Source organism: Olsenella intestinalis, assembly GCF_023276655.1.
In the GTDB taxonomy this organism is placed as follows: domain Bacteria; phylum Actinomycetota; class Coriobacteriia; order Coriobacteriales; family Atopobiaceae; genus Olsenella_J; species Olsenella_J intestinalis.
In genome coordinates this window covers 613,530-670,590 of sequence record NZ_JALGRK010000001.1, presented here as the reverse complement: position 1 = coordinate 670,590, position 57,061 = coordinate 613,530, and the positions used below count along the sequence as shown (strand labels likewise).

The 57,061-nt window shown below is 66.2% G+C and carries 50 protein-coding genes and 5 tRNA genes (2 of these 55 only partly in view); 11 read left to right on the top strand and 44 right to left on the bottom strand.

The genetic code is table 11. From position 1 onward, the window contains the following. Positions 1-806 carry the 5' portion of a family 4 glycosyl hydrolase gene (locus tag M5D76_RS02660; protein ID WP_248921837.1) on the bottom strand. Its footprint begins 520 nt before the window's first position, so only the first 806 of its 1,326 coding nucleotides appear in the window; its start codon is at positions 804-806; its stop codon lies off the left edge, out of view. Positions 807-1,023: 217 nt separating this feature from the next. Between M5D76_RS02660 and M5D76_RS02655 the strand changes: the two genes are divergently transcribed. Next, on the top strand, positions 1,024-1,812 hold the full coding sequence (locus M5D76_RS02655; RefSeq protein ID WP_248921836.1) for a MurR/RpiR family transcriptional regulator: 789 nt from the start codon (positions 1,024-1,026) through the stop codon (positions 1,810-1,812). A 40-nt stretch (positions 1,813-1,852) separates the two neighbouring features. Here M5D76_RS02655 and M5D76_RS02650 read toward each other — a convergent pair whose 3' ends face one another. From M5D76_RS02650 to M5D76_RS02625, 6 genes are all read right to left on the bottom strand, one after another. Beyond that, positions 1,853-4,444 (bottom strand): AMP-binding protein, encoded by a 2,592-nt coding sequence (locus M5D76_RS02650; protein WP_248921835.1) that lies wholly within the window; start codon positions 4,442-4,444, stop codon positions 1,853-1,855. Between the two features lie 306 nt (positions 4,445-4,750). Further along, the gene (gene rpsJ, locus M5D76_RS02645; protein ID WP_248921834.1) at positions 4,751-5,059 is read right to left on the bottom strand and encodes a 30S ribosomal protein S10; all 309 of its coding nucleotides are present in this window, start codon (positions 5,057-5,059) and stop codon (positions 4,751-4,753) included. A gap of 47 nt (positions 5,060-5,106) precedes the next feature. Next, entirely contained in the window at positions 5,107-7,203 is a 2,097-nt protein-coding gene (gene fusA / locus M5D76_RS02640; protein ID WP_248921833.1) for an elongation factor G, read from the bottom strand. A 24-nt stretch (positions 7,204-7,227) separates the two neighbouring features. Further along, complete coding sequence (gene rpsG / locus M5D76_RS02635) at positions 7,228-7,698, bottom strand: 30S ribosomal protein S7 (protein WP_248921832.1); 471 nt, start codon at positions 7,696-7,698, stop codon at positions 7,228-7,230. A 45-nt stretch (positions 7,699-7,743) separates the two neighbouring features. Further along, on the bottom strand, positions 7,744-8,118 hold the full coding sequence (gene rpsL, locus M5D76_RS02630; protein ID WP_248921831.1) for a 30S ribosomal protein S12: 375 nt from the start codon (positions 8,116-8,118) through the stop codon (positions 7,744-7,746). Positions 8,119-8,348: 230 nt separating this feature from the next. After that, positions 8,349-8,762 (bottom strand): ArsR/SmtB family transcription factor, encoded by a 414-nt coding sequence (locus M5D76_RS02625; protein WP_248921830.1) that lies wholly within the window; start codon positions 8,760-8,762, stop codon positions 8,349-8,351. A 130-nt stretch (positions 8,763-8,892) separates the two neighbouring features. Here M5D76_RS02625 and M5D76_RS02620 point away from each other — a divergent pair, with 130 nt between their 5' ends. The 5 genes from M5D76_RS02620 to M5D76_RS02600 are packed head-to-tail and all read left to right on the top strand — an operon-like array spanning position 8,893 to position 12,570. Beyond that, positions 8,893-9,735, top strand: coding sequence for a nucleotide-binding protein (locus M5D76_RS02620; protein ID WP_248921829.1), 843 nt, complete (start codon positions 8,893-8,895; stop codon positions 9,733-9,735). 52 nt (positions 9,736-9,787) lie between these two features. After that, complete coding sequence (locus M5D76_RS02615; RefSeq protein ID WP_248921828.1) at positions 9,788-9,994, top strand: 4Fe-4S dicluster domain-containing protein; 207 nt, start codon at positions 9,788-9,790, stop codon at positions 9,992-9,994. Further along, entirely contained in the window at positions 9,995-11,116 is a 1,122-nt protein-coding gene (locus M5D76_RS02610) for a 3-methyl-2-oxobutanoate dehydrogenase subunit VorB (RefSeq protein ID WP_248921827.1), read from the top strand. Between the two features lies 1 nt (position 11,117). Then, positions 11,118-11,996: a thiamine pyrophosphate-dependent enzyme gene (locus tag M5D76_RS02605; protein ID WP_248921826.1), complete on the top strand. Its 879-nt coding sequence runs from the start codon at positions 11,118-11,120 to the stop codon at positions 11,994-11,996. 1 nt (position 11,997) lies between these two features. Continuing rightward, positions 11,998-12,570 carry a 2-oxoacid:ferredoxin oxidoreductase subunit gamma family protein gene (locus M5D76_RS02600; RefSeq protein ID WP_248921825.1) on the top strand — a complete coding sequence of 191 codons (573 nt, stop codon included), beginning with the start codon at positions 11,998-12,000 and terminating at the stop codon, positions 12,568-12,570. A 104-nt stretch (positions 12,571-12,674) separates the two neighbouring features. On the opposite strand, the gene M5D76_RS02595 is transcribed toward M5D76_RS02600, so the two are convergent. The 3 genes from M5D76_RS02595 to M5D76_RS02585 all read right to left on the bottom strand — a co-directional run bounded on the left by M5D76_RS02595 (position 12,675) and on the right by M5D76_RS02585 (position 14,167). Next, positions 12,675-12,911: a hypothetical protein gene (locus M5D76_RS02595; protein ID WP_248921824.1), complete on the bottom strand. Its 237-nt coding sequence runs from the start codon at positions 12,909-12,911 to the stop codon at positions 12,675-12,677. A gap of 40 nt (positions 12,912-12,951) precedes the next feature. Then, the gene (locus tag M5D76_RS02590) at positions 12,952-13,161 is read right to left on the bottom strand and encodes a hypothetical protein (RefSeq protein WP_248921823.1); all 210 of its coding nucleotides are present in this window, start codon (positions 13,159-13,161) and stop codon (positions 12,952-12,954) included. 61 nt (positions 13,162-13,222) lie between these two features. After that, entirely contained in the window at positions 13,223-14,167 is a 945-nt protein-coding gene (locus M5D76_RS02585) for an Rpn family recombination-promoting nuclease/putative transposase (RefSeq protein WP_248921822.1), read from the bottom strand. Positions 14,168-14,587: 420 nt separating this feature from the next. On the opposite strand from M5D76_RS02585, the gene M5D76_RS02580 reads away from it, so the two are divergent. The 3 genes from M5D76_RS02580 (at position 14,588) to M5D76_RS02570 (ending at position 20,410) form a co-directional block, all read left to right on the top strand. Beyond that, the gene (locus M5D76_RS02580) at positions 14,588-15,196 is read left to right on the top strand and encodes a helix-turn-helix domain-containing protein (RefSeq protein WP_248921821.1); all 609 of its coding nucleotides are present in this window, start codon (positions 14,588-14,590) and stop codon (positions 15,194-15,196) included. 130 nt (positions 15,197-15,326) lie between these two features. Further along, complete coding sequence (locus M5D76_RS02575) at positions 15,327-17,126, top strand: AMP-binding protein (RefSeq protein WP_248921820.1); 1,800 nt, start codon at positions 15,327-15,329, stop codon at positions 17,124-17,126. 305 nt (positions 17,127-17,431) lie between these two features. Continuing rightward, on the top strand, positions 17,432-20,410 hold the full coding sequence (locus M5D76_RS02570) for an FAD-dependent oxidoreductase (RefSeq protein ID WP_248921819.1): 2,979 nt from the start codon (positions 17,432-17,434) through the stop codon (positions 20,408-20,410). 243 nt (positions 20,411-20,653) lie between these two features. Here the strand turns inward: M5D76_RS02570 and M5D76_RS02565 are convergent, their stop codons facing one another. From M5D76_RS02565 to rplJ, 4 genes are all read right to left on the bottom strand, one after another. Beyond that, on the bottom strand, positions 20,654-25,093 hold the full coding sequence (locus M5D76_RS02565) for a DNA-directed RNA polymerase subunit beta' (protein ID WP_248921818.1): 4,440 nt from the start codon (positions 25,091-25,093) through the stop codon (positions 20,654-20,656). Between the two features lie 5 nt (positions 25,094-25,098). Continuing rightward, the gene (rpoB, locus tag M5D76_RS02560; RefSeq protein ID WP_248921817.1) at positions 25,099-28,614 is read right to left on the bottom strand and encodes a DNA-directed RNA polymerase subunit beta; all 3,516 of its coding nucleotides are present in this window, start codon (positions 28,612-28,614) and stop codon (positions 25,099-25,101) included. 336 nt (positions 28,615-28,950) lie between these two features. Continuing rightward, positions 28,951-29,328 carry a 50S ribosomal protein L7/L12 gene (gene rplL / locus M5D76_RS02555; RefSeq protein WP_248921816.1) on the bottom strand — a complete coding sequence of 126 codons (378 nt, stop codon included), beginning with the start codon at positions 29,326-29,328 and terminating at the stop codon, positions 28,951-28,953. A gap of 67 nt (positions 29,329-29,395) precedes the next feature. After that, entirely contained in the window at positions 29,396-29,914 is a 519-nt protein-coding gene (gene rplJ, locus M5D76_RS02550; protein ID WP_248921815.1) for a 50S ribosomal protein L10, read from the bottom strand. Between the two features lie 413 nt (positions 29,915-30,327). Here rplJ and M5D76_RS02545 point away from each other — a divergent pair, with 413 nt between their 5' ends. Beyond that, positions 30,328-30,939: an HAD family hydrolase gene (locus M5D76_RS02545; RefSeq protein WP_248921814.1), complete on the top strand. Its 612-nt coding sequence runs from the start codon at positions 30,328-30,330 to the stop codon at positions 30,937-30,939. Here the strand turns inward: M5D76_RS02545 and M5D76_RS02540 are convergent. The 28 genes from M5D76_RS02540 to M5D76_RS02405 all read right to left on the bottom strand — a co-directional run bounded on the left by M5D76_RS02540 (position 30,936) and on the right by M5D76_RS02405 (position 54,302). After that, positions 30,936-31,877, bottom strand: a complete 942-nt coding sequence (locus M5D76_RS02540; protein WP_248921813.1) for an AEC family transporter — start codon at positions 31,875-31,877, stop codon at positions 30,936-30,938. The two genes, M5D76_RS02545 and M5D76_RS02540, sit on opposite strands and share 4 nt — an antisense overlap. A 3-nt stretch (positions 31,878-31,880) precedes the next feature. Then, on the bottom strand, positions 31,881-32,984 hold the full coding sequence (locus tag M5D76_RS02535; RefSeq protein WP_248921812.1) for a radical SAM protein: 1,104 nt from the start codon (positions 32,982-32,984) through the stop codon (positions 31,881-31,883). Positions 32,985-32,986: 2 nt separating this feature from the next. Next, positions 32,987-34,693, bottom strand: a complete 1,707-nt coding sequence (locus M5D76_RS02530) for a thiamine pyrophosphate-binding protein (protein WP_248921811.1) — start codon at positions 34,691-34,693, stop codon at positions 32,987-32,989. Then, positions 34,690-35,772 (bottom strand): beta/alpha barrel domain-containing protein, encoded by a 1,083-nt coding sequence (locus M5D76_RS02525; protein ID WP_248921810.1) that lies wholly within the window; start codon positions 35,770-35,772, stop codon positions 34,690-34,692. The genes M5D76_RS02530 and M5D76_RS02525 overlap by 4 nt, the downstream gene beginning before the upstream one ends. Before the next feature lie 3 nt (positions 35,773-35,775). After that, the gene (rfbF, locus tag M5D76_RS02520; RefSeq protein ID WP_248921809.1) at positions 35,776-36,555 is read right to left on the bottom strand and encodes a glucose-1-phosphate cytidylyltransferase; all 780 of its coding nucleotides are present in this window, start codon (positions 36,553-36,555) and stop codon (positions 35,776-35,778) included. After that, complete coding sequence (locus M5D76_RS02515) at positions 36,552-37,172, bottom strand: NUDIX hydrolase (protein ID WP_248921808.1); 621 nt, start codon at positions 37,170-37,172, stop codon at positions 36,552-36,554. Before M5D76_RS02515 ends, rfbF begins: the two co-directional genes overlap by 4 nt. 140 nt (positions 37,173-37,312) lie before the next feature. Then, entirely contained in the window at positions 37,313-38,017 is a 705-nt protein-coding gene (gene rplA / locus M5D76_RS02510) for a 50S ribosomal protein L1 (protein WP_248921807.1), read from the bottom strand. A 111-nt stretch (positions 38,018-38,128) separates the two neighbouring features. After that, positions 38,129-38,557 carry a 50S ribosomal protein L11 gene (gene rplK, locus M5D76_RS02505; RefSeq protein ID WP_248921806.1) on the bottom strand — a complete coding sequence of 143 codons (429 nt, stop codon included), beginning with the start codon at positions 38,555-38,557 and terminating at the stop codon, positions 38,129-38,131. 92 nt (positions 38,558-38,649) lie between these two features. Further along, positions 38,650-39,195, bottom strand: a complete 546-nt coding sequence (gene nusG / locus M5D76_RS02500) for a transcription termination/antitermination protein NusG (protein WP_248921805.1) — start codon at positions 39,193-39,195, stop codon at positions 38,650-38,652. 3 nt (positions 39,196-39,198) lie between these two features. Then, on the bottom strand, positions 39,199-39,582 hold the full coding sequence (secE, locus tag M5D76_RS02495; RefSeq protein WP_248921804.1) for a preprotein translocase subunit SecE: 384 nt from the start codon (positions 39,580-39,582) through the stop codon (positions 39,199-39,201). Positions 39,583-39,654: 72 nt separating this feature from the next. After that, positions 39,655-39,730: transfer RNA gene (locus M5D76_RS02490), tRNA-Trp, on the bottom strand. A 15-nt stretch (positions 39,731-39,745) separates the two neighbouring features. Then, complete coding sequence (gene rpmG, locus M5D76_RS02485; RefSeq protein ID WP_248921803.1) at positions 39,746-39,895, bottom strand: 50S ribosomal protein L33; 150 nt, start codon at positions 39,893-39,895, stop codon at positions 39,746-39,748. A gap of 451 nt (positions 39,896-40,346) precedes the next feature. Beyond that, a complete protein-coding gene (tuf, locus tag M5D76_RS02480; protein ID WP_248921802.1) occupies positions 40,347-41,552 on the bottom strand; it encodes an elongation factor Tu in 1,206 nt (401 codons plus the stop codon). Positions 41,553-41,629: 77 nt separating this feature from the next. Further along, a tRNA-Met gene (locus M5D76_RS02475) sits at positions 41,630-41,706 on the bottom strand. A gap of 20 nt (positions 41,707-41,726) precedes the next feature. Beyond that, positions 41,727-41,802, bottom strand: a tRNA-Thr gene (locus M5D76_RS02470). 3 nt (positions 41,803-41,805) lie between these two features. Further along, positions 41,806-41,889 (bottom strand) — tRNA-Tyr (locus M5D76_RS02465). A gap of 218 nt (positions 41,890-42,107) precedes the next feature. Then, a tRNA-Thr gene (locus M5D76_RS02460) sits at positions 42,108-42,183 on the bottom strand. Positions 42,184-42,251: 68 nt separating this feature from the next. Further along, on the bottom strand, positions 42,252-42,788 hold the full coding sequence (locus tag M5D76_RS02455) for an NYN domain-containing protein (RefSeq protein ID WP_346348394.1): 537 nt from the start codon (positions 42,786-42,788) through the stop codon (positions 42,252-42,254). Positions 42,789-42,796: 8 nt separating this feature from the next. Beyond that, entirely contained in the window at positions 42,797-43,762 is a 966-nt protein-coding gene (gene rlmB / locus M5D76_RS02450) for a 23S rRNA (guanosine(2251)-2'-O)-methyltransferase RlmB (protein WP_248921801.1), read from the bottom strand. A gap of 1 nt (position 43,763) precedes the next feature. Further along, entirely contained in the window at positions 43,764-45,239 is a 1,476-nt protein-coding gene (gene cysS, locus M5D76_RS02445) for a cysteine--tRNA ligase (protein ID WP_248921800.1), read from the bottom strand. 61 nt (positions 45,240-45,300) lie between these two features. Next, positions 45,301-45,819 carry a 2-C-methyl-D-erythritol 2,4-cyclodiphosphate synthase gene (gene ispF / locus M5D76_RS02440; RefSeq protein ID WP_248921799.1) on the bottom strand — a complete coding sequence of 173 codons (519 nt, stop codon included), beginning with the start codon at positions 45,817-45,819 and terminating at the stop codon, positions 45,301-45,303. Continuing rightward, positions 45,816-46,622, bottom strand: coding sequence for a 2-C-methyl-D-erythritol 4-phosphate cytidylyltransferase (ispD, locus tag M5D76_RS02435; RefSeq protein WP_248921798.1), 807 nt, complete (start codon positions 46,620-46,622; stop codon positions 45,816-45,818). The genes ispF and ispD overlap by 4 nt, the downstream gene beginning before the upstream one ends. Then, complete coding sequence (disA, locus tag M5D76_RS02430) at positions 46,619-47,695, bottom strand: DNA integrity scanning diadenylate cyclase DisA (protein WP_248921797.1); 1,077 nt, start codon at positions 47,693-47,695, stop codon at positions 46,619-46,621. Before disA ends, ispD begins: the two co-directional genes overlap by 4 nt. 97 nt (positions 47,696-47,792) lie before the next feature. Then, the gene (locus M5D76_RS02425) at positions 47,793-50,399 is read right to left on the bottom strand and encodes an ATP-dependent Clp protease ATP-binding subunit (RefSeq protein WP_248921796.1); all 2,607 of its coding nucleotides are present in this window, start codon (positions 50,397-50,399) and stop codon (positions 47,793-47,795) included. Positions 50,400-50,613: 214 nt separating this feature from the next. Beyond that, positions 50,614-50,967, bottom strand: coding sequence for a PTS sugar transporter subunit IIA (locus M5D76_RS02420; protein WP_248921795.1), 354 nt, complete (start codon positions 50,965-50,967; stop codon positions 50,614-50,616). A gap of 16 nt (positions 50,968-50,983) precedes the next feature. Then, positions 50,984-51,283: a PTS sugar transporter subunit IIB gene (locus tag M5D76_RS02415; protein WP_248921794.1), complete on the bottom strand. Its 300-nt coding sequence runs from the start codon at positions 51,281-51,283 to the stop codon at positions 50,984-50,986. A gap of 85 nt (positions 51,284-51,368) precedes the next feature. Next, the gene (locus M5D76_RS02410) at positions 51,369-52,850 is read right to left on the bottom strand and encodes a PTS sugar transporter subunit IIC (RefSeq protein WP_248921793.1); all 1,482 of its coding nucleotides are present in this window, start codon (positions 52,848-52,850) and stop codon (positions 51,369-51,371) included. A 24-nt stretch (positions 52,851-52,874) separates the two neighbouring features. Continuing rightward, entirely contained in the window at positions 52,875-54,302 is a 1,428-nt protein-coding gene (locus M5D76_RS02405; RefSeq protein ID WP_248921792.1) for a glycoside hydrolase family 1 protein, read from the bottom strand. 210 nt (positions 54,303-54,512) lie between these two features. Here M5D76_RS02405 and M5D76_RS02400 point away from each other — a divergent pair, with 210 nt between their 5' ends. Continuing rightward, positions 54,513-55,232 carry a GntR family transcriptional regulator gene (locus M5D76_RS02400; RefSeq protein WP_248921791.1) on the top strand — a complete coding sequence of 240 codons (720 nt, stop codon included), beginning with the start codon at positions 54,513-54,515 and terminating at the stop codon, positions 55,230-55,232. Between the two features lie 46 nt (positions 55,233-55,278). Here M5D76_RS02400 and M5D76_RS02395 read toward each other — a convergent pair whose 3' ends face one another. Both M5D76_RS02395 and lysS read right to left on the bottom strand, forming a co-directional pair. Further along, on the bottom strand, positions 55,279-56,685 hold the full coding sequence (locus M5D76_RS02395; protein WP_248921790.1) for a PTS sugar transporter subunit IIC: 1,407 nt from the start codon (positions 56,683-56,685) through the stop codon (positions 55,279-55,281). A 189-nt stretch (positions 56,686-56,874) separates the two neighbouring features. Beyond that, on the bottom strand, positions 56,875-57,061 hold the 3' portion of the coding sequence (gene lysS, locus M5D76_RS02390) for a lysine--tRNA ligase (protein ID WP_248921789.1). Its footprint extends 2,057 nt past the window's final position; 187 of the gene's 2,244 nt are visible here — the last part of the coding sequence; its start codon lies off the right edge, out of view; its stop codon occupies positions 56,875-56,877.

Genomic DNA, 57,061 nt, shown 5'->3' with positions numbered 1-57,061 from the left:
TAGAGGTAGTACTGCAGGTACGTGTTGGGCAGGTAGTCCGGGAAGTCGCGCAGCATGTCGGCGACCATGGCGTAGGTGTCGAGCCAGGACTGGTCGCGCTGCTCGGCATCGACGGGCTTGAAGCCGTTCTTCGCGACGAACTCCTTGATGGTGGGAACGAGGTCGTTGCCGGCCTTGTCGTAGAGGTGCGTGAACCAACCGAAGTGGTTGAGGCCGAAGTAGACGGGCTCGAACTCGCTGGCGTCGCGGTCGAGCAGGCGGCCGTAGGAGCGCAGCAGGTTCACCGGCTGGTCGCAGATGTTGAGGATGTGGTCCTCCTCCGGGAAGGCCTTCTGCAGGCCGTAGGCGACGAGCGCGGCGGGGTTGGTGTAGTTGATGATCCAGGCCTTGGGGCTGCGGGCGCGAACGTCGCGCACGATCTCGATCATGTCGGTCATCGAGCGGATGCCGTAGGCCATGCCGCCGGCACCGACGGTCTCCTGGCCGATGAGCCCCATGTGCAGCGGGATCTTCTCGTCCTTGTCGCGCATCTCGTAGCCGCCGGTGCGGATCTGGCACAGGACGAAGTCGACGTCGTCGTAGGCCACGTCCTTGTCGGTGGTGTAGTCGAACTCGACGCCGGGGGCCTCCTCGGCGAAGAGGATCTTGCCGAACTCGCCGATGACCGCCTGGCGCTCGGCGTCGGTGTCGAACATGATGACGCGGGCGAGCGGGAAGATGTCCAGGTGCTTGGTGAGCGACTTGAGGATGCCGGGGCACCAGGTGGATCCGCCGCCGACGATTACGATGTTGAGCTTGTCCTTCATCGAAGACCACTTTCCTCGCATTGTTGAGACTGCCATGTGGCGCCCGTCCGCACCCGGGTTCGCGGGAGGGGCGTCGCAATTGTTGTAACGCCGAACCAATTTGCCGAACGGCGTTGCGAGCCGTTTTGGTGGGGCGATACACTTTTCGGGTTGTGACACGAGGTGGTGTATTCGTACACGCCGGGCGCGACCCGGTCCCGTCGACGCGGAGGATGCCATGGAGTTCTACGAGGCAGTGTCAGAGAACGCCGAGAGGCTCAACGACCTTGACGCGGACATCCTCCGCTACGTCATCGCGAGCAAGGAAGGCGTTCGCGACCTGACCGCCCGCTCGGTGGCCGACCACTTCTACGTCGCGCCGAACACGATCACGCGCCTCGCGCACAAGCTCGGCTACAAGGGCTTCAACGACCTCAAGACGTCGTACCTGCTGTCGCTCCGCGAGGCGGGGTTCGTCATGGAGCGGACGAGCCTCGACGAGCAGATCATCCGGACGAGCGACCTGCTGAGCGACGACCTCGTCGACCAGGTGGTCGAGGCGCTCGACGCGGCAAGGCGCGTCGACTTCTTCGCGTCGGGACTCTCGGCGCTGCCCTGCGAGGGCATGAGTCGCAGGCTCACCATCATGGGCAAGGACTCCGTCGTCTACACCGAGCGCCACGTCATGCGTCACGCCGCCAAGCGCGCCGAGGCACCCAACGTCGTATTCTGCGTGAGCGTCACCGGCGAGACCAAGGTCTCCGTCGAGGCGGCGGCGATCGCCAAGTCGCACGGCGCCACGCTCGTCACGCTGACGGGACTCTCGAAGAACCGCCTCGCGGCCCAGGCCGACATCGCGCTCTACGCGATGGACAAGCACATTGCCTACGACGGGATGGACCTCACGAGCCGCCTGTGCTTCTACTACGTGATGGAGAGGATCTTCGAGCGCTACTTCGAGCTGCGCTCGATGCGGGCTCAGGACGACGCGACCGAGCAGGCCGAAAAGAGCGAGGCCACGGCATAGGGCCCCGACCGGGACGGCACGCTCTTCTCGGCAGCTTGGGCTAGGCTGTCTCGACGATCGCGTCGCCGAGGCCCAAGAGCTCGATGGCCTGGTCGCGCATCTTGTACTTCTGGATCTTGCCGGCCTCGTTCATGGGGTAGCCGTCGACGAAGACCACGTACTGGGGGACCTTCTCCTTCGCGACGCGCGCGCGGCAGAAGTCGAGGACCTCGTCGACCGTGGCGGTCTCGCCCTCGCGCAGGATGATCTCGGCGCAGACGGCCTCGCCGTAGACCTTGTCGGGGACGCCGATGACCTGGACGTCCTTGGTCTTGGGGAAGGTGTAGAGGAAGTCCTCGATCTCCTTGGGGTACACGTTCTCGCCGCCGCGGATGATCATGTCCTTGAGGCGGCCGGTCACGCGGTAGTAGCCGTCGCTCTGGCGCAGGAGGATGTCGCCGGAGTGGAGCCAGCCGTCCTCGTCGATGGCGGCGGCCGTGGCCTCGGGCATCTTGTAGTAGCCCTTCATCGTGTTGTAGCCGCGGCTGCAGAACTCGCCGGGCTCGTTGTCGCCGAGCTCCTCGCCGGTCTCGGGGTCGATGATCTTGGTCTCGACGCCGAAGATGGGAAGGCCGACCGTGGTCACGCGCTGCTCGATCGTGTCGGTGGTCTTGCTCATGGTGGTTGCCGGCGACGCCTCGGTCTGGCCGTAGGTGATGCAGATCTCGCTCATGTGCATGCGGTCGATGACCTCGCGCATCTTCTCGATCGGGCAGGGGCTGCCCGCCATGATGCCGGTGCGCATGTGGCTGAAGTCGCAGGTCTCGAACTCGGGGACGTTCATCATGGCGATGAACATGGTGGGCACGCCGTGGAAGCAGGTGATCTTCTCCTTGTTGATGCAGGCGAGGCCCTTGCGCGGCGAGAAGGCCGAGATGGGGCTCATGGTCACGCCGTGGGTCATGGAGGCGGTCATGGCGAGCACCATGCCGAAGCAGTGGAACATGGGGACCTGGATCATCATGCGGTCGGCGGTGGAGAGGTCCATGCAGTCGCCGATGGCCTTGCCGTTGTTGACGACGTTGTAGTGCGTGAGCATGACGCCCTTGGGGAAGCCGGTGGTGCCGGAAGTGTACTGCATGTTGCAGACGTCGTCCTTGCGGATGGCGGCGCAACGGCGGTCGACCTCGGCCTGCTTGACGCGTCCGGAGAGGGCGAGCATCTCGTCCCAGGAGACGCAGCCGTCATGCGGGCCGTCGATGGTGACGACGTTTCGCAGGAACGGAAGCTTGGGGCTGTGCCACTCCCCCGGCCTGGCGTCGGCCATCTCGGGCACGAGCTCGTCGACGATGTCGAGGTAGCTGGTGCCCTTGTACTCGTCGATCATGACGAGCGTGTGGGTGTCGCTCTGGCGCAGCAGGTACTCGAGCTCGTGGATCTTGTAGCCGGTGTTGACCGTGACGAGCACGGCGCCGATCTTGACCGTCGCCCAGAACGTGAGGTACCAGGCCGGCACGTTGGTGGCCCAGATGGCGACCTTGTCGCCGGGCATGACGCCGAGGGCGACGAGCGAGCGGGCGACCTCGTTCACGTCGTCGCGGAACTCCGGGTAGGTGCGGGCGTAGTCGCACTCGGTGAAGCGGAAGGCGTAGCGGTCGGGATAGACCTCGCAGACGTGGTCGAGCACCTGCGGGAAGGTGAAGTCGATGAGGTGCTCCTTGGGCCAGGGGTAGGTGCCGTCGCCACGCAGCGACTGCTGGAGCTCGCCGGTGAGCTCGGTAGGCTCGCTCTCCACGGGGTGGTCCTCGGCGCGAGGCTGCTCGCTCTTCTCGGCCACGCCACCCGCGAGATAGTCGCGCATGTAGTTAATGAACTGCGGGAAGACGATGCCCGGCTCGCCGATGGCGGTGTCGGCGACGCCGCTGCGGATCCACTCGAAGGCGACGTAGCCGTCGAAGCCGGAGTCGCGCAGCGCGTCGAGCATGCTCGTGAGCGGCATGTCGCCCTCGCCCATCATGCGGTACTGGACGCGGCCGTCGACCTCGACGGAATCCTTGACGTGGCAGTAGCGCAGGTGGTGCCCGAGGTTCGCGAGCGTGGTCTCGGGCTCTTCGCCGAAGAGGCGCCAGGGGTGCTGGAGGTCCCAGAGGGCACCCACGTTGGGCGAGTCGACCGCGTCGAGGACGCGGGCGAGACGAGCCGTGTCGGCGTAGTCGGCCTCGGTCTCGACCAGGATCGTCACGTCGTAGACGGAGGCGAAGCCGGCGAGGTTCTTGAGGGCGTCGACGACCTGGGTGTCGTCGACGTCGCCGGTGGGACGGAAGTCGCGCGAGAGGAAGACGCGGACGAAGGGGCAGCCCAGCTCGCTGGCGAGCTCGAGGTAGGCCATGACGCCGTCGGCGGCCTCGAGGCGGCCCTCCTCGCTCTTGAGCTCGTAGTTGGTGGAGAGGCAGGAGATCTCGACGCCCATGCGCTCGAGCTGCGCGCGCGTGCGGGCGCGCAGGCGCGGCAGGAACGGCTGGGCCGTGGGCGCGAACGAGTTGCCCGCGACGCTGCGGATCTCGATGCCGTCAAACCCGAGGTCCTTTGCCATGGGGTAGATGTCGGTCCAGGCGTACGAGGGACAGCCGATGGTCGAGAACGAGAGCTTCATGGCACTTCTCCTATGGTCACTCGCGGCGTCGCGAGGCATATCGCTTGTGCGCATTTATACCATCCAAGCTGGGCGTAGGCAAAGTCTGGCGGAGTTTCTTACAGACGCGAAACACTGGTCGTCGGCGCGGCCGAGGTGCGGCGGGGTCACGCCGGGCCGCGAGCCCCAGATGGGCCACGCGTCCAGCGTCGGCATCGGGCGCGTATGGCAAAAGAAAAGAAGCCGCAGACCATGGGGCCTGCGGCTTCTTGAAACTCTCCTCGGTCGACCGGCCATTACGGCCGGGCTCCGGTTGCTGGAGTCGACTTAGAGCTTGATCTCGATGTCGACGCCGGCGGGAAGGTCGAGGCGCATGAGCGAGTCGACGGTGGTGGAGTTGGGGTCGAGGATGTCGATGAGGCGCTTGTGGGTGCGCATCTCGAACTGGTCACGGCTGTCCTTGTCCTTGTGCGGCGAGCGGATGACCGTGTACAGGTTGCGCTCGGTGGGCAGGGGGATGGGGCCGGAGACGCGGGCACCGTTCTGCTGAGCGGTCTCGACGATCTGCTTCGCGGACTGGTCGACGACCTCGTGATCGTAGCCCTTGAGGCGGATCCTGATCTTCTGGCTTGACACTTTCAATACCTCCAAAATGGCAGCGATGCTACCGTTGGCTACTTAACTTACGAGGCGGAGCCGCCGTTCTTGCTGACGATCTCGTCCTTGATGTTCTTGGGGACGGGCTCGTAGGAGTCGAACTGCATCGTGTAGGATGCGCGGCCCTGCGTCTGGGAGCGAAGGTCGGTAGCATAGCCGAACATCTCGCCCAGGGGCACCTTGGCGCGGATGACCTTGGTGTTGGAGCGGTCCTCCATGCCCTCGATCTTGCCGCGGCGACCAGAGAGGTTGCCCATGACGTCGCCCATGTACTGCTCGGGGGTCTCGACCTCGACGAGCTCGATCGGCTCGAGGAGGACGGGGTCGGACTGCTTCAGGGCCTCCTTGATGGCCATGGAGCCGGCAATCTTGAAGGCGGCCTCGGAGGAGTCGACCTCGTGGTAGGAGCCGTCGACGAGCGTGACCTTGACGTCCTGGACGGGGTAGCCCGCGATGACGCCGGTCTCGAGGGCCTCCTTGATGCCCTTGTCGACAGAGGGGATGTACTCCTTGGGGATGCAGCCGCCGACGGTGGCGTCGACGAACTCGTAGCCAAAGCCGGCCTCCATCGGCTCGACGTCGATGACGGCGTCGCCGTACTGGCCGCGGCCGCCGGACTGGCGGACGAACTTGCCCTGGACGTGGCTGACGGCGTGGCCGGCAGTCTCGCGGTAGGCAACCTGCGGCTTGCCCACGTTGCAGTCGACGTGGAACTCGCGACGGAGACGGTCGACGATGATCTCGAGGTGGAGCTCACCCATGCCGGCGATGATGGTCTGGCCGGTCTCGTGGTCAGTGTGGACCTGGAAGGTCGGGTCCTCCTCGGCGAGCTTGGCGAGGCCAACGGACATCTTGTCCTGCTCGGCCTTGGTCTTGGGCTCGACGGCGACGTCGATGACGGGGTCAGCGAAGTCGATGGACTCGAGGACGATGGCCTTCTTCTCGTCGCAGAGGGTGTCGCCGGTCTGCGTGTTCTTGAGGCCGACGCAGGCGACGATGTCGCCGGCGGAGCAGGCCTCACGGTCGACACGGTCGTTGGCGTTCATCTCGAGGATGCGGCCGAGGCGCTCACGGTGATCCTTGACCGAGTTGTAGACGTAGCTACCGGACTCGGCCTGGCCGGAGTAGACGCGGATGTAGGTGAGCTTGCCGACGAAGGGGTCGGTCATGATCTTGAAGGCGAGAGCGGAGAAGGGCTCCTTGGGGTCGGCGTGACGGACCTCGTCCTCGCCCTTGAGGTTCTTGCCGTCGATCTCGGCGACGTCGAGCGGGCTCGGCAGGTAGTCGATGACCGCGTCGAGGAGCTCCTGGATGCCCTTGTTCTTGTAGGCGGAGCCCACGAAGACGGGGTTCATCTCGCCAGCGAGGACGCCCTTGCGGATGGCGGCCTTGAGCATGTCGACGGAGATCTCCTCCTCCATGAGGACGGCCTCCATGAGCTCGTCGGAGAAGTTGGCGGCAGCGTCAAGCAGCTCCTCGCGCTTCTCGGCGGCAAGGCCGGCGAACTCGTCGGGGATGGCATCCATCTTCTCGGGGAAGATCATGCCCTTGTCGTCCTCCTTGAAGTCCCACGCCTCCATGGTGACGAGGTCGATGAGGCCCCAGAAGTTGGCCTCGGCGCCCATCGGGATCTGGGCGGCGATGGCGTTGGCGCCCAGACGATCCTTCATCGTGTCGATGGCGTGGAAGAAGTCAGCGCCAACGCGGTCGAACTTGTTGATGAAGGCGATGCGGGGAACGCCGTAGTTGGCAGCCTGACGCCAGACGGTCTCGGACTGCGGCTGGACGCCGGCGACGGCGTCGAAGACGGCGACGGCGCCGTCGAGAACGCGGAGGCAACGCTCGACCTCAGCGGTGAAGTCGACGTGACCCGGGGTGTCGATGATCTGGATGACGTGGTCCTTCCAGAAGCACGTGGTAGCGGCGGACGTGATGGTAACGCCGCGCTCCTGCTCCTGAACCATCCAGTCCATGGTGGCAGCGCCATCGTGGACCTCACCGATCTTGTGGGTCTTGCCGGTGTAGTAGAGGATGCGCTCGGTAGTGGTCGTCTTACCGGCATCGATGTGAGCCATGATGCCGATGTTACGGAGGTCCTCGAGCTTGTACTTAACTTTAGCCATTGGTCTCTTCTCCTCGCAGTCCTCTTAGAAACGGTAGTGAGAGAAGGCGCGGTTGGCCTCTGCCATCTTGAAGAGGTCCTCGCGACGCTTCACGGAAGCACCAACGCCGTTGGCGGCGTCCATGATCTCGTTGGCGAGACGCTCGGCCATGGTCTTCTCCTTGCGGGCACGGCTGAAGTTCACGATCCAACGGATGGCGAGGGTGGTGGCGCGACGGGAGTTGACCTCCATGGGCACCTGGTAGGTGGCGCCACCGACACGCTTGGGCTTGACCTCGAGGGTCGGACGGACGTTGTCCATGGCCTTCTTGAAGGTGGCCAGGGGATCGCCGTCGGTCTTCTCCTTGACGATGTCGAAGGCACCGTAGACGATGCGCTCGGCGACGGACTTCTTGCCGTCGAGGAGGACCTTGTTGATGAGCTGGGTCACGAGGCGGTTGTTGTAAACGGCGTCCGGCATGACCTCACGACGGACTGCTGCTGCACGACGCGGCATGTTATATCTCCTAAGAACTCGTAGCTAGTTTCGGAACGGTGGGGCTTACTCCTTGGGGCGCTTGGCGCCGTAGCGGGAGCGACCCTGCTTGCGGTCCTGAACTGCTGCGCAGTCGTAGGCGCCGCGGACGATCTTGTAACGCACACCAGGGAGGTCGCGGACACGGCCGCCACGGACCAGGACGATCGAGTGCTCCTGGAGGTTGTGGCCCTCGCCGGGGATGTACGCGGTGACCTCGATGCCGTTGACGAGACGCACACGGGCGACCTTACGGAGAGCCGAGTTCGGCTTCTTCGGCGTCGTGGTGAAGACGCGGGTGCATACGCCGCGCTTCTGGGGGTTGTGCTGGAGTGCGGCGTTCTTCGACTTGGCCTTGTGGGAAACGCGGCCCTGACGAACAAGCTGGTTGATAGTAGGCAAAGCTGTTCTCCTTATTCGAACTAACAGAGTGGGCGGTGCGCGAGCACCTATGTATCAGAGGAGACTCAGCACCGCCTCCTCGGATTGTTGGCATGACCTGCGCGCATAAACGCGCGAGGTTGCACTTTACGCGCTTGCAGGCCAGATGTCAAAACACCACGGTGCCGGGCGTATCCCTTTTCCACGACTTGCGCACAACCTACGCCCGACCAGCGGCTTGCCGAGAAGAGCTAGCCCTCTTCCAGAACGTCCTCCGCGGCATGCTGGAGACCCACGCGCAGCAGCTCCTCGACGTGCTCGTCGGCGAGGCGGTAGAACATGCGCTGGCCGTCGCGCCTGGCGCTCACCAGGCCGCGGTCGCGAAGCAGCCTGAGCTGGTGGGAGATGGCCGACTGCGAGACATGGCAGACCTCCTGCAGGTCAGACACGCTCTTCTCGCCGCCCACGAGCTCGCCCAGGATCTGGAAGCGCGTCGAGTCGGACAGCGCGTCGAAGATCTGCGTGGCGCTGTAGACCACGTCGTCGTTCTCGAGGTACGCGGCGAGCCGGCGCGTCGATGCGACGTCGCGAGCGTCTCGGGCGTCTCGGGCGCCGCCGTCGTCGTGGGCGCGGGCGTCGTGGGTATGGGGCGTGTCGTTGGCCATGGGCATCCTTTCGCGTGTCCCCGTTAGTGTACCCGTGCGCGGGCCAACGTTGCGGTTTGCGAACGCGCCTTGTGGGGCGGGCGTGCGTGCGCGATGATGGGCGAAACCACCCCGCGCGGAAGGACCCGACATGCACCCCACGCAGCCCGAAGCGACCTGCGACCTGCTCGACCTGCCCGGCATCACCGTGATCGTCGGCCACGCCGGCGTGGGCAAGACCACCTGCGCGATCGGCCTCGCGCTCGCGCACGCGGCGGCGGGCCGGCCCACCACCCTCGTCGACCTCGACATCGTGAACCCCTACTTCCGCTCGAGCGACTACCAGACGACCCTCGCCGAGAAGGGCGTGCACGTCTGCGCCCCGGTGTTTGCGGGAAGCACGCTGGACACGCCGAGCCTCACCGGCGAGCTCGACGCGCTCATCGAGCGCGCGGCGGGTGCGACCGACGACGCGCGCGAGGCCCTCATTGTCGACGTCGGCGGCGACGACGACGGCGCGACCACGCTCGGGCGCTACGCCCCGGCGCTCGCCGCGGCCGGCGCGCGCGTGCTCTACGCCGTGAGCTGCTTCCGCACGCTGAGCGCCACGCCCGCGGATGCCGCCGCCATCCTGCGCGACATCGAGCACCACGCGCACCTGCGCGCGAGCGCCCTGCTCAACACCTCCAACCTCGGCAGCGAGACCACGGCCGACCACGTGCGCCGCGGCATCGCCTTCGCGACCGAGGCCGCCCGCGCCTGCGGACTGCCCCTCGCGGGCACGGCCGTCCCGCGCTGCGCCATCGAGCGACTCGCGCTTGAGGGGCCGGCGCGCGCCGAGGCCGAGGCTCTTCTCGCCCACGAGGGCGCCTGCGACATCGACGCGGGCACGTATCAGCAAATTGCCGCCACGTTAACAGACGCCGATTCGTCGGCTGCGCCGCTCGTGATGATGCCTACATTTGTGGGCACGCCTTGGGACGCGCGGGACTAGCCCCGGCGCCCCCGACCGACATCGCGAACCCCGGGAGAGGGAGGGAATGCGAATGGCACGAATCATCGTCGACGAGGTGCACTGCAAGGGCTGCGGCCTGTGCGTCACCGCATGTCCCAAGGGGGTTCTCGCGCTCGACGACGAGAACATCACCCCCAAGGGCTACCACCCCGCAAAGCTTGTCGAGCCCGATGGCTGCATCGGCTGCTCGTCATGCTTTCTGACCTGTCCGGACGTTGCGATTACGGTGGTGAAGTAAATGGCTGACGAGAAGAGCACCCCCGTGGAGGACCGCGTCCTCATGAAGGGCAACGAGGTGCTGGCCGAGGCCGCCATGCGCGCCGGCTGCCGGTACTTCTTCGGCTACCCCATCACGCCGCAGACCGAGCTCGCCGCCTACATGGCCAAGAAGCTCCCCAAGATCGGCGGCACGTTCCTGCAGGCAGAGAGCGAGATCGCGGCCATCAACATGGTCTACGGCGCCGGCGCGGCCGGTGCGCGCGCCATGACCAGCTCGAGCTCGCCCGGCGTCTCGCTCAAGGGCGAGGGCGTCTCGTACATGGCGGGCGCCGACGTCCCCGGCGTGATCGTCAACGTCGAGCGCGGCGGCCCCGGCCTCGGCGGCATCCAGCCGTCGCAGTCCGACTACTTCCAGGCGACGCGCGCCATGGGCCACGGCGACTTCTTCATGCCCGTGCTCGCCCCGAGCACCGTGCAGGAGATGGCCGACCTCATCTACCTGGCCTTCGACCTCGCCGACGAGTACCGCACCCCCGCGATGATCCTCGCCGACGGCATGATCGGCCAGATGATGGAGCCCGTCACTCTGCCGCCGGCGCGCGACCCCGAGAGCCTGCCCAAGAAGCCCTGGGCAACCACCGGCACGCACATGGAGCGCGAGCACAACGTCGTCAACTCGCTCTACCTCACGCCGCAGAAGCTCGAGGACACCAACCGCGAGCGCTTCGAGCGCTACGAGAAGATCAAGGCCACGCAGCAGCGCCAGGAGCTCTTCATGGCGGACGACGCCGACATCCTGATCGTCGCGTTCGGCGCCTCGTCGCGCATCGCGCGCACCGCCATCCGCCGCGCCCGCGACAAGGGCATCAAGGTGGGCCTGCTTCGCCCCATCACGCTCTGGCCGTTCCCCGAGGACGCCATCAACCAGGCCATCGACGGCGGCTGCAAGGCGCTCATGTCCGTCGAGCTCAACATGGGCCAGATGGTCGAGGACGTCCGCCTCGCCGCGCACGGCCGCGCCGACGTGTCCTTCTACGGGCGCACCGGCGGCGTGCTCCCCACGCCCGAGGAGATTCTCGACCAGATCGAGGCGCTCGCCGCGCGAATCGGCTGCGCCCCGTCCGCAAAGGCAGGTGAGTAGCATGGCGATGGAGAAGACGCTCCCCAGCTACCAGCAGGACCGCATCAAGATCAACGACGGCGAGAAGATCGTCTCGGCCAGGCCCCACGCGCTCTCGGACAAGGTGTTCAACTTCTGCCCGGGCTGCACCCACGGCATCGTCCACCGTCTCGTTGCCGAGGCGATCGACGAGCTCGGCATCGAGGGTGAGACGATCGGCATCTCGCCTGTCGGCTGTTCGGTCATGAACTACGACTTCTTCAACTGCGACATGATCGAGGCCGCGCACGGTCGCGCCCCCGCGGTCGCCACGGGCGTCAAGCGCGTGCACCCCGACAAGATCGTCTTCGCCTACCAGGGCGACGGCGACCTCGCCTCGATCGGCACCGCAGAGACCGTCCACGCGGCGACGCGCGGCGAGCACATCACCGTGATCTTCATCAACAACGCGATCTACGGCATGACCGGCGGCCAGATGGCCCCCACGTCGCTCCCCAACCAGGTGACGCAGACCAGCCCGTACGGCCGCGACGTCTCCAAGGTCGGCTTCCCCATCAGGATGAGCGAGCTTCTCGCCACCCTCGACGGCCCCGCCTACATCGAGCGAGTCGCGTGCGACACCACCGCCCACATCCGCCAGGCCAAGAAGGCCATCAAGAAGGCGTTCGAGAACCAGGTCAACGGCGTTGGCTACTCGTTCGTCGAGGTCGTCTCGACCTGCCCGACCAACTGGGGCATGACCCCGCAGGCCGCCTTCGAGTGGCTCCGCGAGAACATGCTCCCCTACTACCCGCTCGGCGTGTACAAGGACGTCGTGGCCGACGGCTTCGACGACGCGTTGGGGGCCGCGGCCGCCCGTGCCGCAGACTGCCCCATCGCCCAGCAGAAGAGGGAGGCATAGCATGGCCATGCCACAGGACACTTCCATGAAGAACCCCGAGATGCTCTGCGTCCTCTCTGGCTTCGGCGGCCAGGGCGTGCTCTTTGCGGGCAAGGTCATGGCAAACGCCGGCCTGCTCGACGGTAGGCACGTCTCGTGGATGCCGAGCTATGGTCCCGAGATGCGCGGCGGCACCGCAAACTGCAACGTGTCGCTCTCCGACGACGCCATCGGCTCGCCGTTCATCACGCGCCCCACGGCGCTGATCGCCCTCAACCAGCCCTCCATCGAGAAGTTCGGCCCCACGCTCGAGAACGGCGGCGTCGCGGTGGTCGACACGACGCTCGCCATGAACGTCGAGGAGGTCGAGCTACCCGAAGGCGTGAAACTCTTCGCGTTCAAGGCGACGCAGATGGCCGAAGACGAAGGGCTCAAGGGACTCGCCAACATCATCTGCCTCGGCAAGCTCTGGGCCGAGACCCAGTTCGCCGACCTCGACGTACTTGAGGCGGCCCTGAAGAAGTGCGTGCCGCCCAAGCACGCAAACCTGCTGGAGCCGAACCTCAAGGCCCTCCACCTGGGCATTGAGCTGTAGACGCAGCGTAATCCGACCTGATCAATTGCGAGCAGAGCCTCCGTCGCATGCGTGTGACGGAGGCTCTTCGCTATCCATTTACTCTCGCGACAGATCCAAACACGCTATGCCAGGGGATGTCGCAGGAGTTCGAGGAAATACTCCTTCTCGTTGGCCGGAACGTCACAGGCAGCCACAGCCCTTTCGGGCGTGAAGCCTTTCTCTTCTACGAAATATCGCAGAACGATGGTCGTTTTCTCAACTCGCGTCTCGTCAAGGCCCTGAATATAGCCCTCTGCGAAGCCCTCTGCGTAGCCCTCCGCGTAGCCCTCCGCGTAAATCTCATCGCTGATCCTGCACATCTCGAGCACCCCCTCGTCGCACCACTATAACCAAGGACTCTTAGAACCTCATATCAAGGAGCCACCCGCTGAACATGGCCTCGTAATGCGCGCGCTCTCCGACGGGGACCTCAAGCCTCGCGAACGCCTCGGCCATGGACATGCCGCTCCTAACGAGGCTCCCGAGACAGGCGACCATGGTTTCCTCGCGGCCCTCCTCGAGGCCCTCCCTGCGACCCTCCTCGCGAATCTCGTCGCTGATCCTGCACATCTCGTAAACCCCTCTCGCCACGCCTCGCAAGACACGCCCCTAGGAACGTTGCGCCGGCAGGCTAATCGCCGAGCGCGGCCTCGTAATGTGCGCGCTCTCCGACGGGGACCTCAAGCCTCGCGAACGCCTCGGCCATGGGCATGCCGCTCCTAACGAGGCTCCTGAGACAGGCGACCATGGTCTCCTCGCGGCCCTCCTCGCGGCCCTCCTCGAGGCCTTCCTCGCGGCCTTCCTCACGAATCTCATCGCTGATCTTGCACATCTCGAGCACCCCCTCGTCATTTGTTTTCAAATATTGTACCCGCTCACGCAACATCCCGTCGGTTATAAGCCCAGGGTCGGACTGGCAGAAGTCCATCATCAATGCGCCGATCTCATCCTCTCCGCGATAGGACGCATTCACGTAGAGCAAGTGGGCTCCATCCTCCAGGACGCGACCGTCGTCAAGCGCACTGGCTCGATAGTGGCGAACGGGTCGATCCGGCCCCTCGGGATCACGCTCAAGCAACACCACGAGCCATCTCTCAGGCAGGTCATCGTACGGCGCGCCAGCCGGAAGCGAGTCGATGTCCATGGCAGACCCGTAGTATCGAAAGCGGCGAGGGTTGAGGTTGGATCCCGTCTGAATCTCAAGGTCATACTGGTTGCCGCTCTCGTCTTCGCCATAGACGTCGAGAACGACGCCGCGCGAACCCGTCGCACGGTTCAGGTCGCGCTGCGTCTCGCTCTCGGCAAGCACCAGCGTCGGAATCCCCGTGAGCTTGCGAAGGACGTGCTGCGCAAGCGGCAGCTGGTCGCGGAATGCGGCACGCATGAACGTGTCGTCAATCAAGCGGAAGCGCGCAAGCCGCTCGCGGTCACGCATACGGTTGCCCTCGTCGTCTCTCCTCCGGCCGCCTTCGCAGCCGTACCTTCGGCTGCGCCCGCTCTCGCGCACTCGCTCGCGCTTTGCCCCCTGACCCTTCGTTCCGCCGCGATCTTTCCCGCATCCAACCCGATCACCCATCGCGAACTCCCCTCACCTAGCGGATTTCCTTATCAAAATCTTACCCGAACACGTGTTCGATATTCAGTTATAGACCGCTGGTGGCAGGTATAGTCTGTGAACGGCAATCATTTGCTGGCGGATACTCAACATGCACGTGTGGTTGAGCACCCGACCGCACGCCCCCGCCTCGGGCGGGTGTGATGTCGGGCGCGCGGCCGAGACGCGACCAAGGCCACCGGCCAGCCACGGAGGCATGCTCCTCTCGGCGGCAGGCTCTTCTCGCCTGCGATTGTTGCCAACAGCGAAACGATTGGCCCCGCAGGCAGGGGTCTCGTGGGCGCGGCGCGCGGGCGATGCTACAGTCATGGCCAACACGAACAGTCGAGAGGCGACCCGGCCGATGACGGCCGTCGCGAGACGCGCGAAAGGAGAGGGCCGATGGACCTTGGTTCCGCCGACGAGCACCGCATGGAGATCGCAAGGCGCATTCGCTCCCTGCGCGAGGACAACGACCTGACGATCGAGGACATGGCCGAGGCCACCGGGCGCTCGGCCGAGGAGTACGAGAAGCGCGAGTCCGGCGAGATGGACCTCACCTTCACCTTCCTCTACAAGTGCGCCAAGCGCTTTGGCGTCGACATCACCGAGCTGATGACCGGCGAGAGCCCGCACATCAAGTGGTACTCGATCGTGCGCCCCGAGGAGGGCATGCACATCGACCGCCACTCCGACTTCGAGTACCTGCACAAGGCGCCGTTCTTCAAGGGCCGCCTGTGCGAGCCGTTCCTGGTCGACGTCCCCTACCAGGAGGAGAGCCAGAACGCCCCGATCCACCTGTCCTACCACAAGGGCCAGGAGCTCGACTACGTGCTCAAGGGCCACCTGCGCTACGCGTTCGAGGACCACATCGAGGAGGTCGGCCCCGGCGACACGCTGCTCTACGACTCCGGCCGCGGGCACGGCATCATCGCGATCGGCGGCGAGGACGCGCAGATCCTCGCGGTCGTGATCCCCGAGGCCATCACCAACGGAGAAGAGATTATCTAGGCATCGCCCGCACGTCGGACGGTGCCGAAAGAGCACGGCGCGGCAGGCCACGGCCACGCGCGACGGGCTCCCCAGACGTAGACGCCCCGGCGCCGAGCGCGCCATGCCGATAATCTCCGAAGGACATGCCATGCGTTATATAAGCGAGAAGTACCTATCCGAGTCACGCAACTTCGACGGCGAGGTCAGCCACATCTCCCTCCACTACGAGGAGGACTTCAACTGGGCCTACGACATCGTCGACGACATCGCCGAGCACGAGCCCGACCGCCCCGCCATGAAGTGGTGCAACCCCGAGGGCGAGGAGCACGTCTTCACCTTCGGCGAGATGAAGCTCTGGAGCGACAAGTGCGCGAACTTCCTAGCAGACCAGGGGATCCGCAAGGGCGACATGGTGCTCGTGGTGCTCAGGCGCCACTACCAGTTCTGGTTCGCGGGCCTGGCGCTGCACAAGATCGGCGCCGTGATGGTGCCCGCGACCTTCATGCTGCGCGAGCACGACATGCTCTACCGCCTGCAGGCGGCCTCGATCAAGGCGGTCATCTGCACCAACGCCGGCACGGTCGCCGACGTGGTGGACGCCGTGGCGCCCGAGTGCCCCGACCTGGACGTGAAGATCATCGTGAACGGCGGCGGCGCGGGCCTCTCGGACGAGGTTCACGAGGCGGGCCATCCCGTCGAGCGCGACGCCTGGCTCTCGGGCCCGGAGCACATCTGCGAGCTGACGTGCGAGCGCGAGGGCTGGGTCGACTTCAACGCCGGCGTGCGTGCGGCGCGAGAGTTCTGGATGCGCGTCCCCACGAAGATCCACGAGCCGATGATCATGTACTTCTCGTCCGGCACGTCCGGCCAGCCCAAGATGGTCCTGCACAACGGCACCTACGCGCTGGCGCACACCGCGACCGCGAAGCTCTGGCACAACACCACCGGCGACGGCGGCACGCACTTCACGATCGCCGACACCGGCTGGGGCAAGGCGGTCTGGGGCAAGTTCTACGGCCAGTGGACCATGGAGACGTGCGTGCTGACCTACGACTTCGACCGCTTCCACGCGGACGAGATCCTCGACCTCATCGCGCGCTGGAACGTCACCACGCTGTGCTGCCCGCCCACGATGTACCGCCTCATGATGCAGGCCGACGTTGACGCGCACGACCTCACGCCGCTCAAGTACTGCACCACCGCGGGCGAGGCACTCAACCCCGACCTGTACAAGTTCTGGAAGGACCACACCGGCATCACGATCTTCGAGGGCTTTGGCCAGACCGAGACCCCGCTCACCATCGCCAACCTCAACAACTCGACGCCGCACCCGGGCTCGATGGGCAAGGCCGTGCCGCTCTACCACATGGCGCTTCTGCACAAGGACGGCACCGAGTGCGACTACGGCGAGACTGGCGAGATCTGCATCGCCTACGACGAGAAGAACCCGCCCGACGGCATCATGATGGGCTACTACCGCAACCCCGAGAAGACCGCGGAGGCCATTCATGACGGCTGGTACCACACCGGCGACACCGCCTGGAAGGACGAGGACGAGTACCTGCACTACGTCGGGCGCAACGACGACGTGATCAAGTCGTCGGGGTACCGCATCGGCCCGACCGAGATCGAGAGCGTCCTGCTCGAGCACCCGGCCGTGCGCGAGTGCGCCGTGACGGGCGTGCCCGACCCCGTGCGCGGCAAGGCCGTCAAGGCGACCATCGTGCTGAACCGGGGTTTTGAGGGCTCGCCCGAGCTCACCAAGGAGCTGCAGGCCTACGTCAAGCGCGAGACCGCACCCTACAAGTACCCGCGCATCATCGACTACGTGGACGAGCTGCCCAAGACCGTCAACGGCAAGATCCGCCGCGTCGCGATTCGACGCGCCGACGAGGAGGCCGCGCGCCAGGAGCAGGTCGAGCAGGACAAGATCGACGGACTGGTGTAGTCGCCGCCCCGACCGGGGGCGCAATCTCTAACGGGCATCGGGGACGCGGGTCTGCGTGGCAGACTCGCGTCCCCGAGGTCGTTTTGAGCCGCGGTCCCAAAGCGCCGCGGCCGTCGCGCGAAGCCGCCCTCTTCTGTTGTCGTGCCGCCAACATAAACGGCAAAAGTTTCGAGAGTATTACCCGCTCCATCACGTACTATTGAAAGTACTGCTAATGCATGCCGCGAGGCATGTGCGCGCCAGCTGCGCAACGAGCGCGCACCCCGCTGGGGGCAAGGTGCGCGCTCTCGTGAGAAGGAGAGGACATGACCGACAGGAACGACAAGGCCACGGGCAGGCCCGAGGACCCGTACGGAGGAGCGTCAGTCGACGAGCGTGCCGCCGCAATGCGCGGAGACATGACCGACGAGGAGATTGCCGTTCGCAACAAGATCCCGACGACGGTCTCCAACGGCGACCCGATCAGGCAGATCGCCGAGGAGTACTTCTCGGAGAACGACGACGTCACGCACTACAAGCCTGAGAACCCCAACGACCCCGGCCCGGCCTCCAAGGCCGAGTCCAAGCCGGCAGTCCTGCGCGAGGCGGCGAAGATCACCGACCGCCTGATGCACAAGACCAACTACGACGATCCTGACTACTGGGGTCTCGCCAGCGTCATGACCGAGGAGGAGGCCCAGGTCACCAAGCACATGAAGGTGCGCGTGCCCGAGACCTTCGAGCAGGTCGTGGTCGGCTGCGGCCTGCCCGCGAAGCGCGTCAAGCAGCTGCTCGACGACATGTCCGTCAAGGGCATCATCGAGTACAACTGGGAGAACGAGGACGGCAAGAACCCCGCGCACGAGAAGCGCTACGTTCTGCCCATGTTCGTCCCCGGCTCCGCCGAGTTCACGGTCATGAACCAGCGCCAGATGGAGGAGCACCCCGAGATCGGCACCTTCTTCGAGCGCATGTCGTTCCTCCCGCTCACCAAGGCCACCAAGATGGTCCCGCCCGGAGGGGCCGGCATCGGCATGCACGTCATCCCCGTCGAGCACGCCATCAAGCAGGAGAACGTCACCGCATCGGTCGAGCACATCTCGCACTGGCTCAAGAAGTACGACCGCTACGCCGCCGGCGCCTGCTCGTGCACGGTCGCCGAGCGCGCCCGCGGCGACAACGCCGGCCGTGACCCCCAGAACTGGTGCATCGGCGTCGGCGACATGGCCGACTACCTCGTCGAGACCGGCAAGGGCCACTACATCAACTACGACGAGGTGATCGACATCCTGCTCGAGGCCGAGAAGTGCGGCTACGTGCACCAGATCACCAACATCGACGGCGAGAACAAGATCTTCGCGATCTGCAACTGCGACGTGAACATCTGCTTCGCCCTGCGCACGAGCCAGCTCTTCAACACCCCCAACCTGAGCGCGAGCGCCTATCGCGCCCACGTCGACGCCGAGAAGTGCGTGGCCTGCGCAGGCTGCGTAGAGGTCTGCCCCGCGGGCGCCGTCCAGCTCGGCCAGAAGCTCCACAAGGCTGACGGCACCAACGTCACCTATCCCAAGCAGCCGCTTCCCGACGAGCAAAGCTGGGGTGAGGACGACTGGGACCTCGACTACAAGAACAACAACCGCATCGAGTGCCACGACACCGGCACCGCCCCCTGCAAGACGGCCTGCCCCGCCCACATCTCCGTCCAGGGCTACCTGCGCATGGCCGCCGAGGGCCGCTATCGCGACGCGCTCGCCCTCATCAAGAAGGAGAACCCCTTCCCCGCGGTCTGCGGCCGCGTCTGCAACAAGCGCTGCGAGCAGGCCTGCACCCGCGGCACGGTCGACGAGGCCGTCGCCATCGACGACGTGAAGCGATTCATCGCGCAGAAGGACCTCGAGAGCGAGCACCGCTTCGTGCCCGAGCCGGTCATCCCCTCCACGCGCGGGCGCCTGCCCGAGAAGATCGCCATCGTGGGCGCCGGCCCTGCCGGGCTCTCGTGCGCGTTCTACCTCGCCAACATGGGCTACAACCCCGTCGTCTTCGAGAGGGACGCCATGCCCGGCGGCATGATGACCTACGGCATCCCCGCGTACAAGCTGCAGAAGGACGTCGTAGCCGCCGAGATCGACGTCCTGCGCGAGATGGGCGTCGAGATCCGCTGCGGCGTCGAGGTCGGCAAGGACGTCACCCTCGACGAGCTTCGCGAGCAGGGCTTCGCGGCCTTCTACCTCGCCATCGGCTGCCAGGGCGGCCGCAAGGCCGGCGTCGAGGGCGAGGACGGCGAGGGCGTCTCCACCGCCGTCGAGTTCCTGCGCCTCGCGCTCGCCAACCCCGAGCACGAGGTCTCCGGCCGCACGGTCGTCGTCGGCGGCGGCAACGTCGCGATCGACGCCGCCCGCGTCTCCGTGCGCTGCGGCTCCGACGAGGTGACCATGGTCTGCCTCGAGCAGCGCGACGAGATGCCGGCGCTGCCGCACGAGATCGTCGAGGCCGAGGAGGACGGCGTCACCGTCGAGAACGGCTGGGGCCCCGCCAAGATCGAGCTCGACGAGGCCGGCAAGGTCAAGGGCGTCACCTTCAAGCGCTGCACCAGCGTCTTCAACGACGAGGGCCGCTTCTCCCCCACCTACGACGAGTCTGACACCAAGACCATCGCCTGCGAGAACGTCGTCCTCTCCATCGGCCAGTCCATCGTCTGGGGCGACCTGCTCAAGGGCAGCAAGGTCAAGCTCGGCCGCGGCAACGGCGCCGTCGCCGACCCCGTGACCTACCAGACCGCCGAGCCCGACATCTTCGTCGGAGGCGACGTCTACACCGGCCCGCGCTTCGCCATCGACGCCATCGCCGCGGGCCACGAGGCGGCCATCTCCATGCACCGCTTCGTCCAGAAGGGCTCCTCGCTCACGCTCGGCCGCAACAAGCGCCACTACGTCGAGCTCGACAAGGACGACCTCAACCTCTCGGACAATCAGTACGACCGCTCCGGCCGCCAGGTCCCGGCCTGCGCCAAGGTCGCCAACGTCGTCCACAACTGGGAGGACCCCTCCAAGGAGCTCACCGAGGATCAGATCCGCACCGAGACCGCCCGCTGCCTCAAGTGCGGCGCCTCGATCGTCGACACCAACAAGTGCATCGGTTGCGGCCTCTGCACCACGCGCTGCGAGTTCGACGCGATCCACCTCACCCGCGATATGCCCGAGGCCTCGCGCATGTGGCCCAGCGAGGACAAGGTCAAGGCGGTCCTGCCCTACGCGGCCAAGCGCGGCGTCAAGATCCTGAAGAAGAAGATCTCCCGCAGCGAGTAGCCTCTCGCGCCGGCGCCGCACGAACGCCACCACCCACAGGGGCGGTCCCTCACATGATGGGCCGCCCTTTTTTTCATGCCGAGAAGAGCCTGCGCCTTCGCCCCTACGACGCCTCGCCACGAAGCCACTCAGCACACCTCGCCCAGGCCTGGCCTGCGACGGAGCCTGGGCCTGCCACACAAAAATAGGGCCCCGCCGAAGCGGGGCCCTTGGGTTCGGGCTCTGTGAGCGTGGGTTCTGAGGCTACTCAGCGTCCTCGCTGACCTCGCTCTTGTCGACCTGGCTCAGCAGGTCGTGCAGCGAGCCGAGGTCCTCGTTGATGACGGCGGAGTCACTCGAGCCCTCCTCGGCGGGAGCGCCGATGAGCTCGTCCTCGACCGAGAAGTTGTGGGTCGAGGGAGCGGCGGAGCCGAGCATGATGTCGCTGTCAGCGTCCGGCGAGAAGACCATGTTCAGCAGCTGCGACAGGTCCTCGCTGTCGGCCTCGTCCTCCTCGGGCTCGAGGATGTAGAGGAGGTTGCGGGCCTCGAGGCCGGCGCGGAGCTCCTCGATCGCCTTGGCACCGATGCCGTCGATGCGCAGGAGGTCGTCCTCGTTCTTGCCGATGAGGTCGCCCACGGTCTCGATGCCGACCTCGCTGAACTTGTTGGTCCAGCGCTGCGACACGCCGAGGTCGTCGAAGAGGTAGAGCTTCGCGTCCTCGGAAGAGAGCGTGTGGCCGTTCTTGGAGAAGACGTTGCCGTAGGCGTAGTCCTCGCCGATCCAGTCGAGCTGCTTGGGCAGCTGGTCCTCGATGCCCTTGAGGGAATCGGGAGCCCAGTCGGGCAGCGACTTGGCGTTGGGCGACGTCGGGCCGTCGATGGCCTCGCCGTGGTAGGTGAGCTGGACGTCGTCGTAGGCCTTGAGGCCGGTGCCGGCGGGGATCTTCTTGCCGACGATGACGTTCGACTTGAGGTCGAGCAGGTGGTCGACCTCGCCCTTGATCGCGGACTCGGTGAGGACGCCAGCCGTGCGGATGAACGACGCGGAGGAGAGCCAGGAGTCAATGGAGCTGGCGACCTTGAGGGTACCAAGAATGACGGGCTCGGCCTCGGGCGGCGTGCCGCCGGCAAGGGCGATGTTGCGGACCGTGTCGGCGAAGACGTAGCGGTCGACGTACTGGCCGAGCAGGTAGGTGGAGCTGCCCGGGTTGGTGACCTGGACGCGACGGAGCATCTGACGAGCGATGACCTCGATGTGCTTGTCGTTCAGGTCGACGCCCTGGGACGTGTAGACGTCCTTGACGGACTTGACGAACGTGTGCATCGTCGACTCGATGTCGGTCAGCGTGCGCAGCTTGCGGAAGTTGACGAAGCCGCGGGTGATCTGGTCGCCGGCACGGACCTCTGCCTGGTCCTCGATGCCCGGCATGAAGCGGACGGAGGCAGGCACGCGCCACTCGGCAAGGATCTTGGAGCGGTCGTCGGCATCGAGGATGCGCAGGAGGTACTCGGTCTGCTCCGGCGTGATCGAGAGGATGCCGCTGTAGAGGGCGAGGTCGGCCTCGCGACCGAGGATCTTCTCGTTGACGTTGCCGACGACGTCGAACATACGGGCGACCGTGGGGAGGCCCTGCGTGATGTCGTCAGCGCCAGCGACGCCGCCGGAGTGAATCGTACGCATCGTGAGCTGGGTGCCCGGCTCGCCGATCGACTGGGCGGCGATGATGCCGACCGAGGTGCCGATGTTGACGGGGCGACGGGTCGAGAGGTCCCAGCCGTAGCACTTCTGGCAGACGCCGTACTTGGACTTGCAGGTGAGAAGGGCGCGGAGCTGGATCTTCTTGAGGCCAGCCTCGACCATGGCCTGGAGCTGCTCCTTGGACTCGACGTAGGCACCCGCCTCGACGATGATCTCGCCGGTCTCGGGGTTCACGATCGCGTCAAGCGTGCAGCGGCCGATGAGGTCGGTGTCGACGTCGGTCTCGCCCGGCTTGATGATGTCGTAGGTGACGGACTCGTCGGTGCCGCAGTCCTCCTCGCGGACGATGACGTCCTGCGCGACGTCGACGAGACGACGCGTGAGGTAACCGGAGTCGGACGTGTGCGACGCCGTATCGACGAGGCCCTTACGGGCGCCGTAGGTGGAGATGAAGTACTCCAGCGGCTCGAGGCCCTCGCGGAAGTTCGCCTTAATGGGAAGGTCGATGGTGTCACCGGACATGTCGGCCATGAGGCCACGCATGCCTGCGATCTGACGCAGCTGCGTCTTGGAGCCTCGAGCGCCGGAGTCGGCCATCATGTAGATGGGGTTGTCCTCGGCGAAGCCGGCGAGCATCTCGGTGGAGAGCAGGTCGGTGCACTCCGTCCAGGCGTTGACGACCTCGATGTGGCGCTCCTGCTCGGAGAGGAAGCCGTCCTCGTAGTACTCGTTGATGGCGTCGACCCTCTGCTGGGCCTCCTCGAGCAGCATCGGCTTGTCCTCGGGGATCGTCGCGTCCCAGACGGAGATCGTGAGGCCCGCGCGCGTGGCGTAGTGGAAGCCGCTGTGCTTGATGGCGTCGAGGATCGGCTCGACCTCGGCCAGCTTGTAGCGGTCGCAGCAGTCGTTGACGAGCGTGCTGATGTCACCCTTGACGAGCTTGTAGTTCATGTAGGGGTAGTCGGCAGGCAGGCACTGGCGGTTGAAGATGACGCGACCGACGGTGGTCTCGAAGCGCACCGAGTGCTCGGTGACGTCGAAGTCCTGGACCTCGCCGCGACCGGTGTAGGTGCGGAAGATCTTGCGGCCGTCCTCCTCGACGTTGGCGTTCTCGGCAGAGACGCGCACCGAGATCCTGGCCTGGATGTCGAGGTTGTTGCGGCAGTCGTAGGCGTTGAGCGCGTCCTCGAAGCTCGCGAACACGCGACCCTCGCCGTCGACGCCCTCCTTCTCCATGGTGAGGTAGTACACGCCGAAGACCATGTCCTGGGACGGGACCGTGAGGACCTTGCCGGACGCAGGCGAGCGGAGGTTGTTGCTCGAGAGCATCAGGACGCGGGCCTCGGTCTGCGCCTGGGTGGACAGGGGCACGTGCACGGACATCTGGTCGCCGTCGAAGTCGGCGTTGAAGGGGGCGCAGACCAGCGGGTGAAGGTGGATGGCCTTACCCTCGACGAGCACGGGCTCGAAGGCCTGGATCGAGAGACGGTGCAGGGTCGGTGCACGGTTGAGGAGGACCAGGCGGCCCTTGATGACCTCGTCGAGCACGTCCCAGACCACGGCGGTGCCGCGATCGATCGCACGCTTGGCGCCCTTGATGTTCTCGACCTTGCCGAGCTCGACGAGACGGCGCATGACGAACGGCTTGAAGAGCTCGAGCGCCATGGTCGAGGGGAGGCCGCACTGGTGCAGCTTGAGGTGCGGGTCGACGACGATGACCGAACGGCCGGAGTAGTCGACACGCTTACCGAGCAGGTTCTGACGGAAGCGGCCCTGCTTGCCCTTGAGGGCCTCGGCGAGCGACTTCAGGGGGCGACCGCCACGGCCGGTGACCGGGCGACCACGACGGCCGTTGTCGAAGAGGGCGTCGACGGACTCCTGAAGCATGCGCTTCTCGTTGTTGACGATGATCGCCGGAGCGTCGAGGTCGAGCAGGCGCTTGAGGCGGTTGTTGCGGTTGATGACGCGACGGTAGAGGTCATTCAGGTCGGACGCGGCGAAGCGGCCACCGTCGAGCTGCACCATCGGGCGCAGGTCGGGCGGAATGACGGGAATGACGTCGAGGATCATGTTCGCAGGATCGTTGCCGCCCTTGAGGAAGGCGTCGACGATCTCAAGGCGCTTGACGGCGCGCTCCTTCTTCTGCTTCTGGGACTCGTCGGAGGCGACGATCGCACGAAGCGTCTCGGCCTCGGACTCGAGGTCGACGTTGTTGAGGAGGTCGCGCACGGCCTCGGCACCCATGCCACCCTTGAAGTAGATGGAGTAGTAGCGCTTCATCTCGGTGAAGAGGGACTCGTCGGAGATGAGCTCGCGGGTCTCGAGCTGCATGAACTTGTCATACGCCTCGCGACGGAGCGTCTTCTCCTCCTCGTACTCCTCCTCGAGGTCGGCGATGCCGGCGCGGATCTCGTCGGCAGAGAGCGGCTCGATGTCGCCGAACTCGTCGTCGCCGTCGGACTCGCCCTGGGCCTTGAGGCGCTCGATCTCGTCGTCGCGCTCGGCGTCGAGCTCCTCGAGGTCGGCCGCCAGCTCCTCCTTGAGCTCGTCGGCGTCGGCCTCGCGGGCCTCGGTGTCGACCTCGGTGATCACGTAGCTCGCGAAGTAGAGGACCTTCTCGAGGTCCTTGCTCTTCATGTCGAGCAGGCGCGCCAGCGGGAAGGTCGCCGGGCTCTTGAAGTACCAGATGTGCGAGACGGGAGCGGCGAGCTCGATGTGGCCCATGCGCTCACGACGGACCTTGGCGCTCGTCACCTCGACGCCGCAGCGCTCGCAGACGATGCCCTTGAAGCGGATGCCCTTGTACTTGCCGCAGGAGCACTCCCAGTCCTTGACCGGACCGAAGATCTTCTCGCAGAACAGGCCGTCCTTCTCGGGCTTGAGCGAGCGGTAGTTGATGGTCTCGGGCTTCTTGACCTCGCCGTGCGACCAGCTGCGGATCTCGTCAGCGGAGGCAAGCGAAATCTTGATAGCGTCGAAGTCAGTGGTATCGAAATCAGCCACGTTCGCTACTCCTTATCGTTGGTGGTGTCGCCGATGAGGACCTCTTCGCCCTCACCGAGGTCGTTCGAAGCGGCGCCGATGAGGTCATCGGCACTGTCGGCGCCCGCGAACACGTCGACGGAGTTCTCGTCGGCGGTCTCGTCGGAGGCCTTCTGCTCGTCCTCGACCTTCTTGTAGGCGATCGGCTCGATGTCGAGCGCCAGCGAGCGGATCTCCTTGACGAGAACCTTGAAGGACTCGGGGATGCCCGGGCTCGGGACGTTCTCGCCCTTGACGATCGACTCGTAGGTCTTGACGCGGCCGTTGGTGTCGTCGGACTTGACGGTCATGAGCTCGTGCAGGACGTTGGAGGCGCCGTACGCGTAGAGCGCCCAGACCTCCATCTCGCCGAAGCGCTGGCCGCCGAACTGCGCCTTGCCGCCCAGCGGCTGCTGGGTGACCAGGGAGTAGGGGCCGGTCGAACGAGCGTGGATCTTGTCGTCGACCATGTGGCCGAGCTTGAGGATGTAGGAGGTGCCCACGGTGATGGGGTTCTCGAACTTCTCGCCCGTGCGGCCGTCGTAGAGGGTGGTCTTGCCGCCCTCGCTGAGCTGGGGCACGAACTCCTCGCGCATGTGCTCGCCGTAGAGGCGCATGGCCTTGTTCATGAGGTTGATGTTGGAGCGGCGCAGCGCCTCCGAGACCTCCTCGTCGGTGGCACCGTCGAGAACGGGCGTGGAGACGAACATCGGGCCGTCGATGACCTTGCCGGAGTCGGCGGAGTCGACGTCCCAGCCGTGGCTCGCGGCCCAGCCGAGGTGGCACTCCATGAGCTGGCCGACGTTCATACGGGAGGGGACGCCCAGCGGGTCGAGGAGGACGTCGACGGGGGTGCCGTCGGCCATGTAGGGCATGTCCTCGACAGGCAGGACGTTGCAGACGACGCCCTTGTTGCCATGGCGACCGGAGATCTTATCGCCCTGCTGGATCTTGCGGCGCTGGGCGACGAAGACGCGGACGAGCTCGTTGACGCCAGGCGGGAGCTCCTTGTCGGCCTCGCGGCTGAAGCGGACGACGTCGACGACGCGACCGTAGGCGCCGTGCGGCATCTTCAGCGAGGTGTCGCGGACGTCGTGGGCCTTGGCGCCGAAGATGGCGCGGAGCAGCCTCTCCTCGGCGGTGAGGGCAGTCTCGCCCTTGGGCGTGACCTTGCCGACCAGGATGTCGCCAGGGCCGACCTCGGCGCCGATGCGGATGATGCCGTCCTCGTCGAGGTTGGCGAGCATCTCCTCACTCTGGTTCGGGATCTCGCGGGTGATCTCCTCGGCACCAAGCTTGGTGTCGCGGGCGTCGATCTCGTGACGCGAGATGTTGATCGAGGTGAGCAGGTCGTTCTGGACGACGCGCTCGGAGACGATGATGCCGTCCTCGTAGTTGTAGCCCTCCCACGGCATGTAGGCCACGGTGAGGTTGGTGCCGAGAGCGAGCTCGCCCTGGTCGACGGAGGTGCCGTCGGTCAGAGCCTGGCCGGCCTCGATCTTCTGGCCCACGTGCACGACGGGGCGGTGGTTGATGCAGGTGCTCTGGTTGGAGCGCTCGTACTTCGGGAAGTCATAGCGCTCGAGCTCGCCGTCGCAGTCGAGCACGACGTGGGCCGCGTCGACCTCGACGACGGTGCCGGCGTGGTCGGCCATGATCAGCTCGCCGGAGTCGTGGGCAGCAGCCTGCTCGAGGCCGGTGCCGACGTAGGGAGCGTGCGGCTTGATCAGGGGCACGGCCTGACGCTGCATGTTAGCGCCCATGAGGGTACGCTTTGCGTCGTCGTGCTCGAGGAACGGAATGAGGTTGGCCGCGACGGAGAGCAGCTGCCTCGGCGAGACGTCCATGTAGTCGATGGACTCGACGGGGACGTCGGCGGGGGCGCCGAAGGAGCCGTCGAAGTTACGCGTGCGCGCGACGACGGTCTCGGGGTTGTAGACGTTGCCGTGGACGTCGGTCGCGACGAACTTCTTCGTCTTGGGGTCGAAGGGAGTGTTCGCCGGGGCGATGACGTGGTTCTCCTCCTCGTCAGCGGTCATCCAGTCGATGTCGTCGGTGACCTTGCCCTTGACGACGCGACGGTACGGGGCCTCGATGAAGCCGTACTCGTTCACGTGAGCGTAGAGCGCGAGAGAGCCGATGAGGCCGATGTTGGGACCCTCGGGGGTCTCGATCGGGCACATGCGGGCGTAGTGCGAGTTGTGGACGTCGCGAACCGCGGTCGGGACGTTGGTGCGACGGCTGGAGCCGGACTTGTGGCCGGCAAGGCCGCCGGGGCCGAGGGCCGACAGGCGACGCTTGTGCGTGAGGCCGGCGAGCGGGTTCGACTGGTCCATGAACTGCGAGAGCTGCGAGGAACCGTAGAACTCCTTGATGGCCGCCACGATCGGGCGGATGTTGATGAGCGACTGGGGCGTGATGTCGTCGGCGTCCTGCGAGGCCATGCGCTCGCGGATGACGCGCTCCATGCGGCTCATGCCGATGCGGAACTGGTTCTGGACGAGCTCGCCGACGGTGCGGACGCGACGGTTGCCGAAGTGGTCGATGTCGTCGAGCTTCTTGGAGGAGTCACCCTCGTGCAGCGCGATGAGGTACTTGAGCGCGCAGATGATGTCCTCGTCGGTGAGGACCTTCTCCTGGGCGTCGACGTCGATCTCGAGCTTCTTGTTGATCTTGTAGCGACCGACGCGAGCGAGGTCGTAGCGCTGGTTGTTGAAGTAGAGGCCCTCGAGCAGCGTGCGGGCGGACTCCACGGTGGGAGGCTCGCCGGGGCGCTGGCGGCGGTAGATCTCGATGAGGGCGTCCTCGCGGGTGGTGGCGACGTCACGCTCGATGGTGGAGCGGATGACCTCGGAGTCACCGAGGAGGTTCATGATCTCGTCGTCGGACTCGGCGATGCCGAGGGCGCGCAGCAGCAGCGTGGCGCTCTGGCGACGCTTGCGGTCGATGGAGACCACGAGATGGCCGTGCTTGTCGATCTCGAACTCGAGCCAGGCGCCGCGAGCCGGGATGAACTGGACGCGGTGGACGTCGACGCCGTTGTCGACCTCCTTGGAGAAGTAGACGCCAGGCGAGCGGACGAGCTGCGAGACGACGACGCGCTCGGTGCCGTTGATGATGAAGGTGCCGCGGTCGGTCATGAGCGGGAAGTCACCCATGAAGACGAGCTGCTCCTTGATCTCGCCGGTCTCCTTGTTGAAGAAGCGGACCTCGACGAAGAGGGGCGCCTGGTACGAGATATCCTTCGCACGGCACTCCGCAATCGTGTTGGGGGCATCACCAAACTGGTGGTCGCCGAAGGTGACCTCCATGGTTCCCGCGGAGTTCTCGATCGGGGAGAACTCGGCAAAGGACTCAGCGAGGCCCTCGGTCACGAAACGATCGAACGACTCCTTCTGTACCGAGATGAGGTTGGGCAGTTCCATCGCACCGGGAATCTTGCTGAAGCTCACGCGATTGCGCAGCTCCTGCGGTGCGGCTTGGGAAGACTTTGCGGTAGGCACCAGGCACTTCCTCCTTCGACTAGTGAAAAAAGCGGCAGTTGTCGCAATGTACTAACTTAACGAAGTTGCACATGGGGGTCAACATTAACGTCTTGACATCGGACCCGTTTTTTATTAGCAGAGGTCGGCGAGCCTTGTAGCTGCGCGTTTGCAAATCGAGTTGTGGAGTGCTTGTGTTCGAGAAGAGCCCCGTCCTTCGCCGGCGGAACACGCGCGTCCCGCAAGCGGCGCGAAGGGCAAAGGCACGCTCCTCTCGGCATACGAAAAAAGGGGCCGGACCAGACGGTCCGACCCCTTGGGTCGCGATGTTTCGCGAGAGCTCTACCGAGAAGCGATTTACTTCAGGGTAACGGTGGCGCCGGCCTCCTCGAGCTGGGTCTTGGCAGCCTCGGCGTCCTCCTTCTTGGCACCCTCGAGAAGAACGGTGGGAGCGCCCTCGACGGCCTCCTTGGCCTCCTTGAGGCCGAGGTTGGTGAGGCTACGGACGACCTTGATGACGGCGATCTTGTTGTCGCCGAAAGCGGTCAGCTCGACGTCGAAGTTGGACTTCTCCTCGGCGGCAGCCTCGCCACCAGCAGCGGGGGCAGCAGCAACGGCGACGGGAGCGGCAGCGGAGACGCCGAAGACGTCCTCCAGCTCGTGAACGAGCTCGGAAAGCTCGAGGGCGGGCATCTCCTTGAGGGCCTCGATGATCTCATCCTTGGTGACAGCCATGTCATTTCTCCTTTGTTAGCGGGCGCGTCCGGCGCCCAGATACTTTCTTGTTCTGACGTGCTTGGTGTTACGCGGCGTTCTTCTGGTCGGCAACGGCCGAAAGAGCGGTCGCGAGACCCCTGGCGGGGCCGGCGCAAACCTGGGCGATACCGGAGAGCGGGCTCCCGATAACGTAGACCAGCTTGGCCATGAGCTCCTCGCGGCTGGGAAGGTCGGCGTAGGCCTTGGCCTCCTCGGCGGAGAGAGCCTTGCCATCGGCGATGGCACCGATCCACTCGAGCTTGTTGAGAGCCTCGGACTCCTTCTTGATGACCTTGGCAGCCTCGACGGGATCGTTCTCGTAGAAGACGTAGGCGACGGTGCCGGTAAGGGCATCGACCTCAGGCATCTCGGCCTTCTCGAGGGCGAGCTTCACGATGTTGTTCTTGTAGACCTTCATCTGAGCGCCAGCCTCGCGCAGGCTGCGACGGAGCTCCTGAGTCTCCTTGACGGAGAGGCCACGGTAGTCGATGAAGAAGACACCCTTGGAGTTCTCCAGGGACTCGCTGACCTTCTCGAGCATCTCGACGTTCTTGGAATTGGGCATGCAGTACACCTCCTCTTGCTATGGTCGGGCACGAGCCGCCGACGCGGCGGGCCTTCGCATAAAAAGACCCCGCTTGGCGCAGCCAAAGCAGGGTCCAAGAAGTCTCTCTAAGACCACCTCGGCAGGCGGATTGCTCCTTTAAGCCTTGGGAAACCCCAGGCACCGGCTGTCTTTGGCAGCGGACGTGCGTTGTACACGTGCACACGAATCGCTTCGTGCAGGTGATAGTATGCCGCTCGCACCAGGCGAGGTCAAGCAGACGAACGAAGCGCCTGCTCGATTCACATTCTCACCTCATTCCGCCGGCGCTGGCCGAGAAGAGCGCGCCCCATGCCCCGCGCGCGGCCTCGACCTCGCGCATGCCGCGAGCGGCGACCCTACAATGGGGACGACAGTCGAGTGAAGGGCAGGCCATGGGCGAGATCAAGAACGTCGTGTTCGACATGGGCGGCGTGCTCATGAAGTACGACCCGGAGGCGTTCGCGCGGCCGCACGTCGAGAGCGACGAGGACGCGCGGCTCGTGGCGGAGCAGGTCTTCGGCGGGCGCGAGTGGCCGCTCCAGGACGCGGGCGTCGTCGACGCGGAGACCATCGGCTGGACCGCCGCGGGCCGGCTGCCCGAGCGCCTGCGCGAGGCGGCCATGCAGACGGCGCTCCGGTGGTTCGAGCAGCGCGAGTACTTTGCCGACGCCGACGAGGCGATCCGCGAGCTGAAGAGGCGCGGCTATGGCATCTACCTGCTGTCGAACGCCGGCGTGCAATTCGACCAGTACAAGGAGAGCCTGCCGGCGTGGGAGTGCTTCGACGGCGTCGTGGTCTCGGCGTTCGTCCACCTCATGAAGCCCGACCCCAGGATCTTCTCGCTGCTTGCCGACACCTACGGCCTCGCCTGCGACGAGTGCCTGTTCGTGGACGACGTGGCCGTCAACGTGGAGGGCGCGCGGCGCGCCGGCATGCACGGCCTCGTGTACACGGGAGAGATGGCCGACGTGTTCGAGGCGCTGGGCGAGGGCGTTCCGGCCTAGCCTGCACGACCGACGAAGACGGCCAGGCCCAGGTAGACAATGATGGTGAGCATCACGTTGAGGGGTAGGAAGGCCGATATGAACGCCTTCTGTCGCTCGTCGTCGCAGTAGGGCCCGATGAGCGTCGTCATCATGAACGACGGCGGCCCCAGGAAGTACAGGACGGTCGCGACGAGGAACGGCTGCTGCGCCATGCGGTCGGCGAACAGCAGGAAGAAGCCGCCGATGATGGCGGCGGCCGCGGTCAGGCGCAGCGCGAGCATGCGCAGCAGCGCGCCGATCATGGAAATCTCGAGCTTGAGCTCATAGCCGAGCACGAACAGCACGATGCCCTCGATCGGGCGGGTGATCATGTTCGCGACGGCGTCGTTGAGGCCCGCCAGGCCGCTGTCGGCCATGCCCTTGCCGACGCCGAGGGCGTTCAGGACGAGGCCGACGATCATCGCGATGATGATGGGGTTCCTGATGATTGCCTTCACCACGGTCTTGGGTGCGACCGCGCCCGCCACGTTCTTCTCGACGTAGGCGATGATGCTGAGCACGCAGAACATGCCGCCGATGTCGAACATGACGATGTTGAGCATGTTCTGGCTCGCCACGAGCGTGATGTAGAGGGGAAGCGCGACGCCGCCGCCCTCGGTGGTCGCCACGAGGAAGCCGGCGATGCGCCGGTAGGTCGAGCCCACCCAGCCGCCGAGCTTGCCGCAGAGGAACATGAGCGCGACGTAGGCAACGTAGATGTAGGCGATTATGAGGATGTAGTCGGCGCGCAGCTCGGCATGGAACGTGGCGTTGTAGATGAGGAACGGGAAGAGCACCTTGAACGCGATGTTCTTGGCGCCGTCGGCCTGCTCGCGCGTGATGTAGCCGGTCGCGCGCGCGCCGAAGCCCAGCGCGATCATGAAGATGACCGGGACTATGATCTCGAGGATGCGCACGCGTCACTCCCATTCCGGGGAGAAGTCCTCCCCCACCTGCAGGTACGACGAGCGGAGGTTCCAGTTGCAGTGCGACGACTGGTAGCAGCGGGCGCACTGGGCGGGCATGGCGCCCTCGCGGTTGACGGTCTCGCGCAGGCGCTGGAACGCAGGCGCGTTCCAGAGGTCGAAGAAGTCCGCGTCGGCGTCGAAGCGGAAGAGCTTCTGCGAGGTCGACATGCAGGGGCGCACGTAGCCGTCGGAGCCCAGGAAGAAGTCGCGCCAGGGCACGTAGCAGGGGCGGTGCAGCGCCGCGCCCGCAGGGTCCTCGCCCGGCACGTAGGGCAGCTTGAGGGCGACGCCCAGCCGCTCGGCCTCGCGCTCGGCCTCGGCGAAGGTCGCCTCGATCTTCTCGGCGTCTCCCCAGAGGACGCTGGGGACCTGGGCCTCGTCGAAGGCAGTGAGGTAGACGACCTTGACCTCGCGCACGCCCGTCTTATGGGCGAGGCGCACGACGGCCGGCAGCTCCGCGAGGTTCTCGCGCATGGCGCAGAGGACGAAGTTGACCCAGGGCGGCTCCTGGCCGCGCTCGCGGGCGGCCGAGAAGAGCGACCTGAGCGAGTCGCAGATCCTCGTGAGGTCCGACCCGCGGCGGATCGCGGCGTTGCTCTCCTGCGTGGCACCGTCGACGGAGACGGCGAACACCTCGACGTTCGTGTCGAGGATGACGTCGGCGAGCGCGTCGAGGCGCATGCCGTTGGTGCAGAAGTAGGCGCGGGCGCCGTGGTCGGCGATGGTGCGCAGCATGTCGGCGAAGCCGGGGTTGACCGTGGGCTCGCCCCAGCCCATGAGCGTGACCTCCTCCACGTGGTCCATCAGCGGCTCGAGGGCGCGAAACGTGACCATGTCGAGCGTGGTGGGCCTGAATGTCGCGGAGTTTCGCCCGCACATGACGCAGTTGAGGTTGCAGCGGTTGGTGAGCTCGAGCACGAGGCGGCGCGGATAGCTCTCGAGCACGGTCGCGCCGGCCTCCATCTCCCTCATGTTGAGCTCGCTGTTCGTGCGGTGCGCGCCCGTAAGGGGACGTCCCGAGAAGAGCGTTGCGGTCTTGGCGCGAAGGATCTCCATGGTCATGCCCCCTTCGGGGTGGAAGCGCCTGTCGCGCGAGGCGCGCCCGGCGCGGCGGGACGTATGGGCACGGGCGGCACCTGGCACTCCAGAGGCGCGCCGGCGGGCAGGTTGGGCCTGGCCTCTATCGTAGCGTCGACGGGAAGCTCGACGACGAGCGGCGCCCGCAGACGGTCGAGCGCGGGGCGAGCCGAGGTCGAAAGGTCCGCCGCTCGCACGTACGGCAAGCCGTAGGCCGCGGCGAGCCTGGCGAAGTCGGGCGTGCCGTAGCCGGAGTCGGCGGTCGTGAGCAGGAAGCCGGGCCTGTCGACCTCGCGGTCGCGGATCATGCCCGAGGTGGCGTTGTTGAGGATGACGACCGTGATGGGCAGGTCGAGGTCGCGCACGAGCTGGAGCTCTTGCGAGTTCATCTGCAGGCCCTGGTCGCCCACCGTGCAGACCACGTGCGGCGCGCCCGCGAGCGCCGCGCCGATCGCGCGGCCGAGGGCGGAGCCGAGCGCGCCGAACGAGTGCGAGTGGAGCTGGCGGTTCGCGAGACCCAGCTCGACGGTCGCGATCGAGAGCCAGTGCGAGTTGTTGCCGATGTCGACCGCGAGCCGCGTCTCGGGGTCGAGCCCCTCGAGCAGCGCCATGAGGTCGGACACCGGCGCGGTGGCGTCGGCACCCACAAGCGACGCGCGGGTGGCCTCGCACTCCGCAAGCCACGCGCGACGCTCGGGCGACGGGCCGGGCGATGCGGCCGGCGCGACCGCCGAGAAGAACGCGCGCAGGTCGCAGGCGCGCGCCTCGGCGCCGAAGGAGCGCGCGAGCTCCGCCTCGTCCGCATCGAGGCGCATGACCCTCATGCGGTCGATGACGGGCCTGAAGGAGGCGGAGGCGTCGGGAAAGCCCAGGCGGTTGCCGAGCACGAGCAGGTGGCTCGCGCGTGCCAACGCCGCGTTCGCCGCACGCGAGCCGCGGCTGCCGACGTATCCCAGGTAGCAAGGCATCCCGGCGGCAACGTCGACGGCAGGCCGGCTCGAGGCGACGGGCGCCCCCAGCGAGGCGAGGTAGCGCCGCGCGGATCCGTCCGCCGTGCGCGCGCCCTGCCCCACCAGGACCAGCGGCCGCTCCGCCTCGGCCAGAAACGAGCGGACGCGCGCATCGAGCGCCCCGGCCCCGTCGCAACGCGGGGCGGGCGGCCTGACATCAGGCACGTCGCCTTTGACCTCCTCCGACCACAGGCCCGCGCGCACGTCGAGCAGGGCGGGGCCACCGCGCGGCGCGTCGAGCGCGGCGAACGCGCGGCCCAGCGCCGAGAGTGCCTCGGCCATGGTGTCGACCCGCTCGCTCACGACGGCGACGGGCGAGGCCATGGCGACGACGTCAACCTCCTGGTTGGTCGCCAGGCGCCGCCCTCCCCTGTCGCGCGGGCCGGCGTGCGCGGTTAGGAACAGCACGCGCGCGCCCTCGCAGTAGGCGTCGGCCATGCCGGTAAGCAGGTTGGTCGCCCCCGGCCCCTTGGTCGCAAAGGCGCAGCCCCAGCCCTTCTCCTGGGCGTAGCCGCACGCCGAGAAGGCCGCCGACTGCTCGTTGTAGGCCATGCGCGGACGCACGCCCTTCTCGGCCGCCTGATAGAGGAAGTCGAGAAGGACGGCGCCGGGGATGCCGAAGGCGTCCGTGACCGAGCGAGCGGCGAGCGCCTCGGCGACGAGCTGGGCGAAGGTCATGGGAGCTCCCTTCCGTCGGGGGCGCGGCCGGCGGCGGCGAGCAGCTCGCGCAGGTTCTCGCGGGTGAAGCGGTGGCGCGCGTCGGGGCCGACGTCGTCGAGGTGGCAGAGGACGCGGTGGGCGTCCGCGTAGCTGAGGCCGAGCTCGAAGACGAGGGCGACGCCGTAGGCGTAGCCGCAGCGGTGGATCGCGGTGAGCGCGCTCGTCACGCCGTAGGTGCCGCAGTCGAGGCGCGGGTGACCCACGACGCGCTCCATGAGGGCGCAGCCGTCGAGGATGGCGCCCATGTCGAGGTCGAGGCCATGGTCGCGCACGAGGTCGGGCGCGATCAGCTCGGTCTTGAGGTTGCCCGCGCCGCGGCCGCAGCCGAGGACGCAGCCGTCGAGGTAGAGCGTGCGGTCCGTCGTGCGCGAGAACTCGAGCGCACGCAGGGCGTTGGCGTAGGCCATCTGCGAGTGGTTATGTGCGTGGAAGCCCATGGCGACGGACGGGTCGAGCAGCGCGTCGAAGGTCGAGAGCGCGCGGTCAACGTCCGCGGGGCGCATGTAGCCGTTGGAGTCCGCGCAGTAGAGGGCCGTGAGGCCGAGGTCGTTCGCCCTCGCGCAGACATGGGCGAGCTCGTCGTCGGTATAGCGCATGAGGAGCGCGACCTGCAGGAAGACTGAGTAGCCCTTCTCCCTCAGCATGCGGCAGAACGCGAAGGAGGCCTCCTGCTCCGAGTAGCGCAGCACCACGCGGACCGTCCCGCACAGGCCCGGGCGCCAGTCGCTCACGAGCTCGGGCGGGGTGTGGATGTCGTTGTACATGGCGACCCAGCGCCGCCAGTCGCGCTCGCCCTCGGGGATGAGGGCCGAGATGTCCTCCATGCTGGCGAACATGCAGAACTCGGGATGTGCTCTTCTCGGCTGCTCGACCTGGCCGAGCTCGATCGCGTCCACGCCGGAGGCGGCCATGGTCTTGCAGAAGGCGCATGCGACGTCCGCGGGGATGCGCTCGAAGGGCAGGCCGGCGTCGTAGGAGTCATGCAGCCCCAGCCCGCCGTCGCGCAGGGCGACCTCCATGAGGCGCACGCGGCCCATGGGCTAGCTCCACCTGATCCAGGGGGCGCGTCCCTCGCGCACGAGCTCGTCGAGGTAGGTTCGCTCCTGGAGGGTGTCCATGCACTGCCAGAAGCCGTCGTGCTCATAGGCCGCGAGCTGACCCGCGGCAGCCATCCGCTCCATCGGGCCGCGCTCGAAGGGGCCGTCGTCGTCGCCGATGTAGTCGAACACCTCGGGCTCAAGCACCATGTAGCCGGCGTTGATGGGGTCGTCGTCGACGTGTTCCTTCTCGCGGAACTCCCTCACCAGCCCGTCAGGCGTGAGGTCGATGAGACCCTTGGACTGGGGGCGGCGCACGCAGGTGATGGTAGCGGCACGCCCCGCCTCGCGGTGGCGGGCGAGAAGAGCGTCCAGGTCGATGTCGCAGACGCCGTCGGCGTAGGTCATCATGAACGTCTCGTCGCCGAGGTAATCGCGGACCGCCGCCAGTCGGGCGCCGGTGAGGGCGTGGCGACCCGTGTCGGCGATGGTCACGCGCCACGGCTCGCAGCGGCTCTCGTGCACCTCGAGCGCGGGGGCCTCCCCCGTGAGGTCGAACGTGACGTCGGAGCGCACGAGGAAGTAGTCGTTGAACCAGCGCTTGATCTGGCTCTGGCGGTACCCCGCGCAGATCACGAAGTCGTTGTGCCCGAACGCCGAGTACGTCTTCATGATGTGCCAGATGACGGGCATGTCGCCGATGGTGACCAGTGGCTTGGGACGCTCGCGCGTCTCCTCCATGAGGCGCAGGCCGGCACCTCCTGCCATGAGCACGACCTTCATCGCGCACCTCCCTCGCTCGCGCGGGCACGCCTGCCCCAGCGCAGCCACGCATGCGCGTGGGACAGCTGCTGGAACTCGCCGGCGTGCACCAGGGCATCGAGCTCGTCCGGACTCACGAGCTCGACGTGCAGAAACTCAGTGGGGTCAAGCTGCTGGTCGCCGACACGCTCGCAGCCGAGCGCGAGGACGCAGTGGTTGACGTCGCGACTGACCGTGGCATGCAGCAACACGCCGCCCAGATAGCGGAGTTCGCGAGCCACGTAGCCGGTCTCCTCCCGCAGCTCGCGTGCGGCAGCGGCCACGACCTCGGCATGGGACTCACCCGCCAAGGCGTCCGCCACGTCCTTCTCGTCGATGCCGCCGGCTGGCAGCTCGAGGATGACCCGCGCGACGCCAGGGCGGAACTGGCGGACGCATACGATCTGCCCGTCCTTCGTGACGGGGATGATGCTCACGGAGTCATGGGTCGAGTACAGGTAGTACGGTCCCGCCTCGGAGCCGTCAGGCAGCGAGAAGCTCGAAGAGTCGATCGTGATGAACCTGTCGTGGAACAGGGTCGTGCGAGACGTCTCGTCCCACGCCAGGCCTCGCTCGCAGTCAGTCGCGCGTTGCGCCATAGGCACCTCCCCATAGATGAATCAAAGTTTAGTTATGAGTCCGCACCGGACGGGGAAGCAATCGGCCAACAGAAGGCGCGGACGCAAAAAGGGCCGACCCGTTTGGGTCGGCCCTTGCAGGACGAACTATGTTCCGAACCTTACGCGAGGAAGTCGCGGGTGACGGAGGTGTCGACCTTGACGCCGGGGCCCATCGTCGAGGAGAAGGCGACGGACTTGACGTAGCGCCCCTTGGCCGAGGACGGCTTGACGCGCAGGATCTCGGTGTAGAGCGCGGCGTAGTTCTCGACGAGCTGCTCGACGGTGAAGGAGACGCGGCCCATGGGGACGTGGCAGATGCCGTAGCGGTCGGCGCGGTACTCGACGCGGCCAGCCTTGAGCTCCTTGACCATCTTCTCGACGTCCATGGTGACGGTGCCGAGCTTGGGGTTCGGCATCAGGCCACGGGGGCCGAGGACGCGGCCGAGGCGACCGACCTTGCCCATGAGGTTGGGGGTCGCGATGACGGCGTCGAAGTTGATGTTGCCGGCCTGGACCTCGGCGACGAGGTCATCGGAGCCGACGATGTCGGCACCAGCGGCCTCGGCGGCGCGAGCCTGCTCGCCCTCGGCGAAGACGGCCACGCGGACCTCCTTGCCGGTGCCGTTCGGCAGCGAGATGGAGCCGCGGACGTTCTGGTCGGCCTTGCGGGTGTCAACGCCCAGGCGGATGGAGACCTCGACGGTCTCGTCGAACTTGGCGCTCGCGAGCTCCTTGACGAGGGTCATGGCCTCCTTAGGGCTGTAGGCCTTCGTCTTGTCGAGCTTGGCCTCGGCGTTGTTGTAGTTCTTTCCGTGCTTCGCCATGTTGTTACCTCCTGTGGTAAGCGGGCGGCGTGGCCCTCCCACGTATCCGGTGGCTCATGCCACCTCTTGCAGACAGCGCGACGCCCGAGGGCGCCGCGCGAAAAACCAAAGTTACTCGGCGATGGTGACGCCCATGGAGCGGGCGGTGCCGGCGACGATCTTCTTGGCGGCCTCGATGTCGTTGGCGTTGAGGTCCGGCATCTTGATCTCGGCGATCTTGGTCAGCTGCTCGTCGGTGAGCTGGCCCACCTTGTCGCGCTGGGGAACGCCAGAACCGCTCTTGAGCTTGAGCTCCTTCTTGATGAGCTGAGCCGCGGGAGGGGTCTTGGTGACGAAGTCGAAGCTGCGGTCCTCGTAGACGGTGATCTCGACGGGGATGATGTCACCGGCCTTGTCCTGCGTGGCCGCGTTGAAGGCCTGGCAGAACTGCATGATGTTGACCTGGGCGGCACCGAGGGCGGGGCCGACGGGAGGCGCAGGGTTGGCCTGGCCGGCGGGAATCTGAAGCTTGATGAAGTTGACGACGTTCTTCTCTGCCATGGTATGTCTCCTGACAAACGCTGTTCTCTGTTGCTATCTGCTGTCCGACCCCGAGAAGCAATCCTCACCGATACGGGGACGGCCGTGGTTTTCTACGAGATGCTGGAAACCTGGTCGAGGGTAAGCTCGACAGGGGTCTCGCGGCCGAAGATCGTGAGCATGACCTTGACCTTGCCGGCCTCGGCGTTGACCTCCGACACGGTGCCGTCGAAGTCGGCGAGCGGGCCGGAGAGGACCTTGATCGACATGCCCGGCTCGAGGTTGGTCGTGGTGGTGTGCTTGGTCACCTCGACGCCCCTCGGGTTGGTGCGACGCATGATCTTGTTGAACTCGGAGCGACGCAGCGGCGTGGGCTTGCCGTCGATGCCGACGAATCCGGTCACGCCCGGGGTGTTGCGGACGCACGCCCAGGACTCGTCGTTGACCTCCATGCGAACGAGGACATAGCCCGGGAAGACCTTGCTCTCCTTGGTCTCGCGCTTGCCGCCGTCCTTGATCTCCGTGACCTCCTCGGTCGGGATCTGGATGTCGACGATCATGTCCTCCATGCCATACGTCTCGATACGGTGCTCAAGGTCGGTCTTGACCTTGTTCTCGTATCCAGAGTAGGTGTGAACAACGTACCAACGCTTCGCCATGGCTTATCCCCTCAGTCCAGTGAAGCCGACGAGAAGGGCAATGAAGCCAGTGTCGACGAGCCAGAAGAACACGCCGAAGACGATCAGCATGGCAATGGCCGCGACAGAGTAGTTCCTCAGCTCACGCTTGCTCGGCCACACCACGCGGTGCAGCTCGCTTTTGACATCGCGGAAGTACTTGCCGATCTTGGCGAAGATGCCGCCCTTCTTGGCGCTCTTCTCGCCCTTGGCCTTCTCGGCCTTCTTGGGGGCCGCGGCGGCGACCTCCTTGGCCTTGGGCTCGGAGGAGCCGGCCTCGGCAGTGCTCGCCTGCTTGGCCTCGAGCTCGGCGCGCTCGGCCGCGCGGGCCTTGCGCGCACTCCTCTTCTGTCGCTCCTTCTTTGCCATGTGCAAACCTCCTGGCAATGTCCTCATTCATAGAAACCGGCTAACCCCGAGGGGAAAGCCGGTGGTGTAATCTGGCACGCCAGGTAGGACTTGAACCCACAACAGCCGGTTTTGGAGACCGGTGCTCTACCAATTGAACTACTGGCGTGTGATGACTCCTAGGTTAGCGAGTCTCCCTGTGAAGGGTGTGCTTCTTGCACCACGGGCAATACTTCTTGAACTCCATGCGGTCGGGCGTGTTGCTCTTGTTCTTATCCGTGGTGTAGTTGCGACGCTTGCACTCGGTGCAGGCGAGAGTAACCTGTGTACGCATTGATCCTCCTGTTGACAGTCGCCGCCGAGAGTCTCTTCGATGGCGACGCGAAGAGATACGCTATCATTCGTCCACCGCAGATGTCAACCGCGGCGCAGGTTGTGCCGGCGCCTTTACAAAACCACCAAAATGCGATCCATTCCTGGCGCGCGCAGGCGACCAAAAAGGCGCCTTTGGCACGCGTCGCGGGCGGCCGAGAAGAGCCTGGGGCCGTGCTCGCGAGGCGCCACGGGGCCGAGGGCGTCCCGCGCTTACGGGACACGGGCGCCTGGGGCGCCCTTTGGTTGCGGCTGAGGGCGATCGCGCGTCTCCCGTGAGGGCGCGGGGCGTGGCGGCACGCTCCTCTCGCCCGGCGTGGCACGAGGGGTGCGGCTTGGATGCGGCGCAACAAAAAAACGGCGCCCCCTTGCGGAGGCGCCGAAGCAAGCATCTAAGGCCTTGTGGGCTCTAGTTACTCGACGATCGTGGAGACGCGGCCGTCGCCGACGGTGTGGCCACCCTCGCGGATAGCGAACTTGAGGCCCTGCTCCATGGCGATCGGGTGGATGAGCTCGCAGGTGACGGTGATGTGGTCACCAGGCATAGCCATCTCGACCTTGCCGCCGTTGGCGTCGGTGAGCTCCTGGATGTCGCCAGTCACGTCAGTGGTGCGGAAGTAGAACTGGGGACGGTAGCCAGAGAAGAACGGCGTGTGACGGCCACCCTCCTCCTTGGTGAGGACGTAGATCTCGCCGGTGAACTTCTTGTGCGGCGTGACGGAGCCCGGCTTGCAGAGAACCTGGCCGCGCTGGATGTCCTCGCGCTTGACGCCACGGAGGAGGATACCGACGTTGTCGCCAGCCTCGCAGAAGTCCATGGTCTTGCGGAACATCTCGATGCCGGTGGCGACGGTGGACTGGGTGTCCTTGATGCCGACGATCTCAACGGTGTCGTTGAGGTTCAGCTGGCCACGCTCGACACGGCCGGTGGCGACGGTGCCGCGGCCGGAGATGGTCATGACATCCTCGATAGCCATCAGGAACGGCTTCTCGTTGTCACGGGCGGGCGTGGGGATGTAGGAGTCAACGGTGTGCATGAGCTCGACGACGGAGTCGACCCACTTCTGCTCGCCGTTGAGGGCGCCGAGAGCGGAGCCACGGATGATGGGGAGGTCATCACCGGGGAAGTCGTACTCGGAGAGGAGGTCACGGGTCTCCATCTCGACGAGGTCGATGAGCTCGTCGTCGTCAACCATGTCGCACTTGTTGAGGAAGACGATGATGTAGGGGACGCCGACCTGACGGGCGAGGAGGATGTGCTCGCGGGTCTGGGCCATCGGGCCGTCGGTGGCGGCGATGACGAGGATGGCGCCGTCCATCTGAGCAGCGCCCGAGATCATGTTCTTGACGTAGTCGGCGTGGCCGGGGCAGTCAACGTGAGCGTAGTGACGCTCCCAGGTCTCGTACTCGACGTGGGCGACAGAAATGGTGATGCCACGCTGACGCTCCTCGGGAGCCTTATCGATGTTCTCGAAAGCGGTGTAGTCAGCCTTGCAGCCATCGGTCTCGGAGAGAACCTTGGTGATGGCAGCGGTAAGGGTGGTCTTGCCGTGGTCGACGTGACCAATCGTACCGATGTTTACGTGCGGCTTGCTACGATCGAACTTCTCCTTGGCCATGCCGTCCTCCTTTTGAAAACAACCTCTCGGCCATTACCTTAACTATGCCAAACGGGGCCGAAGCCCCGTAAGTGCGCTGGTACCGGTGACTGGATTCGAACCAGTGACATCGCGGGTATGAGCCGCGTGCTCTAACCAGCTGAGCTACACCGGCGTATGTGTGCCAGCTTGAAATGGAGCCCGCGACCAGACTTGAACTGGTGGCCTCTTCGTTACCAACGAAGTGCTCTACCGACTGAGCTACACGGGCGAATGGTGGGGATGCTTGGACTCGAACCAAGGAACCCAGAGGGAGCGGATTTACAGTCCGCCGCAGTTGCCGCTGTGCCACATCCCCATTCCGTTTTCAAGCTGCTCTGGAAGGGGCGTCCCTTCCAAGCGGAGGAAATATTACGTCGTGGGAAACTCATTGTCAACGTATACCACGCAACCGGGCGTATCCCCCTCATATTTCCTGCACAATGGCAGGTCAGAGGCTTGTTTGAGAGACCCTCTTCCTCACAGGTCTAACAAAAAGCGCCAAATCCCGTAAAAAAGATTTGGCGCGTTGAGTCCTGGAGCCAGCTACCGGACTCGAACCGATGACAGCCTGTTTACAAGACAGGGGCTCTACCAACTGAGCTAAGCTGGCGCGCATTGCATGATAGCGTCTTGGCGCGCACGGCGCCAGTGGGCGCGTGGGCGGGCAGGCCGCAGGGCCTATCCCCTACCGAGCAGCTTGTCGAGCTTGGCGCGGGTCTCGGGATCGAGCCTGCGCTCGAGCGTGAGGCGGCTCTTGCCCTGGTCGCGCACGACGGCCTCCATGTCGTCGTCGAGCTCCTCCACGTCCGAGACGAGCGCGTCGCTCGAGATGCGCTTCACGGGGATGCCGCCGACGGTGGCCCTGATCGTGTTGTCGGAGGTCACGACCGTGACGTCGCGCAGGGCGCGGCGCGACTCGCTCACGATGCGCTCGATGACGGTGTCGGCAGACTCCCCCGTCTCCGAGAAGATGCACTTGACGCCCGCCTTCGAGAGGTTGGGGCGCTCGGGAGAGACGTTGCCGGCCGCGTCGAACACCACGACGGCGCGATAGCGCCCCTGGGCGTATGCCGCGACGTCGGAGATGAGCAGGTCGCGGGCGCGCACGAAGGGGTCGTGCGCATCGCTCTCGTCCATGAGCGAGGTATAGCGGGGTGTCTTGTAGATGACGTTGTAGCCGTCGACCACAAGAAGCTCGAGGTCACTCTTCGCCACGATCTCCCCTAGCCCTCGTGCGCCTGCGACTCGTGCGTGCGGCGGAGCCACTCGTAGCACATGACCGTCGTGGCCTGCGCGACGTTGAGCGACTCGACGCGGCCGCGCTGCGGCAGCTTGCACTCGAAGTCGCACTTCTCGCGCACCAGGCGCGAGATGCCCGACCCCTCGGAGCCCATGACCAGGCAGAGGCGCCCTCCCATGGGGGCCTCCCAGACGTCCTGCGTCGCGTGCTCGGTCGAGCCGGCGACCCAGAAGCCCGCCTCCTTGATCTGGTCGATCGCGCCGGCGAGGTTGGAGACCTGCGCGATGGGCAGATGCAGCACCGCGCCGGCGGAGGTCTTGTAGGCGCCGACGCCGACCTTGGCGGCGCGGGCCTTGGCGATCACGACGCCCGCGGCGCCGACGACCTCGGCCGAGCGCACGATGGCGCCGAAGTTGCCCTCGTCGGTCACGTGGTCAAGCAACACGATGAGCGCGTCGCCTTCGCCCGCGGCGCGAATCACGTCCGCGAGGTCGGCATACGGGAAGTCGCTCGCCTGCACGACGACGCCCTGGTGGGCGCCGTGCGAGCTCATCTGGTCGAGGCGCGCCTTGGGCACGCGCTCGACGGCGACGCCCGCGGCCTCGAGCCTCGACGCGATGCGCGCGAGGTCCTGCCCGTCGCGCGAGTCGCCGGAAAGCGACACGTACGCGCGCTTGAGGGGCACGCCGCACTCGAGCGCCTCAACGACGGCGCGACGCCCCTCGATCAGGTCGCTGCGAGAAGAGCCTGCGCCTGCGCGGGAGCCGCCGCGGGGACCACGGGGCCCCTTGCCGGCACCCTTGCCGGTCGGGCGCCCGGACGCGCCCTTCCCGAAGTCACGCCCCTTGCCTGCGCCCTTGCCGGCGCCCTTCGCGCCGGAGGGGCGGCCGGAGCCTGCGCGGGACGCGCCCGCGCGCGGGGCCTTGCCCTGTCTGCCCGAGCGAGCCACGCTAGTCTCCCATGCGCAGACGCGCGCCCGCGGCCGTGTCCTCGAGCACGAGGCCCAGGGCGCAGATGCCGTCACGGATGGCGTCGGCGCGAGCCCAGTCCTTCTCGGCGCGTGCCTTCTGGCGCGCCTCGATGAGGGCGTCGGCCGCCTGCTGGACGTCGTCGCCCGCAAAGCCCGCCTGCTCGCGCGCAAGGTCGACCAGGCCGGCGGGCAGCTCGTCGGCCGAGCCGGCGGCGAGGTCGATGCCGAGCACGTTGGCCAGCTCGACGATCATGTCGGCGGCGCGCAGCGTCGGCGCGGTCGCGATCGTGCCCGCGGCCTCGGAGAGGTACTTGTTGGCGCTCGTCACGAGCGAGAAGATCGCCGCGAGGCCGCCGGAGGTGTTGAAGTCGTCGTCCATCTGCGCGACGAACTCGTCGCGGGCCGCCTCGATGGCCGCGCCGAACGCGCGGTCGCACTCGGTCAGCTCGCCGTCCTGCGGGGCGACCTTGGCGGCCCAGCGCAGGTTCTCGACGCAGGTGGACAGGCGCTCGAGCGTGCCCACGGCGCCCTCGAGCTGGTCGGTCTGGAAGTCGAGCGCCGAGCGGTAGTGCGTCTGGAGCATGAGCAGGCGCACGGCGTCGGCGGGGTACTTGTCGAGGATCTCCTTGAGCGTGAAGAAGTTGCCGAGCGACTTGGACATCTTCTCGCCGTTGACGCGGAGCATCCCCGTGTGCATCCAGGTGTGCGCGAGCGGCGCGTCCCAGGCGCACATGGCCTGGGCGGTCTCGTTCTCGTGGTGCGGGAAGATGAGGTCCTGGCCGCCGCCATGGATGTCGATGGGCGTGCCCAGGTGGCGGTGGATCATCGCGCAGCACTCGGTGTGCCAGCCGGGGCGGCCATCGCCCCAGGGGCTCGGCCAGCTGGGCTCGCCGGGCTTGGCGGCCTTCCACAGCGCGAAGTCGAAGGGGTCGCGCTTCTCGTCGACCACCTCGACGCGCTCGCCGGCACGCAGCTGGTCGAGGTCGCGCCCGGACAGGACGCCGTAGCTCTTGTCGGCGCGGACCGAGAAGTACACGTCGCCGTTGGCGGCGGGGTATGCGTAGCCGCGCTCGATCAGGCGGGAGATCATGTCCTGCATGGTCTCGATCTCGCGCGTGGCGCGCGGGCGGATGTCGGGGTCGAGGATGCCGAAGCGGTGCATCTGCTCGATGAAGGCGTCGGAGAACTCCTCCGCGACCTCGGCGGCGGTGCGGCCCTCCTCGTTGGCGCGGTTGATGATCTTGTCGTCGACGTCGGTCAGGTTCTGCGCGAACGTCACCTGGTAGCCCTTGTAGGTGAGGTAGCGGCGGATCACGTCGAACGAGAGGAAGGTGCGCGCGTTGCCGATGTGGATCTGGTCGTAGACGGTGGGCCCGCACACGTACATGCGGATCTTGCCCTCCTCTATCGGGCGCAGCTCTTCCTTCTTGTGGGTCTGGCTGTTGTAGACAAGCATCGTCTCTCCTTGCATGCAGGCGGGCGACGGGCGGCCCCGGGCTCGCGCTGCCTAAACGTAGTTAGCGATTGTAACGCTTCGCAGGTGCGTCCCCTAAATCGCCGCAGGCGTCGTCGAGCAGGACGACGGCCCAGGCGCAGATGCCCTCCTTGCGGCCGACGAACCCGAGGCGCTCGGTGGTGGTCGCCTTCACGCCCACGCAGCTCACGGGCAGGCCCATGGCGCAGGCCAGGTTGGCGCGCATCTGCTCGCGATGGGGCGCGAGCTTGGGCGCCTGCGCAGCCACGGTGCAGTCGCAGTCGAGGACGCGCGCTCCTCTCTGCCGCACGACGTCCATGACGCGGGCGAGAAGAGCGAGCGAATCCGCCCCCTCAAACGCCGGGTCGTCATCGGGGAAGAGCTGGCCGATGTCACCCTCGCGCAGGGCGCCGAGGATGGCGTCCATGAGAGCGTGCGTCAGCACGTCGGCGTCGGAGTGGCCCAGGAGGCCGCGCTCGGCCGGGATGTCGACGCCGCCCAGGATGAGGCGGCGGCCCTCCGCGAAGGCGTGCACGTCGAAGCCATGGCCAATGCGCATCACAGCGAATCGCCCCCCTGCGCGAAGTCGGTGCCGCAGCCCTCCTCGATCAGGCGGTGCTCCATGAGGGCGCGCGCGACGGCGAGGTCCTCGGGCATGGTGACCTTGATGTTGTCGCGCGGCGACTCGACGCAGACCACGCGGCCGCCCGTGCGCTCGATGAGCGAGGCGTCGTCGGTGGCGACCACGGCGTCGCGGCTCGCGAGCGCGTGCGCACGGACGATGTCGAGGGTCCTGAAGACCTGCGGGGTCTGCGCCGACCAGTAGAAGCCGCGCTCGGGGGTCGCCACGATGGTGGAGTCCTCCACGAGCTTGATGGTGTCGGTCATGCGGGCCGCGCAGATGGCGCCGACCACGGTCTCGTCGCCGCGGACGCGCGCGACGGCGGCCTCCACGGTCTCGGAGGTGACGAGCGGGCGGGCCGCGTCGTGGATCGCGACGATCGGGTACTCGCGGGGCACGGCCGCGAGGCCGGAGCGCACCGAGTCCTGACGCGTGGCGCCGGCGTGCGCGATCGTCACCTCGCAGGTCAGGCTGATGCTGCCGAGCACGTCACGGCGCATCTCCTCCTCACGCTCGGGCGAGCACACCACCACGATGTGCCCGACCGACGGCGCGCGGTCGATCGCGAGGATCGCCCAGCTCGCGATCGGCAGACCGCAGAGGTCGACGTACTGCTTGCCCTTGGGGTCGCCGAAGCGCAGGCCGAGGCCTCCCGCCACGACGACGGCGCAGGTGTCCGCCACGCGCGCGGACTCCGCGACCGCCTCGGGCCGCGCAAGCGTTCCTGACTCGGCCCCGCTCATGCGCGCTTGCCCCACATGCGGTAGAGGCTGTCGGCCAGGATGGACGGGTTGTCGACGCCCACGCGGTCGAGGCGCGACGGGTTCTGCTCGATGTCGTCGAGCAGCTTCTGCAGGGAGCCGTACTCGTCGACGATCTTGTCGGCCATGCCCTCGCGCACGACGGAGACGTTCGAGAGGGTGCGCAGGCCGAGCGGGCGCATGATCGTGTCCTCGTTGCGGTCCTCGAAGCCGAGAAGAGCACCCACGCGCTTGGAGCTGCGCAGCTTCTCGTTGGCCGTCTCGTGCAGCGCCTCGCGGATGGCGCGCGCGTTCTCCTCGCTGGAGTCGCGGGCGTAGTCGCGGATGAGCAGCGTGTAGACGTCGGACATGCCGCCGATGAACTCCTCGCGCTGCATGGCGATGGTCTTGCCCTCGCGACCGAGCTCGAGGATGAGGTCGGCGAGCGAGTCGGCGACGGTCATCAGGACCTCGAAGAGGTAGATGGTGTCGGTGATGTCGGAGAGGGTGACGTAGTTGTCGAGCTCGAGGGTCGTGAGGCGCAGCAGCGAGCGGTCGAGCTGGGCGCGCGTGCTCTGCAGCGAGACGAGCAGCTGATTGACCGACGCCATGACCTCGGCGACCGAGCGAAGCTGGTGGCCCTTGCCGTCGATGTAGACGGTGACGACCTGGCGGCGCTCCGACACCGAGATGACCATGGCGCGCGTGAGCAGGCTCATGCGGGCCGCGGTGCGATGGCGCATGCCGGTCTCGGAGGTCGGCAGCGACGGGTCGGGGTTCAGGTGGTAATTCGCGCGCAGGATCTGGGTGAGGCTCTTGTCGACGACGATGGCGCCGTCCATCTTGGAGAGCTCGAAGAGGCGGTTCGCGGTGAACGAGATGTCGAGGCGGAAGCCATCGTCACCGGTCGCGAGCACCGCGTTGGTGTCGCCGATGCAGATGAGCGCGCCCATGCGCCCCGCGATGATCATGTCGAGGGCATGGCGAAGCGAGGTGCCCGGGGCCGTCTGCCTGATGGCGGCCCGCATGCGCTCCCGCGTGTCTGGCGCAACGTTCTCCGCGTCGATGCGATCCATCACTCACCTCCGTATTGAAGCTGGCCCGCAATGCGGGCCAGCGTGACATTCCCCTACAGTATATGACGGCTCCGGTCGCACATTGGCGCCGGGCGCACTAGTCCGCAGAACTTGCGCTGTCACCCGACGAGGTGCGCGTGGGGCGGCTGGGCTCGCTCGACCAGCGCTCGCGGGCGCGCGGGAGCTCCATATGGACGCGCTCCTCCAGGGCCGGGATCTCGCCCTCACCCTTGGAGAACACGATCTTCTCGCCGTCGGAATCGACGGAGATGATGGAGCCGGCGCCCCACTTGCCCATGAGGAGCTCCTCTGAGAGCGGGTCCTCGATGAGCGTCTGGATCGCGCGGCGCAGCGGGCGGGCGCCGAAGATGGGGTCGGTGCCCTCCTTCGCGATGAAGTCGCGGGCGGCATCGGTCAAATCGATCGACATGCCCTGCGCGATGAGGCGGTTGCGAAGCTCGCGCACCATGAGGTCGACGATGCCGCGCAGCTGCTCGGACGTGAGCGACTTGAAGACGACGATCTCGTCGACGCGGTTGAGGAACTCCGGGCGGAAGAGCTTCTTGAGCTCGCTCTCGACGCGGCTGCGGATCTCCTTGTCGGAGAGGCCACCATTGCCCTGGGAGCTGAAGCCCATGGGCGCCGTCTGTGCGATCTCGCGCGCGCCGATGTTCGACGTCATGATGATGACCGTGTTGGAGAAGTCGACCACGCGACCCTGGCCGTCGCTCAGGCGACCCTCGTCGAGGATCTGCAAAAGCACGTTGAACACGTCGGGGTGGGCCTTCTCGATCTCGTCGAACAGAACCACCGAGTACGGACGACGGCGCACGGCCTTGGTCAGCTCGCCACCCTCGTCGTAGCCGACGTACCCGGGAGGCGCACCGATGAGCTTGGAGACGGTGTGCTTCTCCATGAACTCGGACATGTCGAAGGAGATGAGCGCGTCCTCGCTGCCGAAGAGGAACTCGGCGAGCGACTTGGCGAGCTCGGTCTTGCCCACGCCCGAGGGGCCCAGGAAGATGAACGAGCCGCCGGGACGGCGCGGGTCCTTGAGCGGGGAGCGGCTGCGGCGGATGGCCTTGGCCACCTTGGTGACGGCCTCGTCCTGCCCGACGACTCGCTGGTGGAGCGCGTCCTCGCAGCGCAGGAGCTTGGACGCCTCGGCCTCGGTAAGGTTGGAGACGGGCACGCCCGTGATGTCGGAGACGACGTCGGCGATGTTGGACTCGTCGACGACGACGTAGTTGGCGTCCTGCTTCTCACGCCACGCCTTCTCGAGCTCGTCGCGCTTGGCCGCGAGCTCCTTCTCGCGGTCGCGCAGGCGCGCGGCCTCCTCGAACTCCTGGGCGTCGGCTGCCTTGGTCTTCTCGTCGGAGATGCGACGCAGCTCCTCGTCGACCTGGGCGAGCTCGGGCGGAAGGCTCATCTTGTGGACGCGGGTGCGCGCACCGGCCTCGTCGATCACGTCGATCGCCTTGTCGGGCAGGAAGCGGTCCTGCACGTAGCGGTTCGAGAGCGTGACCGAGGCGGCGAGGGCCTCCTCGGTGTAGCGCACGTGGTGGTGCGCCTCGTAGGCGGCCTGCAGGCCGTGGAGGATCTCGAGGGTGTCCTCGGGGGTGGGCTCGCCGATGTAGACCGGCTGGAAGCGCCTCTCGAGGGCGGAGTCCTTCTCGATGTGCTTGCGGTACTCCTCGGCGGTGGTGGCGCCGATGACCTGGATCTCGCCGCGGGACAGCGGCGGCTTGAGGATCGAGGCGGCGTCGATGGAGCCCTCGGCGGAGCCGGCGCCGATGATGGTGTGGATCTCGTCGATGAACAGGATGATGTCCTCGTCGTCCATCACCTCGGCGATGACCTTCTTCATGCGCTCCTCGAACTCGCCGCGATACTTCGAGCCGGCGACGAGCGAGGCGATGTCGAGGGTCCAGAGCTGCTTGGAGCGCAGGATGTCGGGGACGTTGCCGCCGGCGACGAGCTGCGCGAGCCCCTCGACGATGGCCGTCTTGCCCACGCCCGGGTCGCCGAGGATGAGCGGGTTGTTCTTCTGGCGGCGCGCGAGCACCTGCATCACGCGCTCGACCTCGCGGTCGCGCCCGATGACGGGGTCGAGCTTGCCGTCGGCGGCGAGCTTGGTGAGGTTGCGGCCGAACTGCTCGAGCATCGAGCCCTCGCCGGGGCCGGACGACTGGCCGGGCATGCCGGCGCCCATGAACTGCGGGCCGAAGCCCACGTCGGAGCCGACGTGCGAGGTGTCGTTGGTGCCGTCCTTCTCGAGGAGCTCGTCCACGGCGTTGCGGACCGCGTCGCCGGAGACGCCCATGCGGCCGAGCGCCGTCATCGCGCGGCCGTCGCCCTCGGCGACGACGCCGAGCAGCAGGTGCTCGGTCGCGATGTAGGACTGGCCGCGGGCCATCATCTCGCGGTAGGCGTCCTCGAGCACGCGCTTGGCGCGCGGCGTGTACGGGATGTGCCCGCCCGAGGGAGGCTCCGCCTCATCGGTGGAGATCTCCTTGATGGTGGCGATCACCTCGTCGTAGGTGACGTCGAGCTTGGAGAGCGCCTGGGCGGCGACGCCCTCGCCCTCCTTGATGAGCGCGAGCAGGAGGTGCTCGGTGCCCACGTACATCTTGCCCTGGGCGCGCGCCTCCTCCGTCGCGAGGCTCATGACCTTGCGGGCTTTGTCGGTGAACTTCTCGAACATGGCCCATCCTTCCCAAATCACTGGCCGCCGCCAGGGGCGGCCCTCGGTTGCACTCCAATTGTGTACCCCACTCGGGTCAATTGAAACAAGGACGGGAAAGATTGCGCCGAGAGGTGGAGGAACCGTGCACCCCCGGGCGCTCGGCGGCCGAGAAGAGCAGACCCCGACGCAGCGAGTGCGCCGGGGCCCGAGGTCGGTACGTGCTTGTGGGGCGCTAGCCCAGGACCTTCTCGTAGAGGTCGATGAACTCGTTCGCGAGGATGCGGAAGGTCTCGGCCTGCATGAGCTGGTCCTCGGAGTGGACCAGCAGAAGCGGCACGTTGGTGCTCCCCACGCCGGCGGCGTCCTGCTGCAGGAGCGACAGGTGCACGCCGTGTCCCTCGACGAAGATCTTGTCGCCCTCCTCGATGCTGGCGCGGGCCTCATCGAACTTGCCGGCCTTGGCCTGGCCGATGGCCTCGATGAACAGGGACTTTGCGGTGCCGACGGAGGCGATGATCTGGAAGCACGCCTCCTCCATCGCACCCATGCCCTCCTCGGGCTGCGGCTGCTCGCTCTTCTCGGTCATGCGACTCACCTCCCCGCTAGGCCTCGAGGGCCGCGACGGCCTCGGCGATGATGCCCTTGGCGTTCATGCGGCCGTAGTCGGACATCGGGATGACGAGGACGGGCTTGCCGTCGGCGAACTGCTCGGCCTCGGCCTTCGCGTAGGAGATCTGGGGCCCCAGCATGAGGATGTCGAAGTCGGCGACCGACTCGAGCGCCTTGTTGAGCGGCTTGGCCTCGATGGTGGCGTCGAGGCCCTGGGCCTCGGCCTCCTGGCGCATCTTCTGGACAAGCAGGCTGGTGGACATGCCGGCGTTGCAGGCGAGCAGAATGTTCATTTCGGGTCCTTTCGCAAGAGTTCGAAGTCGTGCGGTCGTGGCGGACGGGGGCGCGCCCGGCCCGAAGGCCGGGCGCGTGAGGAGGTTAGGCAGCCTTGACGGAGCCCTTGGAGGTCTTGTCGAGGGTGTGGACGTCAGCGGCCTTGGAGCCCTTCTCGCCGAGCTCCATCTGCTTCCTGGCAGCGCGCTCGGAGACCTTGATGAAGGGCAGGTAGATGGCCATGGCGCCCGCGATCTCGATGACCTGCCAGACGCCCGCGCGCCAGTCGCCGGCGGTGGCGAGCAGGGCGCTCAGCACGGGAGGCGTGGTCCAGGGCACCTGGACGACGCAGGGGGCGATGAGGCCGGCGCAGGTGAGGCCGTAGGTCGCGGCGATCAGAAGGTCGGGGACGAGGACGAACGGGATCATGAGGGGCAGGTTGAAGACGACGGGATAGCCGTAGATGACCGGCTCGTTGATGTTGAAGAGGCCCGGCAGGATGGCGAGCTTGGCGACCTCCTTGGAGGACTTGCTCTTGGAGAAGAGGAAGGTGTCGAGCAGGAGCGCGAGCGTGCAGCCGGAGCCTCCGATGAGGGCGAAGGAGTTGATGATCTGCATGTTCATGTAGTGGTCCTGCGGGACGGGCTGACCGGAGGCGAAGGTCGCCATGTTGTCGATGATCAGCATGGTGAGGATCGGCTCGGCGAGGACGCCCGAGATCGTGGACTGGTGGATGCCGAGGCAAAACAGGAGGTTCGCGAAGGTGTAGATCACGATGACGGCCCAGGGGCCCGCGTTCATGAGGCCCTTGAGCGGCGCGGCGATGCCCGTCGCGATGAGGGTCAGAAGGTCGGTACCGAGAGCCGCGAGGACGGCGGCGCCGAGGCCGAAGACGGCGAGCGTGAGCAGCATCGGGATCATGACGTTGAAGGAGTCGGCGACCGCGGGAGGCACGCCCTCGCCGAGGTTGACCTTCAGCTTGTCGAGGCTCGACAGCTTGATGAAGAGCGTGGCGGCGAGCAGGGCGATGATGATCGCGCCGAACAGGCCGTTGGCGCCCGTGTTGGTCGCGGCGAAGGCGCCCGTCGCGTCGACGCCGGTCAGGGCATAGCCGTCCGGCATGTTGAGGGAGCCCGCAAAGGAGTCGACCGCGTAGCTCACGGTCGCCGCGGTCTTGTCGGAGGCGCTCGTCGCATAGACGGCGTTGCCGACGGTCGCGACGATGGTCTGCGGCATCATGATGACGAACGCGGAGATGCCGACGACGACGCAGGCGATGGCGTTCTCGAAGCGCTTGTTGACGGCGAAGCAATAGCCGAGCACGCCGGCCAGGATGATTGCCGCGAAGTTGAGGGTGCCGAGGCTGATCGCCGCACCCCAGACCTGCGCGGAAGTGAGCGCGTCACCGGTGAGCACCATGGGCATGACCACCTGGCTCACCAGCACCGCGAGGCCCGCAAGAATGTAGAGCGGCATGATGGTCGCGAACGCATCACGCAGGGTCCTCAGATGAATCTGGTTTCCGATCCTTGCCGAGACCTCGGCGAACCTGTCCAGGAACGCCTGTCCCTTACTTCCCTCTGCCATGCTTGTTCTCCTTTCGTGAGTATTTTAGGCAGACTCAGAAACAAAACCCTCGGAATGAGGGGCAATCTCATGGGTCGTCGCGACCTCGCGAAGCCACGAGGCGGACTTCTTGAGGTGGCGGCTGTAGTTGTCGGAGAGGTTCACCTCGACGAACCCGTAGCGGTTCTTGAAGGCGTTATTCCAGGACCAGTTGTCGATGACGGCCCAGTAGTGGTAGCCGCGGCACTTTGCGCCGTCCTCGATCGCCTTGGCGATCCACTGCAGGTGCTGGCCGACGAAGTCGATCCGGTAGTCGTCCTGAATGGCGCCGGACGCGTCCTTGGAGGAGTCCTCCCCCTCGATGCCGATGCCGTTCTCGGACACGTACCACTCGAGGTCCGGGTAGTCGCGCTTCATGGTCATCGCGAAGTCGTAGATTCCCTTGGGGTAGATCTCCCAGCCGCGCGACTCGTTCATCACGGCGTCGGGCCAGACGTACTCGCTCGCGAAGACGGGGTTGCCGTACTCGTCCGTGTCGGAGGACGGCGCCTGGACGCGCGCCGGGTGGTAGTAGTTGAACCCAAGCCAGTCGACGCGGCCCTGGGCGAGGATCTGCTCGTCGCCCGGGCGGACGGGGACGTCGACGCCGCGCTCGGCAAGCGTCGCCATGACGTCCTGCGGGAGCGTCCCCTTGGTCACGAGGTCGAGCCACCAGCGGTTGTCGATGCCGTCGGTCATGCGGACGGCCTCGAGGTCGGCCTCGCTGGGATTCTCGCGGGTGTAGGGCGGCGTGAAGCAGTTGATGAGGCCGATCTTGGCGTCAGGGCGAACCGTGCCCGCGGCCTGGAGGTCGCGAAACGCCGCCACGCCGAGGCAGTGCGCCAGGGAGATGCCGTACTGCACGCGCCTGGCCTCGGCGAAGTCGTGGTGGAAGGGATACCAGGCACCGAAGGTGTAGCGGTTCTGGGGCTCCACGACCGGCTCGTTGAACGTGAACCAGTACTTGATTTCGCCGCCGAACTCCTCGAGGGCCGCGCGGGCGTAGTTGCCATAGGCCTCGACGACCTCGCGGCTGTCCCAGCCGCCGCGACGGAAGAGGTAGGTCGGCATGTCGAAGTGGTACAGGCACACGAAGGTCTCAAGGCCGGCCTTCTTGGCGTCCGCGAAGAGCTCGTGGTAGTAGGCCGCACCCTCGGGGTTGACACGCCCGTCAGCGTCCATGAGGCGCGACCACTGGATCGAGGTGCGCCACGAGGTCAGGCCGAGGTCGCGAAGGATGGCGAAGTCCTCGTTGTGACGGTCGGTGAAGTCGTTGCCCGCATACGACCCCACCCGGTTGTGGAAGTCCTCGATCCTCTCGTTGGACCAGGTATCCCACAGATTGTCGACCTTTCCGAAGCGACGCCAGGCACCCTCGGTCTGAGGGCCCGACATGGCGGCACCAAAGAAAAAGTCTGTGGGAAGCTTGCTCATCTGCAACGCGATCTCCTCTCGATCCTCTCGGCAGCATCTTTGTTCGAATCAATATTAGACATGTCTTTTCTCGTAATGGTTCATGTCCAAAAGATACTTTAAGAATTCTTTGTTTAGAGTCAAGGGATATTTTCTATTTCTCGCCAAGCGTGATTGCACATAGGCCAAAAGGGGGTTATTGATACAATGAGCCAGATAGAAGGGTGTCTCATGCTCAAATACGAATCCGTCGCAGACGACATCAGGGAGAAGATCGTTGGAGGGACCTACGCCCCCAACGACCAGCTGCCCACGACGCCTGAGCTCTGCGACGAGTACCAAGTCAGCAAAATCACCGTGAAGAAGGCCATGGACGAGCTCGTCGCACAGGGCCTCATCGCGCGCAGGCGCGGATCGGGCACCTACGTGAAGCGAACGACCGTCGCCGAGGCGAAGTCGCCCGCGGGCTGGGACATGTCCTCCCAGATGGCCGGCTTCTGCGCGGAGCACCAGGGGCATGAGGTCACGTCAGTGGTTCATGACTTCTCAGTCGTGCGCCCAGAGGCCGGGGTCGCGGAGATGCTCGGCATGGACAGCGACGAGTTCGCCTACCACATCGTCAGGACGCGACTCGTCGACGGCGTCCCCCATGTCGTCGAGTACACCTACATGCCCATCAAGCTCGTTCCCGACCTTCGCGAGAGAAACGTCGAGACCTCCATCTATGGCTACCTGGAGGGCGAGCTCGGCCTCAAGATCGGGAGCGCACACCGCGTCATCAAGGCGGTCCTGCCGACCGACGACGAGGCCACGTGGCTGGGCGTCGACCCGTCGCAGCCGCTGCTCGAGGTGAAGCAGGTCGGCTTCCTCGACGACGGGGTCCCCTTCGAGTGGTCCGTGGCGCGCCACGCCAACGACTACGAGTTCTGCTCCATCTCGACTCACAACTAGGCAGGGCGCCCCGGCGCCGGGGCGCCAACCGACACCACGTCTCCCGTTAGGCCTCATCCGATCTCGACTGTGCCTCGGACACCTTGATGAATGGCAGGTAGATGGCCATGGCGATTGCTATCTCAATGACCTGCCAGACAGCCGCGCGCCAGTCGCCGGCGGTGGCGAGAAGCCCGCTCAGCACGGGAGGCGTGGTCCAGTGGACCTGGACCACGCATGGCGCGATGACGCCGGCGCAGGTGAGCCCATAGGTCGCGGCGATCAGAAGGTCGGGCACGATGACGAACGGAATCATGAGCGGCAGGTTGAAGACGACGGGGTAGCCGTAGATGACGGGCTCGTTGATGTTGAAGGCGCCGGGCAGTATGGAGAGCACGGCAATCTCCCGTGACGACTTGCTCTTTGAGAACAGGAACGTGTCGAGCAGGAGCGCGAGCGTGCAGCCGGAGCCTCCGATGAGGGCGAACGTGTTGATGATCTGCATGTTCATGTAGTGGTCCTGCGGGATGGGCTGCGCCGAGGCGAAGGTCGCCATGTTGTCGATGATCAGCATGGTGAGGATCGGCTCGGCAAGCACGCCCGAGATCGTGGCCTGGTGGATGCCGAGGCAGAACAGGAGGTTCGCCAAGGTGTAGATCACGATGACGGCCCAGGGGCCGGCGTTCATGAGGTCCTTGAGCGGCGCCGTGATAAGGGCGGAGATCAGGGTCAGGAGGTCTGTGCCGAAGGCCGCGAGGACGGCAGCGGCAAGGCCAAAGGTCGCAAGCGAAAGCAGCATCGGGAACATGACGTTGAAGGAGTCGGCGACCGCGGGAGGAACGCCCTCGCCGAGGTCGACCTTCAGCCTCTCGAAACTCGACAGCTTGATGAAGAGGCTGACCGCAAGCAGGGCGACGACAATCGCCCCGAACAGTCCGTTGGCGCCCGTGTGCGTGACGTCGAAGGCGCCGGTCGCGTCGACGCCGGTCAGGGCGTAGCCCGACGGGGCGCCAAGCGAGCCGGAGAGCGACTCGATGGGGTAGCTCAACGCCGCTGCGGTCTTGTCGGTCGCGCTCGTGGCATACACGGCGTTGCCGACGGTGGCGACGATGGTCTGCGGCATCATGACGACGAACGCGGAGATGCCGACGATGACGCAGGCGATCGCGTTGTCGAACCTCTTGTTGGCCGCAAGGCAGTATCCCAGGACGCCTGCCAGAATGACGGCCGTGAAGTTGAGCGTGCCGAGGGTAATGGCGCTGCCCCAGACCTGAGCCGTCGTGAGCGCGTCACCCGACAGCACGAGCGGCATGACCACCTGGCTGACGAGGACGGCAAGTCCCGCCAGGATGTAGAGCGGCGTGATGGTCGCGAACGCGTCTCGCAGCGTCCTCATGTGAATCTGGTTGCCCACCTTCGCCGAGACCTCGGCGAACCTGTCGAGGAACCTCTTGCCCTTGCCAGTCTCCGCCATGCCGACCTCCCTCCGTTGCATTGTATGCCCCACAGATCCCCTGGCGCGGCGCCCGGAGGGCTGCTGGTCGGATGTCCAGGCCTTGCGGTCCGAATGGGGCCCGCACGCATCGTCCACCGAAAACCAAAGGGGTGAGGGAAGCCGCGCTCCCCTCACCCCTCGCAGGTCCAATCGATGTCGCCAGACGCGCTACTCGCCGTCGGCCTCGTCCTTGACGTAGATGTCGCCGACCGGCGCGATGGCCTTCATGGCCTCGAGGACCGAGCCCATCATCTCGTCGAGCTCGAGCCCATTGAGCTCAGCGCCCTTGCGGATGTAGTCGCGGTCGCAGCCCGCGGCGAAGCGCTTATCCTTGAACTTCTTCTTGAGCGACTTG

Excerpts from the sequence above, each read along its gene's own strand:
- M5D76_RS02655 (WP_248921836.1), top strand. The coding sequence starts at position 1,024 with ATGGAGTTCTACGAGGCAGTGTCAGAGAACGCCGAGAGGCTCAACGAC.
- M5D76_RS02650 (WP_248921835.1), bottom strand. The coding sequence starts at position 4,444 with ATGAAGCTCTCGTTCTCGACCATCGGCTGTCCCTCGTACGCCTGGACC.
- fusA (WP_248921833.1), bottom strand. The coding sequence starts at position 7,203 with ATGGCTAAAGTTAAGTACAAGCTCGAGGACCTCCGTAACATCGGCATC.
- rpsG (WP_248921832.1), bottom strand. The coding sequence starts at position 7,698 with ATGCCGCGTCGTGCAGCAGCAGTCCGTCGTGAGGTCATGCCGGACGCC.
- M5D76_RS02625 (WP_248921830.1), bottom strand. The coding sequence starts at position 8,762 with ATGGCCAACGACACGCCCCATACCCACGACGCCCGCGCCCACGACGAC.
- M5D76_RS02620 (WP_248921829.1), top strand. The coding sequence starts at position 8,893 with ATGCACCCCACGCAGCCCGAAGCGACCTGCGACCTGCTCGACCTGCCC.
- M5D76_RS02615 (WP_248921828.1), top strand. The coding sequence starts at position 9,788 with ATGGCACGAATCATCGTCGACGAGGTGCACTGCAAGGGCTGCGGCCTG.
- M5D76_RS02610 (WP_248921827.1), top strand. The coding sequence starts at position 9,995 with ATGGCTGACGAGAAGAGCACCCCCGTGGAGGACCGCGTCCTCATGAAG.
- M5D76_RS02605 (WP_248921826.1), top strand. The coding sequence starts at position 11,118 with ATGGCGATGGAGAAGACGCTCCCCAGCTACCAGCAGGACCGCATCAAG.
- M5D76_RS02600 (WP_248921825.1), top strand. The coding sequence starts at position 11,998 with ATGGCCATGCCACAGGACACTTCCATGAAGAACCCCGAGATGCTCTGC.
- M5D76_RS02595 (WP_248921824.1), bottom strand. The coding sequence starts at position 12,911 with ATGTGCAGGATCAGCGATGAGATTTACGCGGAGGGCTACGCGGAGGGC.
- M5D76_RS02590 (WP_248921823.1), bottom strand. The coding sequence starts at position 13,161 with ATGTGCAGGATCAGCGACGAGATTCGCGAGGAGGGTCGCAGGGAGGGC.
- M5D76_RS02585 (WP_248921822.1), bottom strand. The coding sequence starts at position 14,167 with ATGGGTGATCGGGTTGGATGCGGGAAAGATCGCGGCGGAACGAAGGGT.
- M5D76_RS02580 (WP_248921821.1), top strand. The coding sequence starts at position 14,588 with ATGGACCTTGGTTCCGCCGACGAGCACCGCATGGAGATCGCAAGGCGC.
- M5D76_RS02575 (WP_248921820.1), top strand. The coding sequence starts at position 15,327 with ATGCGTTATATAAGCGAGAAGTACCTATCCGAGTCACGCAACTTCGAC.
- M5D76_RS02570 (WP_248921819.1), top strand. The coding sequence starts at position 17,432 with ATGACCGACAGGAACGACAAGGCCACGGGCAGGCCCGAGGACCCGTAC.
- rplL (WP_248921816.1), bottom strand. The coding sequence starts at position 29,328 with ATGGCTGTCACCAAGGATGAGATCATCGAGGCCCTCAAGGAGATGCCC.
- rplJ (WP_248921815.1), bottom strand. The coding sequence starts at position 29,914 with ATGCCCAATTCCAAGAACGTCGAGATGCTCGAGAAGGTCAGCGAGTCC.
- M5D76_RS02545 (WP_248921814.1), top strand. The coding sequence starts at position 30,328 with ATGGGCGAGATCAAGAACGTCGTGTTCGACATGGGCGGCGTGCTCATG.
- M5D76_RS02535 (WP_248921812.1), bottom strand. The coding sequence starts at position 32,984 with ATGGAGATCCTTCGCGCCAAGACCGCAACGCTCTTCTCGGGACGTCCC.
- M5D76_RS02530 (WP_248921811.1), bottom strand. The coding sequence starts at position 34,693 with ATGACCTTCGCCCAGCTCGTCGCCGAGGCGCTCGCCGCTCGCTCGGTC.
- M5D76_RS02525 (WP_248921810.1), bottom strand. The coding sequence starts at position 35,772 with ATGGGCCGCGTGCGCCTCATGGAGGTCGCCCTGCGCGACGGCGGGCTG.
- rfbF (WP_248921809.1), bottom strand. The coding sequence starts at position 36,555 with ATGAAGGTCGTGCTCATGGCAGGAGGTGCCGGCCTGCGCCTCATGGAG.
- M5D76_RS02515 (WP_248921808.1), bottom strand. The coding sequence starts at position 37,172 with ATGGCGCAACGCGCGACTGACTGCGAGCGAGGCCTGGCGTGGGACGAG.
- rplA (WP_248921807.1), bottom strand. The coding sequence starts at position 38,017 with ATGGCGAAGCACGGAAAGAACTACAACAACGCCGAGGCCAAGCTCGAC.
- rplK (WP_248921806.1), bottom strand. The coding sequence starts at position 38,557 with ATGGCAGAGAAGAACGTCGTCAACTTCATCAAGCTTCAGATTCCCGCC.
- nusG (WP_248921805.1), bottom strand. The coding sequence starts at position 39,195 with ATGGCGAAGCGTTGGTACGTTGTTCACACCTACTCTGGATACGAGAAC.
- secE (WP_248921804.1), bottom strand. The coding sequence starts at position 39,582 with ATGGCAAAGAAGGAGCGACAGAAGAGGAGTGCGCGCAAGGCCCGCGCG.
- rpmG (WP_248921803.1), bottom strand. The coding sequence starts at position 39,895 with ATGCGTACACAGGTTACTCTCGCCTGCACCGAGTGCAAGCGTCGCAAC.
- tuf (WP_248921802.1), bottom strand. The coding sequence starts at position 41,552 with ATGGCCAAGGAGAAGTTCGATCGTAGCAAGCCGCACGTAAACATCGGT.
- cysS (WP_248921800.1), bottom strand. The coding sequence starts at position 45,239 with ATGCTTGTCTACAACAGCCAGACCCACAAGAAGGAAGAGCTGCGCCCG.
- ispD (WP_248921798.1), bottom strand. The coding sequence starts at position 46,622 with ATGAGCGGGGCCGAGTCAGGAACGCTTGCGCGGCCCGAGGCGGTCGCG.
- disA (WP_248921797.1), bottom strand. The coding sequence starts at position 47,695 with ATGGATCGCATCGACGCGGAGAACGTTGCGCCAGACACGCGGGAGCGC.
- M5D76_RS02425 (WP_248921796.1), bottom strand. The coding sequence starts at position 50,399 with ATGTTCGAGAAGTTCACCGACAAAGCCCGCAAGGTCATGAGCCTCGCG.
- M5D76_RS02420 (WP_248921795.1), bottom strand. The coding sequence starts at position 50,967 with ATGACCGAGAAGAGCGAGCAGCCGCAGCCCGAGGAGGGCATGGGTGCG.
- M5D76_RS02415 (WP_248921794.1), bottom strand. The coding sequence starts at position 51,283 with ATGAACATTCTGCTCGCCTGCAACGCCGGCATGTCCACCAGCCTGCTT.
- M5D76_RS02410 (WP_248921793.1), bottom strand. The coding sequence starts at position 52,850 with ATGGCAGAGGGAAGTAAGGGACAGGCGTTCCTGGACAGGTTCGCCGAG.
- M5D76_RS02405 (WP_248921792.1), bottom strand. The coding sequence starts at position 54,302 with ATGAGCAAGCTTCCCACAGACTTTTTCTTTGGTGCCGCCATGTCGGGC.
- M5D76_RS02400 (WP_248921791.1), top strand. The coding sequence starts at position 54,513 with ATGCTCAAATACGAATCCGTCGCAGACGACATCAGGGAGAAGATCGTT.
- M5D76_RS02395 (WP_248921790.1), bottom strand. The coding sequence starts at position 56,685 with ATGGCGGAGACTGGCAAGGGCAAGAGGTTCCTCGACAGGTTCGCCGAG.